The 57173-nt window shown below is 72.9% G+C and carries 51 protein-coding genes (1 of these 51 only partly in view); 30 read left to right on the forward strand and 21 right to left on the reverse strand.

Annotated features, from left to right (window positions below; translation table 11 throughout):
- The 7 genes from queE to AB0A74_RS12785 form a co-directional block, all read left to right on the forward strand.
- A protein-coding gene (gene queE / locus AB0A74_RS12755) for a 7-carboxy-7-deazaguanine synthase (protein WP_358248945.1) crosses the window boundary here: on the forward strand, positions 1 to 476 show its 3' portion. 160 nt of this gene lie to the left of the window's left edge; the window shows 476 of its 636 coding nt (coding positions 161-636); its start codon lies off the left edge, out of view; it ends in the stop codon at positions 474 to 476.
- Positions 476 to 832, forward strand: a complete 357-nt coding sequence (queD, locus tag AB0A74_RS12760) for a 6-carboxytetrahydropterin synthase QueD (protein WP_358248946.1) — start codon at positions 476 to 478, stop codon at positions 830 to 832. The genes queE and queD overlap by 1 nt, the downstream gene beginning before the upstream one ends.
- Positions 829 to 1602: a GTP cyclohydrolase I FolE2 gene (locus tag AB0A74_RS12765; protein ID WP_358248947.1), complete on the forward strand. Its 774-nt coding sequence runs from the start codon at positions 829 to 831 to the stop codon at positions 1600 to 1602. The genes queD and AB0A74_RS12765 overlap by 4 nt, the downstream gene beginning before the upstream one ends.
- A complete protein-coding gene (locus AB0A74_RS12770; protein ID WP_358248948.1) occupies positions 1602 to 2150 on the forward strand; it encodes a VUT family protein in 549 nt (182 codons plus the stop codon). The genes AB0A74_RS12765 and AB0A74_RS12770 overlap by 1 nt, the downstream gene beginning before the upstream one ends.
- A gap of 1460 nt (positions 2151 to 3610) precedes the next feature.
- Complete coding sequence (locus AB0A74_RS12775; RefSeq protein ID WP_358248949.1) at positions 3611 to 4483, forward strand: geranyl diphosphate 2-C-methyltransferase; 873 nt, start codon at positions 3611 to 3613, stop codon at positions 4481 to 4483.
- Positions 4484 to 4546: 63 nt separating this feature from the next.
- On the forward strand, positions 4547 to 5629 hold the full coding sequence (locus tag AB0A74_RS12780) for a family 2 encapsulin nanocompartment cargo protein terpene cyclase (protein WP_358248950.1): 1083 nt from the start codon (positions 4547 to 4549) through the stop codon (positions 5627 to 5629).
- Positions 5630 to 5695: 66 nt separating this feature from the next.
- Entirely contained in the window at positions 5696 to 7138 is a 1443-nt protein-coding gene (locus tag AB0A74_RS12785) for a serine hydrolase (RefSeq protein WP_358248951.1), read from the forward strand.
- Here the strand turns inward: AB0A74_RS12785 and AB0A74_RS12790 are convergent.
- Together AB0A74_RS12790 and AB0A74_RS12795 are read right to left on the reverse strand one after the other, a co-directional pair.
- Complete coding sequence (locus AB0A74_RS12790) at positions 7119 to 7679, reverse strand: 3'-5' exonuclease (protein ID WP_358248952.1); 561 nt, start codon at positions 7677 to 7679, stop codon at positions 7119 to 7121. The genes AB0A74_RS12785 and AB0A74_RS12790 overlap by 20 nt on opposite strands.
- Before the next feature lie 104 nt (positions 7680 to 7783).
- The gene (locus tag AB0A74_RS12795) at positions 7784 to 10414 is read right to left on the reverse strand and encodes a M4 family metallopeptidase (protein ID WP_358248953.1); all 2631 of its coding nucleotides are present in this window, start codon (positions 10412 to 10414) and stop codon (positions 7784 to 7786) included.
- A 254-nt stretch (positions 10415 to 10668) separates the two neighbouring features.
- Between AB0A74_RS12795 and AB0A74_RS12800 the strand changes: the two genes are divergently transcribed.
- A complete protein-coding gene (locus AB0A74_RS12800; RefSeq protein ID WP_358248954.1) occupies positions 10669 to 11643 on the forward strand; it encodes a GNAT family N-acetyltransferase in 975 nt (324 codons plus the stop codon).
- Positions 11644 to 11653: 10 nt separating this feature from the next.
- On the opposite strand, the gene AB0A74_RS12805 is transcribed toward AB0A74_RS12800, so the two are convergent.
- Positions 11654 to 12103 (reverse strand): nuclear transport factor 2 family protein, encoded by a 450-nt coding sequence (locus tag AB0A74_RS12805; protein WP_358248955.1) that lies wholly within the window; start codon positions 12101 to 12103, stop codon positions 11654 to 11656.
- 90 nt (positions 12104 to 12193) lie between these two features.
- Here AB0A74_RS12805 and AB0A74_RS12810 point away from each other — a divergent pair, with 90 nt between their 5' ends.
- The 4 genes from AB0A74_RS12810 to AB0A74_RS12825 are packed head-to-tail and all read left to right on the forward strand — an operon-like array spanning position 12194 to position 16511.
- Positions 12194 to 13090 carry a LysR substrate-binding domain-containing protein gene (locus AB0A74_RS12810; protein WP_358248956.1) on the forward strand — a complete coding sequence of 299 codons (897 nt, stop codon included), beginning with the start codon at positions 12194 to 12196 and terminating at the stop codon, positions 13088 to 13090.
- Positions 13091 to 13118: 28 nt separating this feature from the next.
- Positions 13119 to 14426, forward strand: coding sequence for an RICIN domain-containing protein (locus AB0A74_RS12815; protein ID WP_358248957.1), 1308 nt, complete (start codon positions 13119 to 13121; stop codon positions 14424 to 14426).
- A 44-nt stretch (positions 14427 to 14470) separates the two neighbouring features.
- Positions 14471 to 15040, forward strand: coding sequence for a TetR/AcrR family transcriptional regulator (locus AB0A74_RS12820; protein WP_358248958.1), 570 nt, complete (start codon positions 14471 to 14473; stop codon positions 15038 to 15040).
- The gene (locus AB0A74_RS12825) at positions 15024 to 16511 is read left to right on the forward strand and encodes a nitrilase-related carbon-nitrogen hydrolase (protein ID WP_358248959.1); all 1488 of its coding nucleotides are present in this window, start codon (positions 15024 to 15026) and stop codon (positions 16509 to 16511) included. The genes AB0A74_RS12820 and AB0A74_RS12825 overlap by 17 nt, the downstream gene beginning before the upstream one ends.
- Here AB0A74_RS12825 and AB0A74_RS12830 read toward each other — a convergent pair.
- The gene (locus AB0A74_RS12830) at positions 16466 to 17281 is read right to left on the reverse strand and encodes a hypothetical protein (protein WP_358248960.1); all 816 of its coding nucleotides are present in this window, start codon (positions 17279 to 17281) and stop codon (positions 16466 to 16468) included. The genes AB0A74_RS12825 and AB0A74_RS12830 overlap by 46 nt on opposite strands.
- Before the next feature lie 67 nt (positions 17282 to 17348).
- Complete coding sequence (locus tag AB0A74_RS12835; protein WP_358248961.1) at positions 17349 to 17585, reverse strand: hypothetical protein; 237 nt, start codon at positions 17583 to 17585, stop codon at positions 17349 to 17351.
- A 222-nt stretch (positions 17586 to 17807) separates the two neighbouring features.
- On the opposite strand from AB0A74_RS12835, the gene AB0A74_RS12840 reads away from it, so the two are divergent.
- From AB0A74_RS12840 to AB0A74_RS12870, 7 genes are all read left to right on the forward strand, one after another.
- On the forward strand, positions 17808 to 18896 hold the full coding sequence (locus tag AB0A74_RS12840) for an XRE family transcriptional regulator (protein ID WP_358248962.1): 1089 nt from the start codon (positions 17808 to 17810) through the stop codon (positions 18894 to 18896).
- Positions 18893 to 20068: a hypothetical protein gene (locus tag AB0A74_RS12845; RefSeq protein ID WP_358248963.1), complete on the forward strand. Its 1176-nt coding sequence runs from the start codon at positions 18893 to 18895 to the stop codon at positions 20066 to 20068. Before AB0A74_RS12840 ends, AB0A74_RS12845 begins: the two co-directional genes overlap by 4 nt.
- A 337-nt stretch (positions 20069 to 20405) precedes the next feature.
- Positions 20406 to 21530 carry an acyl-CoA dehydrogenase family protein gene (locus AB0A74_RS12850; RefSeq protein ID WP_358248964.1) on the forward strand — a complete coding sequence of 375 codons (1125 nt, stop codon included), beginning with the start codon at positions 20406 to 20408 and terminating at the stop codon, positions 21528 to 21530.
- Positions 21530 to 22540: a s-methyl-5-thioribose-1-phosphate isomerase gene (locus AB0A74_RS12855; RefSeq protein ID WP_358248965.1), complete on the forward strand. Its 1011-nt coding sequence runs from the start codon at positions 21530 to 21532 to the stop codon at positions 22538 to 22540. The genes AB0A74_RS12850 and AB0A74_RS12855 overlap by 1 nt, the downstream gene beginning before the upstream one ends.
- Entirely contained in the window at positions 22533 to 23198 is a 666-nt protein-coding gene (gene mtnC / locus AB0A74_RS12860) for an acireductone synthase (RefSeq protein WP_358248966.1), read from the forward strand. Before AB0A74_RS12855 ends, mtnC begins: the two co-directional genes overlap by 8 nt.
- Complete coding sequence (gene mtnB, locus AB0A74_RS12865) at positions 23195 to 23785, forward strand: methylthioribulose 1-phosphate dehydratase (protein WP_358248967.1); 591 nt, start codon at positions 23195 to 23197, stop codon at positions 23783 to 23785. The genes mtnC and mtnB overlap by 4 nt, the downstream gene beginning before the upstream one ends.
- Entirely contained in the window at positions 23782 to 24345 is a 564-nt protein-coding gene (locus AB0A74_RS12870; protein ID WP_358248968.1) for a cupin, read from the forward strand. Before mtnB ends, AB0A74_RS12870 begins: the two co-directional genes overlap by 4 nt.
- Positions 24346 to 24389: 44 nt before the next feature.
- On the opposite strand, the gene AB0A74_RS12875 is transcribed toward AB0A74_RS12870, so the two are convergent.
- The 4 genes from AB0A74_RS12875 to AB0A74_RS12890 all read right to left on the reverse strand — a co-directional run bounded on the left by AB0A74_RS12875 (position 24390) and on the right by AB0A74_RS12890 (position 30457).
- Complete coding sequence (locus tag AB0A74_RS12875; protein WP_358248969.1) at positions 24390 to 26159, reverse strand: family 20 glycosylhydrolase; 1770 nt, start codon at positions 26157 to 26159, stop codon at positions 24390 to 24392.
- 86 nt (positions 26160 to 26245) lie between these two features.
- Positions 26246 to 28900 (reverse strand): AAA family ATPase, encoded by a 2655-nt coding sequence (locus AB0A74_RS12880; protein WP_358248970.1) that lies wholly within the window; start codon positions 28898 to 28900, stop codon positions 26246 to 26248.
- A gap of 2 nt (positions 28901 to 28902) precedes the next feature.
- Complete coding sequence (locus AB0A74_RS12885; RefSeq protein ID WP_358248971.1) at positions 28903 to 29886, reverse strand: zinc-binding dehydrogenase; 984 nt, start codon at positions 29884 to 29886, stop codon at positions 28903 to 28905.
- 1 nt (position 29887) lies between these two features.
- On the reverse strand, positions 29888 to 30457 hold the full coding sequence (locus AB0A74_RS12890) for an NAD(P)H-dependent oxidoreductase (RefSeq protein WP_358248972.1): 570 nt from the start codon (positions 30455 to 30457) through the stop codon (positions 29888 to 29890).
- Positions 30458 to 30617: 160 nt separating this feature from the next.
- Here AB0A74_RS12890 and AB0A74_RS12895 point away from each other — a divergent pair, with 160 nt between their 5' ends.
- Positions 30618 to 31928, forward strand: coding sequence for an MFS transporter (locus tag AB0A74_RS12895; protein WP_358248973.1), 1311 nt, complete (start codon positions 30618 to 30620; stop codon positions 31926 to 31928).
- On the opposite strand, the gene AB0A74_RS12900 is transcribed toward AB0A74_RS12895, so the two are convergent.
- Positions 31925 to 34546 (reverse strand): BTAD domain-containing putative transcriptional regulator, encoded by a 2622-nt coding sequence (locus tag AB0A74_RS12900; protein ID WP_358248974.1) that lies wholly within the window; start codon positions 34544 to 34546, stop codon positions 31925 to 31927. The two genes, AB0A74_RS12895 and AB0A74_RS12900, sit on opposite strands and share 4 nt — an antisense overlap.
- A 322-nt stretch (positions 34547 to 34868) precedes the next feature.
- Between AB0A74_RS12900 and AB0A74_RS12905 the strand changes: the two genes are divergently transcribed.
- The 3 genes from AB0A74_RS12905 to AB0A74_RS12915 are packed head-to-tail and all read left to right on the forward strand — an operon-like array spanning position 34869 to position 38704.
- Positions 34869 to 35675, forward strand: coding sequence for an ABC transporter ATP-binding protein (locus AB0A74_RS12905; protein WP_358248975.1), 807 nt, complete (start codon positions 34869 to 34871; stop codon positions 35673 to 35675).
- A gap of 31 nt (positions 35676 to 35706) precedes the next feature.
- Entirely contained in the window at positions 35707 to 36669 is a 963-nt protein-coding gene (locus tag AB0A74_RS12910) for an iron-siderophore ABC transporter substrate-binding protein (RefSeq protein WP_358248976.1), read from the forward strand.
- 1 nt (position 36670) lies between these two features.
- On the forward strand, positions 36671 to 38704 hold the full coding sequence (locus tag AB0A74_RS12915) for an iron ABC transporter permease (RefSeq protein ID WP_358248977.1): 2034 nt from the start codon (positions 36671 to 36673) through the stop codon (positions 38702 to 38704).
- On the opposite strand, the gene AB0A74_RS12920 is transcribed toward AB0A74_RS12915, so the two are convergent.
- Genes AB0A74_RS12920 through AB0A74_RS12930 form a run of 3 tightly spaced genes read right to left on the reverse strand, consistent with a single transcriptional unit; the run spans position 38701 to position 41268 of the window.
- Positions 38701 to 39303, reverse strand: coding sequence for a hypothetical protein (locus tag AB0A74_RS12920; protein ID WP_358248978.1), 603 nt, complete (start codon positions 39301 to 39303; stop codon positions 38701 to 38703). The genes AB0A74_RS12915 and AB0A74_RS12920 overlap by 4 nt on opposite strands.
- Positions 39239 to 40591, reverse strand: coding sequence for a HAMP domain-containing sensor histidine kinase (locus AB0A74_RS12925; protein ID WP_358248979.1), 1353 nt, complete (start codon positions 40589 to 40591; stop codon positions 39239 to 39241). Before AB0A74_RS12925 ends, AB0A74_RS12920 begins: the two co-directional genes overlap by 65 nt.
- Positions 40588 to 41268, reverse strand: coding sequence for a response regulator transcription factor (locus AB0A74_RS12930; protein WP_358248980.1), 681 nt, complete (start codon positions 41266 to 41268; stop codon positions 40588 to 40590). The genes AB0A74_RS12925 and AB0A74_RS12930 overlap by 4 nt, the downstream gene beginning before the upstream one ends.
- Before the next feature lie 491 nt (positions 41269 to 41759).
- Between AB0A74_RS12930 and AB0A74_RS12935 the strand changes: the two genes are divergently transcribed.
- The 4 genes from AB0A74_RS12935 to AB0A74_RS12950 all read left to right on the forward strand — a co-directional run bounded on the left by AB0A74_RS12935 (position 41760) and on the right by AB0A74_RS12950 (position 46484).
- On the forward strand, positions 41760 to 42491 hold the full coding sequence (locus AB0A74_RS12935; protein ID WP_358248981.1) for a hypothetical protein: 732 nt from the start codon (positions 41760 to 41762) through the stop codon (positions 42489 to 42491).
- A 200-nt stretch (positions 42492 to 42691) separates the two neighbouring features.
- Positions 42692 to 44479 (forward strand): cytochrome c oxidase subunit I, encoded by a 1788-nt coding sequence (ctaD, locus tag AB0A74_RS12940; protein ID WP_343937881.1) that lies wholly within the window; start codon positions 42692 to 42694, stop codon positions 44477 to 44479.
- Positions 44480 to 44559: 80 nt separating this feature from the next.
- Positions 44560 to 45786: a phosphoserine phosphatase SerB gene (gene serB / locus AB0A74_RS12945; RefSeq protein WP_358248982.1), complete on the forward strand. Its 1227-nt coding sequence runs from the start codon at positions 44560 to 44562 to the stop codon at positions 45784 to 45786.
- Entirely contained in the window at positions 45783 to 46484 is a 702-nt protein-coding gene (locus AB0A74_RS12950; RefSeq protein ID WP_358248983.1) for a peptidyl-tRNA hydrolase, read from the forward strand. Before serB ends, AB0A74_RS12950 begins: the two co-directional genes overlap by 4 nt.
- Positions 46485 to 46494: 10 nt before the next feature.
- On the opposite strand, the gene AB0A74_RS12955 is transcribed toward AB0A74_RS12950, so the two are convergent.
- Positions 46495 to 47115, reverse strand: a complete 621-nt coding sequence (locus tag AB0A74_RS12955) for a hypothetical protein (RefSeq protein WP_358248984.1) — start codon at positions 47113 to 47115, stop codon at positions 46495 to 46497.
- Positions 47116 to 47264: 149 nt separating this feature from the next.
- On the opposite strand from AB0A74_RS12955, the gene AB0A74_RS12960 reads away from it, so the two are divergent.
- Positions 47265 to 48107, forward strand: coding sequence for an NmrA family NAD(P)-binding protein (locus tag AB0A74_RS12960; protein ID WP_358248985.1), 843 nt, complete (start codon positions 47265 to 47267; stop codon positions 48105 to 48107).
- A 6-nt stretch (positions 48108 to 48113) separates the two neighbouring features.
- Here AB0A74_RS12960 and AB0A74_RS12965 read toward each other — a convergent pair whose 3' ends face one another.
- The 7 genes from AB0A74_RS12965 to xrtP all read right to left on the reverse strand — a co-directional run bounded on the left by AB0A74_RS12965 (position 48114) and on the right by xrtP (position 55437).
- Complete coding sequence (locus AB0A74_RS12965; protein WP_358248986.1) at positions 48114 to 48908, reverse strand: ABC transporter permease; 795 nt, start codon at positions 48906 to 48908, stop codon at positions 48114 to 48116.
- The gene (locus AB0A74_RS12970) at positions 48901 to 49665 is read right to left on the reverse strand and encodes an ABC transporter permease (RefSeq protein WP_358248987.1); all 765 of its coding nucleotides are present in this window, start codon (positions 49663 to 49665) and stop codon (positions 48901 to 48903) included. Before AB0A74_RS12970 ends, AB0A74_RS12965 begins: the two co-directional genes overlap by 8 nt.
- Entirely contained in the window at positions 49665 to 50594 is a 930-nt protein-coding gene (locus AB0A74_RS12975; RefSeq protein ID WP_358248988.1) for an ABC transporter ATP-binding protein, read from the reverse strand. Before AB0A74_RS12975 ends, AB0A74_RS12970 begins: the two co-directional genes overlap by 1 nt.
- 82 nt (positions 50595 to 50676) lie before the next feature.
- Positions 50677 to 52611, reverse strand: a complete 1935-nt coding sequence (locus AB0A74_RS12980; RefSeq protein WP_358249013.1) for an ATP-dependent DNA helicase — start codon at positions 52609 to 52611, stop codon at positions 50677 to 50679.
- Positions 52612 to 52901: 290 nt separating this feature from the next.
- On the reverse strand, positions 52902 to 53474 hold the full coding sequence (locus AB0A74_RS12985) for a biotin transporter BioY (RefSeq protein WP_358248989.1): 573 nt from the start codon (positions 53472 to 53474) through the stop codon (positions 52902 to 52904).
- Positions 53475 to 53563: 89 nt separating this feature from the next.
- The gene (locus tag AB0A74_RS12990) at positions 53564 to 54874 is read right to left on the reverse strand and encodes a glycosyltransferase family 2 protein (RefSeq protein ID WP_358249014.1); all 1311 of its coding nucleotides are present in this window, start codon (positions 54872 to 54874) and stop codon (positions 53564 to 53566) included.
- 44 nt (positions 54875 to 54918) lie between these two features.
- Positions 54919 to 55437, reverse strand: a complete 519-nt coding sequence (xrtP, locus tag AB0A74_RS12995; protein ID WP_358248990.1) for an exosortase P — start codon at positions 55435 to 55437, stop codon at positions 54919 to 54921.
- A 338-nt stretch (positions 55438 to 55775) separates the two neighbouring features.
- Between xrtP and AB0A74_RS13000 the strand changes: the two genes are divergently transcribed.
- Positions 55776 to 56534, forward strand: coding sequence for a choice-of-anchor P family protein (locus tag AB0A74_RS13000; RefSeq protein ID WP_358248991.1), 759 nt, complete (start codon positions 55776 to 55778; stop codon positions 56532 to 56534).
- Positions 56535 to 56549: 15 nt separating this feature from the next.
- Positions 56550 to 56723: an LPXTG cell wall anchor domain-containing protein gene (locus AB0A74_RS13005; protein ID WP_358248992.1), complete on the forward strand. Its 174-nt coding sequence runs from the start codon at positions 56550 to 56552 to the stop codon at positions 56721 to 56723.
- The last annotated feature ends 450 nt before the right edge of the window (positions 56724 to 57173 follow it).

The raw sequence follows: 57173 nt of genomic DNA on the forward strand, positions 1-57173 counted from the left end.
TCGGTACCGACGGCACAGGTGGTGGCCGGTTCGGGACCGCCGATGAACTAGCGGAAGCGGTCGAGCGCGCATGGCCGTCGGAGGCGCGGGACCACCGGTTCGTGGTGTGCACCGGCGGAGAGCCGCTTCTCCAGTTGGACGATGCCGCGGTCGCCGCTCTGCACGACCGAGGTTTCGAGGTCGCCGTGGAAACCAACGGCACTCGCGTGCCGCCGGTCGGCGTGGACTGGCTCTGCGTCAGCCCGAAGATCGGAGCGGAGTTGGTGGTGACTGCGGGCGACGAGTTGAAACTGGTCTACCCCCAGCTTGGTGGCGACCCCGCGCAGTTCGAACACCTCGACTTCCGGACGTTCCGGCTCCAACCCCTCGATGACGCGGAGCGGGACAGCCACACGCGCGCGGCGGTGGAGTACTGCATGAAGAACCCGCGCTGGTCGTTGTCGTTGCAGACCCACAAGTTCCTGGGGATTCGTTGATGGAGATCTTCCGTGAGTTCACCTTCGAAGCGGCGCACCGCCTCCCCGAGGTGCCGGAAGGGCACAAGTGCGCCCGCTTGCACGGTCACTCTTACCGCGTGACGGTGCACGTCGAAGGGTCGGTCGACCCGACCGCGGGCTGGGTGATGGACTTTGGTGACGTGAAGGCGGCCTTCAAGCCTCTCGAAGAGCAACTCGACCATCATTACCTGAACGAGGTACCCGGGTTGGAGAACCCCACAAGCGAGAACCTCGCGGTGTGGATCTGGGATCGTCTGCTGCCGCGGCTGCCCGGGCTGTCCAGCGTGACCGTTCGCGAAACCTGCACCTCCGGGTGCACCTACCGGGGTCGGTGACCGTGCACGACATCCAAGGGGAGTACGACCCCCGCGAGGTCGAGGTCGACCAGGTGGGTATCGCCGGGTTGCGCTACCCCGTGCTGTTCGAGGACGGCGTCATCAGCGAGCGCGGCGTGGCCGAGGTCTCGGTCACCGTCCGCCTCCAGGCGGATCGTCGCGGCACGCACATGAGCAGGATGGTCGCGCTGGTGCACGATCGACTGCGGGTCTTCGACCCGCGTGACCTGGCGCAGACGCTGAAGTCGGGAGCCGCCGACCTGGACGCGCCGCAGATCGCGATCACTCTCAGCATGCCGATCGTCACCGCTACCGCGGCTCCGACGAGCGGGCTCGAGTCGATGACGGTGCACGACATCGCTGTGACCGGCACCTGGGAGGACGGCGGCTGCCGGGTCACGACCTCCGTGACGTCCGAGGTGACCAGCCTCTGCCCCTGCTCGAAGAGCATCTCCGACTACGGCGCGCACAACCAGCGCAGCAAAGTGACCCTGTCGGTCACCGGTGACGGGGACGATCTGTACCCCTTGCCCTTGGTGGACGCGGTCGAGATCATCCGTGGCAGCGGCTCCGCTCCGGTCGTTCCGCTCGTGAAGCGGGTGGACGAGCGGACGTTGACGATGCAGGCGTACGACCACCCGGTGTTCGTCGAAGACATGGCCCGGGACATCTCGTTGGCGTGCCGGGCTCGTGGACTCGCGCACCAAGTGCATGTGCGCAACCTTGAGAGCATCCACAGCCACGACGCCGTGGCGTTCATCGTCGGCTGATGCCGAACCTCGAAGGCAAGGACATGTTGAGGAAGATCACGCCCGGTGGGGCCGTGCTGCTCGTCGCGTACATCGCCACAATCCCGTTGGCGAACTTCGTGGTCAGCCGCTTCGGCGTCGTCCCGGTGGGGTTCGGCTACCTCGCACCCGCTGCGGTGTACTTCGCCGGCCTCGCCCTGGTGCTCCGTGACCTGGCCCGGGAAAGTGCGGGCCGAGGCGCGGTGCTGGCCGCGATCGTCATCGGCACGGTGTTGTCCTACTTGTTGGCGGACCCCGCGCTCGCGACCGCTTCCGCTGCGGCCTTCGCGCTGGCTGAGTGCCTGGACTTCGCGATCTACGAGCCGTTGCGCAAGCGTGGACTCATCATCGCCGTCGTGGGCTCCAACGTCGTCGGTCTGCTCGCGGACAGCCTGCTCTTCCTCAAGTTGGCGTTCAACTCGTTCGAGTACCTGCCCGGGCAGATCATCGGTAAGGCGTGGATGACTGTCGCGGCCGTTGCGGTGCTGGCCCTGTTGGGACGTACGACAGTTCGCACGGGAGCGAACTGAGCACGGGATGACCGCCTGATCGGACGTCGCGGCAGATGGATCCGGTCCTCGGGCGTGTCGTCGCCCGACCGGCTCGGCGGAATGCGCACTCACTCCGTTCGACGCCCTGGATCTTCATCGACGCCGCCGCTGTTCGCTCAGACCCGAGCGTCAGCGGCGGCGTCAACGCTGTCTGCGTGCGCTAGTTCATTGATCGCCATTTCCTCGGCCCGCCGGGTGCCGGCCCTATCCGATGGTGAACGCTGAACGGACTCCCTCTGACGACTGTGGTGATGACTTTCGTCCAGGTCTCTGGAGGGTTGGGAGATCGGGGCGTGGGAGTGAAATTGTGGGTCTGATTTGAGATCAAAGCGCTGGCATTGGCGAATGCATCGGGTTGATCGTGGTTGATGTCGTTGAGTGGGCTGGAGCGTTGGCTTGCTTGACGGTGTTCGTGGTGTTGAAGTTGCGGGTCGCTGAGCAGGGCCGGTTGCGCGAGCGGGCTCGGATCGCCGCTGACATGCACGACTCGTTGAGGGCACCGGCTGGCGTTGATCGCGTTGCGGGCCGGCGGGTTGGAGTTGGCTCCGACATGAGCGAGGAGAACCGGCGGGTGGCGGCCGGGTCGTGGGCGTCGGCGGTGGGGAGTTGCCGGAGTTGGTCGGGCATGCGGTGCACCGGGTGGTGTAGGAGGGCTGACCGACGCCGCTCGGCACGCCCCTGGGAATGAGGTCGATGTGCGGGTCGTGCGCACGGCGGGGGAGGTGAATGCGCTGGTGGGCGGACTCCGGCTGGCTTTGGCGCTGGGAGCGGCGGCCTCAGGCCCTCGTCTGCATTGTCCCACCAGGGGTACGACAGACGGTCTGGTGCGGCGGGCGAGTTGGGTCGCGGCGGACGAGGCCGCCTACCTGTCGCCGCGAATCGCGCAGCGGGTGGTCGAGGGCATGCGTGGTGTGTGGTGGGGGCGGCATGAAAGGGCGCGCTGGGGTGGGAGGGCTCGGTGGGCGCGAGTGGGAGGTGTTGGGGTGGTGGGCGCGGGGTCTGACCAGGAGATCGCCTCAGGGGTCCGTCGCCGAGGGGACGTTGAGGCGTGCGATCGCGGTTCGCCGAGTGCCTGGGGGCGTCGAGCGGGGGTTGGAGCGCTGTTCTCGCGCGCGACGGCCGGCCTGACTGGCTGAGTGGTTCGCCCGACAGGGCGACACCGGGTCGGGTCGGTTGGTGTACCTGCCGGTCATTGGTTTTGTGGCCGGTTGGGGGTTGGGCGTGTCACCCGGGTGGTGGGGGTGTGGTGCCGGAGGTTGGGCGGGCTCGTTCACCCGGTGCAGTTGTCGGCGGGTTGTGAACCACTCGTTGGTGCAGGTCCCGTCCCCGCCCGGTGGATGGCCCCGTGGTGTGGGCCGCTGCCAGGCTCGTCAACGGTCCCGGACGCCGACCTGGCGGCCGGGCCGCCAGACGACGACCCGTGAGGAGCGCCTCGGACCATGGCCACGGCACAATCCCCGACCACCGATGTGAAGCCGGTGCTGCGCAGCGCCTACCAGCGCTCGGTCGCCGAGTACTGGAACCAGGAGAAGGACCCGGTCAACATCAAGCTCGGCGAGGTCGACGGGCTGTACCACCACCACTACGGCATCGGGGCCTACGACCCGGCCGTGCTGGAGGCGCCGGCGGGTCAGCGCGACCAGGCGATCATCGCCGAGTTGCACCGGCTGGAGACCGCGCAGGCCGACGTCCTGCTCGACCACTTCGGCTCCGTCGTGCAGCCGGGCGACCGCATGATGGACGGCGGCTCCGGCCGCGGCGGCACCAGCTTCATGGCCAACCAGCGGTTCGGCGCGCGCGTCGACGGCGTCAGCATCTCCGAGGCCCAGGTCGAGTTCGCCAACGACCAGGCCCGCAAGCGCGGCGTCGCCGACCAGGTCCGGTTCCACTTCAAGAACATGCTCGACACCGGGTTCGAGACCGGCTCGATGCGCGGCATCTGGACCAACGAGACCACGATGTACGTGGACCTCCAGCAGCTCTACGGCGAGTTCTCACGGCTGATCGCCCCCGGCGGCCGGTACGTGTGCATCACCGGCTGCTACAACGACGTCACCGGCGGCCGGTCGCGCGCGGTCAGCCAGATCGACCAGCACTACATCTGCAACATCCACCCGCGCAGCGAGTACTTCAAGGCGTTGGCGGACAACGGTTTCGTGCCGATCAACGTGGTGGACCTGACCGCCGCCACCATCCCGTACTGGGAGCTGCGCGCCAAGTCCTCGGTCGCGACCGGCATCGAGGACCCCTTCCTGACCGCCTACCGCGAGGGCAGCTTCCACTACCTGCTGATCGCCGCCGACCGCATCTGACCAGCCGTGGCGCGGGGGCGGAGTGCACCCGTCCCCGCGCCCGAACCCAAGGGGCGCACCACGATGACGGAGACCGTTGCCGCGGACTGGACCGTGCCGAGCGGGCTGGGCACGTCCGCCGCGCGGGTCGTGGCGGAGCTGACGAAGGTCGAGCCGCCGCAGCCGGGCTACCTGGAACGGCCGTGGGGCGACGGGACCGCGCCGCCGCTGTACGTCCCGGTCGCCGAGCGGATCGACCACGCGCTCACCGAGGTCGTCGAGGACGGCCTCGCGGCGTGGGCCGCGGAGATCGGGTTCGAGGGCGACGACCTCGACCACATGCGCAAGGCCGGGTTCGGGCGGCTCGCCGTGCTGACCCACGTCGACACCGAGGACCCGGACCGGCTGCTCATCGCCGCCAAGCTCAACGCCGCCTGGTGGGCCGCCGACGACCTGTACGCCGACGACAGCGGCATGGGCGCGGAACCCACGCAGCTCCCACCGCGCCTGGCGATCGCGATGGCCGCCATGGACCCGCTGCCCGACGCGGGCGAGTTCTCCGTGCCGCTGGACGAAACCCTCGGCTCGGACGTCGTGCTGCGCGCGCTGCGCACCGGCATCGACCACCTGACCCGGTACGGGACCCCGTCGATCGTGCAACGGGTGAACTACTCGACCTTCGCCATGTTCGTGAGCTGGACCAGCTACGCGGCCTGGCGGCACACCGGCGAGTACCCGCCCGCGTGGAAGTACCTGGCCACCCGCCAGCACGACACCTTCTACACGTCGATGACGCTGATCGACGCCGTGGGCGGTTACGAGGTGCCCGCGAACCTGTACTACGAGCCGAACGTGCGCCGCGCCGCGTTCCAGGCCGGCACGGCGTCCGTGCTGGTGAACGACCTGATGTCGGTCAAGAAGGACGCGGCCGACGAGAAACCCGTGGTCAACATGGTCCTCCAGGTCGCGGCCGACCGGGGCGTCTCCGTCGAGGAGGCCTCCGAGGTCGTGGTGGACCTGCACAACAAGATCGTCCGCGACTTCGAGGAGCTGCACCGCTCGCTGCTGCCGCTGCCGTCGCCGGAACTCCAGCGGTTCCTGCGCGGGTTGAAGTCGTGGATGGGCGGCGGGTTCGAGTGGCACAACACCAACCCCCGCTACCGGTAGCGACGCATCGGTCACTTATGCACTAACTTCGCTCTCGGTGTGTTGCTCACTGATGGGGGAAAGTGCATGAGACTACGAAGGTTCGCGGCCGTCCCGGCATTGGCGGCGCTGGTCGCGGCGACGGTCACCCCGGTCGCCGCGGCCGACGCCGCCGGCAACCCGGCGACGGTCGCCGAGGCCGACGGCGGCGGCAACCCGGCGGCGCGGCTCGCCGAGGCGATCCGGCAGGCCGTGGTGGCGCAGGACTTCAAGGACGTCATCGACCTGACGCCGCCCGAGCCGGGGCTGGCGGCGCGGTCGGCCGAGCCGGTGGAGAAGTACGACGGCTACCCCGCGCAGCGGACCGCCCGACTGGCCGCCGCCGCCGGGAAACCGCTGCACCAGACGCCGAACCTGGACGTCGCGGTGATCGAGCTGGACGACGCCGGCCGTCCGCGCGCCCTGGCCGACGTGCTGCTCAGCCCGCAGTACCCGCAGGGTGTCGTGGTGCCGGTGGACCGGCGGACGCTGTCCACCGACCAGGTCCGCTACCGCTGGTGGGACGACACCGAGTGGGACGTCAACGGCGGGCGCGGCACGCGGGACGTGCTCGCGGGCCGGGAGAACGCCCCGATCGACTTCTCCTCGCCCTACCCGGCGTCGGTGCTCAAGCTGATGGTCGGGTTCGGCGTGCTGCGGCTGGTCGACCAGGGCCGGGTCGCGCTGGACGGCGACTACGCCTACGAGCCGACCGTGCCGCGACCGGCGTGCGGCGGCAAGCAGACCAAGACCGTGCGGCAGTTCTTCGACGAGATGATCACCAAGTCGCAGAACGAGTCCACCTGCGCGCTGATCAAGATGATCCACGACCTCAAGGCCATGGACGAGCTGAACGAGTCGTTCGCGCGCCTGGGCATGCCGACGCTGATGATCACCGGCACGCTGCCGGAGAACGGCGGCCGGTGGATCGGCTCGAACATGAGCGGCATCGACACCGCGAAGCTGTTGCTGCTGGTCAACGGCGGTCCGGGCGTGCTGTGGCGGACGGCGGACGGCAAGGCCGTCACGCGTGAGGCGCTCAGCCGGTCGTCGCGGGCGTTCTTCCTCAAGACGCTGGGCGACCAGGGGCACAACGAGATGCTGTCCACCACCAACTGGTGCGGGCGCGACTACCCGGCGCAGGGCATCCCGCAGGTCACGCCGAAGCGCTGGGTGCAGCCCGACGGCACGGTGACCGTCGGCGACGCCGTGTACGGGCAGGACGTGCGGCCGTGCGACGCGCGAGCCGAGGTGACCTACGCCCACAAGAACGGTTGGGTGGACACCACCGGCAGTGACGCCGGCATCGTGAAGTCGTTGCGCGGCAAGGACAAGCGCAACTACATCGTGGTCGTGTTCGGCAACCTGGGCACGGACTACGTGGACCCGCACCGGCCCGCCGACCAGCCCGGCCTGTTCCCGGTGCTCTACACCGAGAAGTACGCCAAGCTGGGCAAGGCGATCGACGGGATCATGACCGGCCGGCGCTGACCCAGTCGCCCCGGTCCCGCAGGTGCAGGACGAGGGCGGCGATGTTCCACGCGTCGTCCTCGCCCCTGTGGTGCCGCCCTTCCAGCGGCAGCCCGGCGATCTCCAGGGCCTGCGCCATCCCCGGCCGCTTGCGCAGCCCGTGGGACTCGGTGAAGACCATCTTGGCGTTGGTGTGGTCCTGGCTGAACGGGTACTGCACGCCCGCCGCCCGGCACTGGCGCGTGAACTGGTTGCGGTCGTAGTCGCCCCAGCTCGCCCACGGCCGCCGACCGGCGTCGTGCTCGGCGGCGAGCGCCTTGCAGGCCTGGGCGAACGTGAGCCCGGTGTCCACCTCGGCCTGGGTGAGACCGGTCAGCTCGGTGCAGAACGGGCTGACGCGGCTGCGCTGGGGCCGCACCAGGATGCCGTGGCGGGCGGTGCGGACGCCGGCGGCGAGGTCCACGACGGTGAGACCGATCTCGATGATCTCGTTGGTCTGACCGGGCGGGGGGTTGCCCTCCCAGCAGGTCGCCTCGACGTCCACGACGTTGATGATGTCCACGGCCGGCACGCTAGTGCGGCCCGCCACCGGACTTCACGCGGATTTCCAGCCGGAAGCGGTCCGCCGCCGGGCAACCGGCCCGGCGGCGGACCCTCAGGAGTGCCTCAGCAGGGGCCGAGGTCCTGCCAGACCGCCCAGGAGCCGGGCGCGCCCGGCTCCGCGCCGGTCGAGTACCAGGTCGACCGCCACTTGTTGCCGTTGTGGGAGACCTCGTCGTTCGGGACGTACGAGGTGGTCGCGTTCCACGCCGGCAGGTCGCCGCAGCCACCGCCGCCGTCACCCTCGACGGTCAGCGTGTAGGTGGCGGTGTGCGTGGTGTCCGCGCCGTTCGCCGTCACGGTGATGGTGTAGGTGCCCTCGGGGGTCGCCGAGGTCGTCGCGATCGTCAGCGTGGACGACTCGCCGGACTCCACCGACAGCGGCGTGAACGTCGCCGTCGCGCCGGTCGGCAGGCCCGTCGCCGTGAAGTGGACCTTCTGCGGCGAGCCGGCGGTCGTGGTGGTGCCGACGGTGCTCGTCGCCGAACCGCCCGCCTGGACCGTGCCGCTGGTCGGGTTCAACGCCACCGAGAAGTCGTTCGCCGGGGGCTCGCCGCCGACGGTCAGCGTGTAGGTGGTCGAGCGGGTCGCGTCCGGGCCCGTGCCGGTGACGGTGATCCGGTGCTCGCCCGCCGGCGTCGACGCGCTGGTGGCGATGGTCAGCCGGGCCGACTCGCCGGCGGCGACGGTGGTCGGGTCGAACGTGGCCGTGGCGCCCGCGGGCAGGCCGGTGGCCGTCAGCGCGACCTTCTGCGACTGGCCGGACGTGACCGTGGTGCCGACGGTCGTGGTCGCGGTGCCGCCCGGTTCGACGGTGCCCGCGTCCGGGCTGACGGCGATCGCGAAGTCGTTCACCGGTTGCTGGCCGCTGACGGTCAGCGAGTAGGTGACGCTGTGCGTGTTGCCGCCGCCGACGCCCTGCACGGTGATCGGGTACGTCCCCGGCACGGCGGACGCCGTGGTGGACACGGTCAGCGTCGCCGACTGGCCGGAGGTCACCGACGACGGCGTCACGGACACCGACACACCGGCCGGCGCGCCGGACGCGGTCAGGGTGACGGTGTGCGGGTTGCCCGCGACCGTGGTGGTGTTGACCGTGCTGGTCGTGGACCCGCCCGCCTGGACGGTGCCCGACGCCGGGGTGAGCGCCAGGCTGAAGTCGTCCACCGGCACCGGCTGGCACGTCGGCTCACCGGACTGCGCCGGCACGCTCACCGCGTTCCACGCCGCCTTGACCGCGTTGTACTGCTTGCAGGTCGGGTCGAGGTTCTTCGCCGCGGTGAGGGTGGCGATGCGGTACTTGAAGTGCGTCATCCCGGACGTCTTGAGCAGCATCGCGTTGTAGAAGATCCGGCCGGCGGCCTGGATGCCGATGCCGCTGGGGATGGTCGAGCCGTCGCACGTCGGGCTGTTCTTCGAGCCTTCGGCCAGCAGGTGGAACCAGTGGTTGAAGGGGCCCGCCGCCGCGTGCACCTCCGTGCCGGGGATGGCGCTGGACCAGCAGTTCGGGTGGTTGGAGACCGCCTGCGGGTTGGCCATGTTGCGGATCGGCCCGCGGCCGACCAGGTTGACGGTCTCGCCGACCAGGTAGTCCGGGGTGTCCCACGGCGCGGGCTCGTTGGCGTAGGCCTCGGTCAGCGCGCCGAAGATGTCGCCGGTGGCCTCGCCGAGCCCGGCCTCGCGCGCCGCGCCGCCGGGGGTGTACTGGTCGAGGGCGTGGCCGTGCTCGTGGCCGACGACGTCCATCGAGGCGATCCACTGGTTGGCGTTGTTGCGCCCGATCTCGATGTGCTGGCCGGTCCAGTAGGCGTTGACCCGGTCCAGGCCGACCTTGACCGTGACGCCGCGGCCGTTGCCGTCGATCCCGTTGCGCCCCAACCACTCGCGCAGCATGTTCCACTGCTTCTGGGTGGACCACAGCACGTCGACGCAGCCGGTCTCCTTGCTGGTGGCCTGGCCGTTGCCGAAGCTGTTGGACGCCTTGGTGAACGGCTGGTTGGTCGCGTAGTCCACGCAGCGCAGGCCGGGCCGCGTGTCGTCGACCGTGCTGTTGTTGCTGGTGTCGATGGTCAGCGGGTTCGGGCCGTTCCACTCGCTGGTGCCGGTGCCGGCCCGGACGTCGTCCACCAGGTCCTCGACCACGCCGGTGCGGGCGTTGACGAAGACGTGCAGCCGGCTGGGCTCGCCGTTGCGGACGCCGGTGACCACGGTCTCGTAGACCAGCTTGCCGTGGCCCTGGGCCAGCACGGACAGCGTCGAACCCTCGACACCGTCCACACGGGACAGTTGGGCGCGGGCGATCCGCTCGGCCCGCGCCTTGTCGACGCGGGGCCGCGTGTCCACGGCGAGCCCGCCCTCGTTGGCGGCGACGGTCTCCAGCACCTTGCCCGCCGCGTCGGTGGCCACGACCGCGTCGCCGCCGACGACCGGCAGCCCCTTGTAGGTGCGCTCGTAGGCCACGTAGTACAGGTCTCTGCGACCGGGCACGCCGCCCTTGTGGACGGCCTGGCGGCGGAACTGCTCGTCCGGGCCCTTGGCCAGGGCGTCCAAGCCGGACGCGGCGGCCCGGTCGGCCGCGGCCACCGCGAGCGCCACCGGGTCGGCGGGGGCGGGCGCGGCCTGGGACGGACCTCCGACCACCTGGATCGACAGGGCGGTCAGGCAGGCGGCCAGTACTGTGCCTGTTCTGCGTTTCATGCCAGCTCCTCGGGCATGCAGGGAATACCGAGAACTCGGAAGCGGCGGCCTCGCCGGGTCCGGCGATGTGGACTAGACCACTCCTGTGTATCGCCCCCGGGAAGGCCCATCGAGCCTTAACACTTGCCAGTGTGCGAAATGTCGTAACAGGCTTATGACCAGCTCAAACGCTGGTCTCATCGCGAAAAGTTATGTCGTTTCGATATGCCGCCGAACGCTTGGCAGAATGGTGGTGTCGAAGGGGGGCTTTTGGCATGGACGTGGAACGGTTCGATCCGGACGGCGCCGACCACGACGACCTGGTGGGGTTCGCCCGGGTGCAGGTGGCGGCGGCGGAGCAGGCCGGGACACCCGGGCCGCGGCCGTCGGTGGACACGGCGGTGTGGCGGCTGCGCAACCCGTTCTCCGGGTTCGGGCCGGCGGTGCACTGGCTGGCGCGGTCGGCCGGCGGGGTCGTCGGGGGCGCGGTCGCGTACTTCCCGGACGAGGAGAACACGGACACCGCGTTGATCACGGTGACCGTGCACCCCGACCACCGCTGGCACGGCGTCGGCACGGCGGTGCTGCGCACGGTCGTCGCCGAGGTCGCGCGGCGCGGGCGGACGGCGGTGGAGGCGTGGCACGTCGACGAGGGCAGCGCCGGCGAGCGGTGGGCGTTGTCGCTCGGGTTCCGCGAGCTGCGGCGGATGGTGCTCCAGCGGTTGGACATGTCGGCCGCGCGCACGGACGTGCCGGTGCCGCCCGGCTACGAGCTGCGCTCCTGGGTCGGGGCCGCGCCGGAGGACGTGGTCGCCTCGTACGCCCGCGCCCGCAACGCGATCGGCGACTCGCCGTTGGGGGAGGCGGACTACGAGCACCCGGACTGGACGGTGGACCGGGTGCGGGCCGAGGAGGCCGCGCGGCGGCGGCAGGGCGTCGAGCAGCGGGTCGTCGTGGCGCTGCACGGCGGTGAGGTCGCGGGGCTGACGGAGGTCGAGACCCGCCCGGCCTCGCCGGAGTGGCTGATGCAGGGCGACACCGCCGTGGTGGCGGCGCACCGGGGCCGGCGGCTGGGACTGGTGCTGAAGGCGCACATGCTGCGCCGGGTGGCGGCCGAGCTGCCGGCCGTCGAGGCGGTGCTCACCGGCACCGGCACCGGCAACCACGCGATGATCCGCGTCAACCACGCGCTGGGCTACCGGGACGTGCGGACGTGGCTGTTCCTGCGTCGGGCGGTGGACGGGCTCTGACCGCGGCGGGTCAGTTGTAGCGGCCGATCACGTCCCGGATGAGGCCGTCGCGGACGAGGAACTCGTAGTGGAAGACCTCCCGCGCGCCGCCGCGGGTGGTGAAGGTGTAGTCGACGCGGTAGCGGTCGCCGTTCCACCGGGTGCCGGTGACCTCGTACCGGCCGCCCGCGTCGATCACCTCCGGGTCGAGGAAGCGGTCCATGATGTCGCGGCGGGACGGGTAGATGCGGCCGATGCTGTCGAACCGGGCGTCCTCGGCGAAGGTGGCGGCGACGGCGGCCGAGTCGCCCGCGTTGGCCGCGTCGACGAACCGCTGGGCCAGTTCGGGCGCGGCGGTGCGGTCGGCTTCCGACACGGGCGCGGTGGTGGTCGTCGCGGGGGTGGCCGCCGGTTCGGTGGTGCCGCACGCGGTGACGAGCAGGAGCAGTGCGGCGGCGGTGATGCGCTGGTGGATCCGCATGGTTCCAGGAGACGGCGGAATGCGCTCCACGTCCAAGACCTCCGGCCATACCCTGGGCGCATAGATCACACCGAGGGGGCGGGAGCACCGGTGGACGTCGACACGCGCGTCCTGCGCTACTTCGTGGCCGTGGCGGAGCACCTGAGCTTCACCCGGGCCGCCGAGAGCCTGTTCGTGTCGCAGCCGTCGTTGAGCAGGCAGATCCGGCGGTTGGAGGAGGACCTGCGGCTGACGCTGTTCGAGCGCACCAGCCGCGAGGTCCGGCTGACGGCGGCCGGCGCGGCCCTGTTGCCGGCGGCGCGGCGCATCATCGCGGATTGGCAGGCCGCGCAACGTGCCGCGCGTGGTGTGTCGGCGGTGCTGCGCATCGGGTTCGAGGCGACCGGCGCGGGCGCGCTGGGCACCAGGGCCCGCACGGTGTTCAGCGCGCGGCACCCGGAGGTGACCGTCGAGCCCAAGCGGTTCGACTGGGGTGGCGAGGTCGAGGCGTTGCGCGAAGGCCTGGTGGACACGGCTTTCGTGTGGTTGCCGGCCGACACGACCGGTCTGCGCGCCGAGGTCGTCGCGGTGGAGCCGAGGCTGGTCGGGGTGGCGGCGTCGCACCGGTTGGCGGCGCGGACGTCGGTGACCATCGCGGACCTGCGCGAGGAACCGCTGGTGTGGACGCGGAGGGCCCCGCGGCACTGGGTGGACTGGTGGGCGGTGAACCCGCGGCCGGACGGCTCGGAACCGGTGTGGGGTCCGGAGAACGACAACGTGGAGGAGATGCTCGACCACGTGGCCGCGGGCGCGGCGGTGTGCATCGGCCCGGGTTCGATGGCCGCCTACCACGCCCGTCCGGACCTGGCGTGGCGGCCGATCACCGACATCGCGCCGCTGCGCATCGCCCTGGCCCGCCCGGCCGACTGCGCCAACCCGCTGGTGACGGCGTTCGCGGAGGTCGTCCGGGAGGTGGCGCGGACGGGAGGCGCCGGCGCTGTGCCATGATCTGCGGCGCACCTTGGGGGAGGGATCGGTGGAGGCACACCACTTGAGGCCGCCGGAGGCGAAGGACGCGGCGGAGTTCGTGGCGGCGATGAGGGCGCTGCGCGTGCGGTCCGGCTACAGCTTCCGGGTGCTGGAACGACGTGCCGCGAACCTGGGCGAGGTCCTGCCGACGTCCACGCTGAACTCGGCGTTGTCGCGCTCGACGCTGCCGCGCGAGCAGATCGTCGTGGCGTTCGTGCGGGCGTGCGGCGGGGACGAGGAGACGGCGGCGGCCTGGGCCCGGGCACGAGCCGACCTGGCGACCGCCGACCTGGAACCGCCCGCCGCAACCCCGACCACCGATGCGCCCGCTGACGCCGAGCCCGCAGACGCCGAGCGCGCAGAACCCGAAGCCGCCGAGCCCGAGCCCGAGCCCGCGCCCGCCGAGCCCGAGCCCGCGCCCGCCGAGCCCGAGTCCGCAGGGGCCGAGCCGGAAGCCGCCGGAACAGCGCCGATCGCCGCGCACACCACGCCGACCGAAGCGATCCCCGCTCCGCGCGCCGAGACTCCGGCCGCCGACAGTCCGCCCGCTCCCGTCCCGCCCGCGGCCCACCCGTCGGCGGCGGTGCGGCGGAGTCGGGCGGTGGCGGTCGTGGCCGGGATCGTGGCGGTCGTGTTGGCCGTGGTGTTGGTCGCCGTGGTGACCAGTTCGCCGCCGCCCGCCGACTCGAACGCCGCCTCCACCTCGGCCACCACGTCCACGACCACGGCCACCACCACCGAGACGACGGCCGCCACGACCGCCGGCACCACGGCCCCCGCCGAAGCCCAGGCCCCCGCGCCGCAGAACCCGCAACCCCAGCCCAACCCCGTCACGACCACCACCACGGTCAACCGCCCCCAACCGCCGCCCGCCGGCAGCCCCGGGGACGGCATCCAACGCATCCGCCTCGGCCACACGGGCCTGTGCGTCGGCGAAGGCCCGGAACGGTTCAGCACCGAGTCGCGCATCGTCCTCGGCCAGCACGACTGCGCCACCGCCACCCCGCCCACCGAACTCGAACGCCTGCCCGACGGCTCCTACCGCATCAAGCTGCACAACGCCCAGTACGGCGTCGGCTGCGCGACCGTCGACTACGGCGGCAAGGACACCGGCCTCCTCATCGCCGGCACGAACTGCGCCGACCGCGCCGACCAGCGGTTCACCCTCGAACCCGTCAACGCGGGCTTCCGGCTGCACTCCGTCCCGGGCGCGCGCTACTGCGTGGGCGTGTACGGCGGGAGTCGCGAGGAGGGCGTCCAGCTCATCCAGAACCCCTGCGACGGCGGCGCTCACCAGGTCTTCCAGCTCGGCTGAGCCGGAGGTCTACACCGTATACGTCAGGCGTGTACGGTGTAGACATGAGTGGGCAAGGGACCGCTGACCGTCTGGTCGCCGCCGCTATGGCCATCCTCCGCGCTGAGGGCGCACAGGCCGTGACCATGCGGCGGGTGGCGGCCGAGGTCGGCGTCACCGCCATGGCCACCTACCGGCACTTCCCCAACCGGGAAGCGCTGCTGCGGGCCGTGGTGGACCTCGGTGTCGCCGAGGTGGTGGCCGGGTGGGGCAAGCGGCGGTCGCGGACGTTCAAGGGCCGGGTCGACGCCCTGGCCGACGACTTCCTGGACTTCGCGCTGGGGGACCGGAACCTCTACGCCCTCGTGATGGCCGAGCGGTGGGAGGGCGCGCGGCGGCTCGACGAGTTCGCCGGTTCGCCCGCGTTCGCGCCGGTGCTCGACGTGGTTCGGCAGGGTGTCCGGGACGGCGTGCTGCGGGACGCGGACCCGCTGGAGATCACGTTGGCGTTGACCACGCCGGTCCTGGGACTGGTGCAGCTGCACCACGGCGGACGCATCGAACTGTCCGAAAAGGACTTCAGGGCGCTGTGCAAGCGCACGGTGGGGAGAGTGCTCGATGGTGTTGCGACTTAGCGCCGTACTGGCTTCGGCGGTGTTGTTCTTCTTCGGCACGGGGATGTCCGCGTTACCCGCGTTGACGTGGTTGGCCCCGTTGCCCGTGCTGCTGCTCGCGGCACGGACCAAGTGGGCCCCGGCGCTGGGGTTCGTGGCTTATCTGCTGGGCACGGCCAACAGCTGGGCGTTCCAGCTCCGGTCGCACGACGTGCCGATGGTGCCGGCCGGGTTGATCATCAACATCGGCGGCTCGATCACGTTCGCCCTGGTGGTGTGGGTCTTACGGCACCACCTCACGCGTGGCCGGCCGGTGCTCGCCTCGCTCGCCGCGCCCGCGTTGTGGACGGGGCTGCTCTACCTCGTCTCGCTGGTCAACCCGAAGGGCGTGTCGGGGACGTTCGCGAACGACGTGGCCGATGTCCCGGTGGTGGTGCAGACGGCGGCGGTGGCCGGCATGTGGGGTGTGGAGTTCCTGGTGCTCTACGTTCCCGCTGCCGTCGCGGCCTTGATGAGCGCCCGCGGGAAAAGCACCGCGATCGTGGCGTTGGCGCTCGTGGGTGTGGCGCTGGGCGGTGGGGCGATCCGGTTGTCGGGGGACGACGGGCCCGTGCGGAAGGTCGCGGCCATCGCCACCAACCAGAAGCACTGGGCACCCGACCTGGCGACGTCGGAGGCGCGGGACCTGGTGGCCACCTACGTCCGGGAGATCGAGGGCCTGCCCGCCGGCGTGGACACCGTCGTGCTGCCCGAGGGCACCGTGGGCTCCGCCGAAGCCAACCCGAGCGCGCTGGTCGAACCGCTGCGCCGGGTGGCGGGTGAGCGAAAGCTCGACATCGTCGTCGGTCACATGCACTACGCCGAGCGGGCGAAGTACAACTACGCCCTGGTCTTCCCGAGCGATGGCGGCCCACCCCTGACCTACCTCAAGCACCACGACTCCGCCAGCGCGCCCGGCCGCGACCTGCTCGTCCGCGCCGCCGCCGGCGTCGCGATCTGCGCGGACGTCAACCAGCCCGACCCGATCCGGGACTACGCGGCGGCCGGGACGACGCTGCTGCTCGTCCCGGCGTCCGACGAGACGGAGAACGGGTGGCAGCACAGCCGGACGCTGCTCGTCCGCGGTGTCGAGCACGGCCAGGCCACGGTGTGGTCGGCGCGCACCGGGACGCTGATGATCGCCGACGGCCGTGGGCGGGTGCGGGCCGACGCGAGCACCGGCGGGGCCGGGGCGGTGACGACGGTGGTGGCCGACGTGCCGACCGGGCCCGGCGCGACGCCCTACACGCGGCTGGGGGACTGGTTCGCCTGGCTGTGCCTGGCCATCGCCCTGGGCGGCCTGCTCACCGACCGGCTGGGCGGCCGGCTCGGTGGCGGGCGGTTGGGCGGCGGGCGGCTCGGCGACCGGCTGCGCGGCGGGCGGCTCGGCGGTCTGCGCGGCGGGCGTCAGACGATGCGGGCGGCGGAGACCGGGCGTTCGGCCAGCGAGTAGGTGCCGGCCGAGTTGGTGTTCACGCTCCACCGGTACCGGGTGAACTCGCCGGTCTCGTCCGAGGCGTAGAACATCATGTGGCCGAAGCCCGCGCCGTCCGTGGCCGCCGTGGCGTTGAAGATGCGGCTGTCCGGGAACGCGAAGTAGCTGCCCACGCCGTGCAGGCCGTGGGGCTCGGCGGTGCAGTCCACGACCTCGACCGCGTACTGCGTCTCACCGGGGAAGTTCAGCCCGCCGGACGGTGCCACGTAGGTGCCGCGCAGCGAGCGGACCATGACGATGTGGCCGGTGTTGGTGTCCTGGTCGTTGTCGTAGTCGATGGCGACCAGGTCGCCGGGGCGCAGGTCGGCGACCCGGGTGACGCGCTGGAAGTGCGGCACGTCGTCGCGGGCGAACGCGGCCTGGTAGTCGCGGGCGAACGGGCTGGCCAGCCCGAAGTGGTTGGCGAAGAACTTCGAGGTGGCCCACTTGTAGGTGCGCTTGAGGACCGCGGTCTGGAAGGAGGCGCACTGGCTCTGGTTGACCCAGCTGGACGCGTCGCCGGGCGAGCCCCAGGTGACGATGTTGGGCTGGTCGGGGGTCTTGTACCGGTTGTTGGACAGCGGGCACGTCGGCAGCGACAGGTAGCCGACGAGCTGCTCGGCCTCCAACAGGTGCGGTGTGGACGTCCGGTGTGGACGCGGCTCGCGGCGCGCGCTCGTCCCCGGAGCCGCGGTGACACCCACCGCGACGGCGGTCGCCCCGGAGAACGATCTGCGGGACAGGTCCATCGTGCGACTCCCCCTTCGATACGGGCCCGCACACCGTAGTCGAAGGGATCGCTCCGCACCCGTCGGTTCAGCGGGCGTACACCAGGAGGAGAGTGGTCAGCGCGGTGCACATGGCGAGCATGGTGGCGATCCCGGTCATGGCCGCGCCGGCCGACAGCAGCACGCGGGTGAGCATCCCGAGCAGGCGGCGCAGCAGCCGGGCCAGGCCCAGGACCAGCGTCATCGCGCCCATGAGGAGGATGAGGACCAGCGGGGTCCACTCGGTGGTCTCGGACGACTGAGCTAAAGCGGTGAGCGTGTTCATGGCTACCCCCGGATGGCTTCCTGGGTGAACTTCACTTAGCTCACTGAAGTTGACTGAACCTCAGCAAGGTTCAGGGTAGGGGTGGCATTTCCGCCTGACAAGAGGCGTAATGGGCGTACCGGGGTTCACCGAGGGGTGTTCCTTCTTCAGCTGGGTGAGGAACGTCGTGTATGTTGCGCTCTTCAGCTTGTACGCTGAAGTTCACTGAAGGGCGCGGGCGACGTGGTCGGTTCGGGTGACACCTTGGCGCTGGCGCACCGCCTCCGGGCGCTGCGTGAGGAGCAGTGGCCGGACAAGGTGATCACGCAGAGTGATCTTGCGGATGCGTTCAGTGCCGAGAAGCGGGCCAGCGTGCCGCTGCTGTCGTCGTGGGAGAGCCGGACCCACCCCAAGGCGCCGCCGCTGAGCCGGCTCGCCGCGTACGCCACGTTCTTCGCGACGCGCCGGTCCGTGGTCCGCTACCCGTACCGCCTGCTGCCGGTGGACGAGCTGACGCCGGAGGAGGCGCAGCGGCGGGAAGAGCTGCTGGCCGAGCTGACCGAGCTGCGCGCCGCCGCCGTGCGGCAGGACAACGGCGCGGTGTCCGAGGTGGACCGGCCCGGCCGCGACGACTTCTGGTACTTCCCGGACCGCAACAACATCACCATCGTGGTCGCCCAGCTGCCCAAGGCGATGCGCGACCAGATGCCGTACGCGGACCCGACGAAGCCCGACTACGTCGAGCTCTACACCTACGCCGACCTCGACGCGCTGATCGAGCTGCACGGCCACATCCGGGCGCTCAACCCGCGCAGCCGGGTGCACTTCCGCATCGCCTCCGGCCTCGCGCCCGACGACTACACCTCCCACCTGGTCCTGCTCGGCGGCGTCGACTGGAACGTCGTCACCCGCGAGCTGCTGGACCGCGTCGACCTGCCGGTCCGCCAGGTGACCCGGCACGACGAGTCCGAGTCGGGCGGGTTCGTCGTCGGGCAGGGGAGCGACCAGCGCGTGTTCGCGCCCAAGCTGGGCGAGCACGAGGTGCTCCAGGAGGACATCGCGCACTTCTACCGCGGACCGAACCCGTTCAACCGCAAGCGGACGGTCACGATCTGCAACGGCATGTACGGCCGGGGAACCCTCGGCGCGGTGCGTGCCCTCACCGACGAGCGGTTCCGCGACCGCAACGCGGAGTACCTGCGGAAGACCTTCGCCGGGCTGGACGCCTACAGCGTCCTGACGCGGGTCAGCGTGGTGAACGGGCGGGTGGTCACACCGGACTGGAACCTGCCGGAATTCCGTCTCCACGAATGGCCGGAGGGCCGGCGTTGAACCCCACCGCATCGGTGGCCGACGAGCACCACGAGGCCGCCGAGCACCACGAATCGCACCACAGGCTGCTCACGGCCGTCGAGCCCGCCGCCCGAGCCCGGGTGGACGCCGTCATCGTGCCGACCAACCGCGAGCCGGGGTACCTGGCCGAGGCGGTGTCGCTGGCCCGGCGGCTGGACGCCACGCTGGTCGTGCTGTGCAGCGGCAACGCCTCGCCGGTGACGACCAAGGAGCTGGCGGCGGGCCTCGACCTGGTCGTGGTGGACGTGACCGCGCTGCCCGCGCGGGTGCTGCCCGACTTCGAGACCACCAGGCTGGTCGAGGGGACCGAGTTCGACCGGCGCACCGACACCAGCCTCAAGCGCAACCTGGGCCTGGTGATCGCGCGGTTGATGGCGTGGGAGCGGATCGCGTTCCTGGACGACGACATCACCGTGCCGATCCCGGAGGACCTGGAGCTGGCGGCGGGCGCGGTGACGGGGTCGGTGTCGGCGGTGGGCCTGCACGTCGGCGGGTTCCCGGACAACTCGGTGGTGTGCCACGCCAACCGAGAGACCGGCGGCAAGCAGGGCACGTTCATCGGCGGCGGCGCGCTGGTGGTCGGGCGGGAGGCGACGGAGTCGTTCTTCCCGACCATCTACAACGAGGACTGGTTCTTCCTGCTCGACGACGTGGGCCTGCGCGGGTCGGCGCTGGTCGGGTCGGTGGAGCAGAAGCCCTACGACCCGTTCGCGAACGACCTGCGGGCGCGGGTGGAGGAGTTCGGCGACACCCTGGCCGAGGGCGTGTTCGCGCTGCTGGACGAGGGTCGGTACGCGGCGGCGACGGACGCCGGGTACTGGGAGGGCTTCCTGCGCGCCCGGTTGGGGCTGATCGACGACGTCCTGGACCGGGTGCGGGGCGGGGTGCGCGGCGACGACGGCGAGCCGCTGGCGGAGGCCGTCGTGCTGCGCATGGAGGTCGCGCTGCTGGCGGCGCGCAAGCTGTGCGGGGCGATCACGCCGGAGCTGTGCGTGCGGTACCTGGAGGCGCTGCGGACGGACCGGGCGCGGTGGCGGCAGTTCGTGAGCCGGCTGGGGAAGCGGCACGCGTGGGTGTCGGACGCGCAGCACGTGCTGGACGTCCTGCGCCTGTCGAACTGCGCGGAGTACATCCCCGCCACCCGCCCCTGAACCCCCGGGACACCCGAACGCCCGAGTTGCCGGTTGGGCTGAGCTGCCGGCCGGGCCGAGTGGGGTGTCGGGCTGCCTGCTGGCCGGGCCGCTGCCTGCCTGCCGGGCCGCTGCCTGCCTGCCGAGCCGCTGGCTGCCGGCCGGGCCGCGTGCCTGCCGGGCCGCGTGCCTGCCGCCTGCCTGCCGAGTCGCCGGTGTGTGTCGCGTGAGCCGCCGGGCATTCGCGTACACCGCCGGTGGCGGTTGCGGGTGGCTCCCATGTGGCGGAACGCTCAGTGACGGTCGGCTGGGGGCTATTAGGCTCGGTGGGCTGGAGTGCGCGAGCGTGGAGGATGGCATGACGAGCACCGATGGTCGCCAGAAGTGGCTGACTGTCGCCGACGAGGTGGCCACCGGGTTGCGGTTGGACGCCGCGCAGCGGGACCGGGCCGGGCTTGAGCCCGTCGCCGAGGTCGAGGTGTTGCGGCGGGCCGGGTTGTTGGCGGTTCGGGACTGGGCGACCCAGCAGGCCGTCACCCGGGTCGTCGGCGCGGCGGACGGGAACGTCGGGCACCTGCTCGGGTACCACTACCTCCAGGTGTGGCGGAGGGGATTGTTCAACAATCCTGTTGTTGAGGAGTCCGACGACCTGTTCTGGGCCGGCGTGAGCAATCCGCTGGACGCCGCGTTGCGGCTGGAGCCGGTCGCCGACGGGTTCCTGGTGAGCGGGCGCAAGACGTTCGCCACCGGCGCGTCGGTGGCGGATCGGCTGGTCGTCAGCGCCACCCGCACGGACACCGGCGGCAAGGTCACCTTCACCCTCGACGCCAAGGCCCCGGGCATCACCTACCACGGCGACTGGGACAACATCGGCCAGCGCCTCACCGCCAGCGGCGGCGTCACGTTCGACCGCGTCGAGGTCCCCGCCGACCGCGTCCTGGGCGCGCACGACGAGCACAGCCCCCGCCAGTCCCTCGCCGCGATCGGCTTCCAGCTCGTCCTCGCCCAGCTCTACGTGGCCCTCGCCGAGGGCGCGCTGGCCGAGGCCGCCCAGTACACCCGCACCACCACCCGCCCGTGGTTCCTCTCCGGCGTGGACGCGGCCACCGCCGACCCGTACATCCTCGCCACCTACGGCGAACTCGTCGCCGACGTCGAGGCCGCGGGCCTGCTCGCCGACGCCGCCTCCGAGGCGCTGCGCGAGGCCAGTGACCTGGGCGCGGACCTCACCGCCGAGCAGCGCGCCACCGCCGCCGCCCGCATCACCTCCGCCAAGGTCGTCTCCACCAGGGTCGCCAACCACACCACGAGCAAGGTGTTCGAGCTGTGCGGCGCGCGGGCCACGGCCGCCGGCTACGCGTTCGACCGGTTCTGGCGCAACGCCCGCACCCTGACCCTGCACGACCCCGTGTCCTATAAGGCACGCGAACTCGGCGCGTACTACCTGACCGGCGAGCGCGCGCCGTTCACCGGGTACAGCTGATGGAACCCGTCCTCGCGAACAGCGTCCGCCTCGACGACGACGGCGTGCTCATCCTCGACCGCCGGAACTTCCCGTTCGAGCGGACCTGGGTGCGCTGCACGACCGTCGCCGAGGTCGCCAAGGCCATCGAGGACATGGTCACCCAGTCCTCCGGCCCGTACTTCGCCACGCTCTACGGCATGGTCCTGGCCGCCCGCGAAGCCCGCGACCTGCCCCGCGACCGGGCCCGCGAGCACCTGGAACGCGCCGGGACGCTGCTGGTCGAGACCCGTCGCACCAACAACGCCCTGCGCAAGGCGGTCGCGGCGGTGCTGGCGGCCGTCGACCAGTCCGAAGACCTCGAAGCCGGCGCGCTGGAGGGCGCGCGGCAGGGCGACGAGCGCTACCGGAGCCGCAGCCGGGCGCTGGGCGAGCACACCGCCGCCCTCCTGCCCGACGAGGGCACGGTGCTGACGCACTGCTGGGCCGACCTGTACCTCACCGAGACGGTGAAGGCCGCCCAAGGATCCGGCAAGCGCCTGCGGTTCTTCTGCACGGAGACCCGCCCCTACCTCCAGGGCGCGCGCCTGACCGCCGAGACGCTCGCCGAGATGGGCGTGGACACCACGCTGGTCACCGACGGCATGGGCGCGGCGGCGTTCGCGGAGAAGCAGGTGGACGTGCTGCTCACCGCCGCCGACCGGGTCACCATGGACGGCCACGTGGTCAACAAGGTCGGCACGCTGGGCCTGGCCGTCGCCGCGCACGCGTTCGACGTGCCGTTCCTGGCCATGGTGCAGGCCCCGGACCGGCTCGCGCCCACCGCCGCCGACGTGCCGATCGAGCACCGGCCCGGCGACGAGGTGCTGCACACCCTGGGCCGGCGCACCGCCACCGACAAGGCCCGGGGCTGGTACCCGGCGTTCGACGTGACGCCGCCGCGGTTCGTCACCACCGTGGTCACCGACCGCGGCGCGTACGCTCCGGACCGGCTCGCGGAGTACTACGACAGCAAGGACGTTCATGACTGAGTGGGTCGTGCTCGACATCGAAGGCACCCTGTCCGCCACGGACCAGGTGCTGGTCACCCTCTACGACTACGCCCGGCCCCGGCTGGGACCGTGGATCGACGACCACGCCGACGACCCGGCCGTGGTCGAGGCGGTCGCCCAGATCCGTGAACTGTCCGGTGTGGACGGTGGCACGGACGAGCTGGTGCGGGTGCTGCACGGGTGGATGGACGCCGACCAGAAGGTCACGCCGCTCAAGACGTTGCAGGGCTTGATCTGGCAGCAGGGCTACGCCAACGGCGACTTGGTCGCGGAGTTCTTCCCCGACGTCGTCCCGGCCCTGCGCAAGTGGCACGAGGACGGCGTGAAGCTCGCGGTCTTCTCGTCGGGTTCGGTCGCGGGCCAGGTCGCGTTCTTCGGCCACACCACCGAAGGCGACCTGCGCGGGCTGTTCGAGCACCACTTCGACACCGTGAACGCCGGCCCCAAGCGGGAGGCGGCGTCGTACCACAAGATCGCGCAAGCGCTGGGGTCCGACGACATCACGTTCTACTCGGACGTCCCCGCCGAGCTGCACGCCGCCGCCGAGGCCGGCTGGCGGACCGTCGGCGTGGCGCGACCGGGCGAGCCGTACGGCGACGCGGACTTCAGCCCGCACCGGACGGTGAGCGCCCTGTGACCCCCGGCGAGGCGCTGGCCGCCGAGTGCGCCCGGTTCACCGCGATGGGCTGGATGCGCGGCACGTCCGGCAACCTGTCCGTGGTCGTGGACCGCGACCCGCTGCGGCTCGCGGTCACGGTCAGCGGCAAGGACAAGGGCGAGCTGACCGCTGACGACGTGGTCGTCGTGGACGAGCACGGGGAGACCGACGACCCGGTGCGCGTCCCGTCCGCCGAGGCCGGCCTGCACGGCCGGATCGCGGCCGTGGCCGGCGCCGGCGCGGTGATCCACGTGCACGCGCTGGCGACGGTCGTGGCCGCCGAGTTCTGGCCCGAGGGCGTCGAGCTGCGCGACCTGGAGATGCTCAAGGGCTTCGGCCGGCAGGCGGACGACGTGGTGACCGTGCCCGTCGTGCCCAACAGCCAGGACATGCGCGTCCTGGGCGACGCGTTCGAGGCGGGCTTCCGCAAGGACGTGCCGGCGCTGCTCGTGGCGCGGCACGGCGTGTACGTGTGGGGCGACGACCTCGTGCAGGCCCGCCACCGGTTGGAATGCCTGGAGTGGCTGCTGCGATTCAAGGTGGAGACGAGGAGGGACCCGCGATGACGCTGCTGACCGTCTGGCCGGACACCGACCCCGGGACCGTGGTGGTGCGCACCTCCGACCCGGCCGAGATCGCCGCCGAGCTCAAGCGGCTCGGCGTGCGGTACGAGCAGTGGCCGGTGCTGCCCGGCGTCACCAGGGACAACGCCCTGGAGGCCTACCGCGACCAGGTCGCCCGGGTCACCGAGACCGAGGGTTACGTCCTGGTGGACGCGATGGAGATGACCCCGTCCGACGACCCGGAGTGGCTGGCGGCGGCGGGTGCGGCCCGGCTGAAGTTCCTGGCCGAGCACACCCACGACGACGACGAGGACCGGTTCTTCGCCCGCGGCTCGGGGATCTTCTACCTGCACGTGGACGAGCGCGTGTACGCGGTCCTGTGCGAGGCGGGCGACCTGCTGAGCGTGCCGGCGAACACCACGCACTGGTTCGACATGGGGACGCGGCCGGACTACGTGTCGATCCGGTTCTTCCACGACGACGACGGGTGGATCGGCAACTTCACCGGCAGCGACATCGCCACGAAGTTCCCGACGTTCGACGAGATCACCGCCGCCCGCTGAACCCGCTCCACCCGTCCGCGAGGACGGGTGGAGCGGGTCACCGGCTAGACGCGTTCCCAGAGCGCCGGGACGTTGGGCGGTTCCCAGCCCGGCTGGGACGTGTGCGGCTGGCGGCAGCGGTAAGTCGAGCCGTTGTAGGTCACCTGCGCGCCGGTCGCGTAGCTGACCCACGGGGCCCACGTGCCGGAGGGCGGGTTGGACGTGGTCGTGGTGGTCGTCGTGGTGCCGCCGTTGTCCCAGGGGACCTGGGGCGAGCGGTAGAAGTCGATGCCCATCGCCGTCCAGCGAGGGGCCTGCGCGCCGAGGCGCACCTTGAAGGCGTCCCAGTTGTGCGTCGACCACGGGGACCAGCCGAGTTCGGCGATGACCGCCAAGCGCGGGAAGGCCATGTAGTCGATGTGGGCCGGGGTCACGATCGTCTCCGTCCACAGTGGAGCCTCGACGCCCCGCACCGCGGACTCCGGGACGCCGGACAGGTGGGTGCCCGGGTTCCAGTTGTACGCGTCCTGCACCTCGATGTACCCGGCCCAGCTCAGGCCGAGCTGCGTGCTGGAGTTGTACTTCATGTCCAGGTAGGCCTTGTTGGCCGGGGACATCAGCACCTTGTTGCCCCGGGCCGCGGCGGCCTGGACGACCGCGTTGGACGTCGTCGTGCCCCAGTACTGCGGGACGGCGGTGGTGTCCGTGGTGGTCTTGACGAACTCGTGCCAGCCCATGGCCTTCTTCCCGTACTTCCCGACCAGCGGGAGCACGCGGTTCATGAAGGTCTGGTACTCCTGGTCTGTCGTGGCGTTGGCCTCGTCGCCGCCGATGTGGAAGTACGGCCCGGGGGTGAGGGCGGCGATCTCGCGGATCACGTCCTCCACGAACTGGTAGGTGATCTCCTTGCCCACGCACAGCGAGCTGTAGCCGACGGCGATGTCCGTGCGCAGCGCCGGCGCGACGCCGTTGCAGTTCAGCTCCGCGTAGCTGGCCAGCGCGGCGTTGGTGTGGCCGGGCAGGTCCACCTCGGGGATCACGGTGATGTGCCGCGCCGCCGCGTAGGCGACGATCTCCTGGTACTGCGCCTTGGTGTAGTAGCCGCCGGGACCGCCGCCGACCTGCGTGCTGCCGCCGTGGGTGGCCAGGCGGGGCCAGCTGTCGATGACGATCCGCCAGCCCTGGTCGTCGGTCAGGTGCAGGTGGAAGTAGTTGACCTTGTAGAGGGCGAGCTGGTCGATGTACCGCTTGACCGTCGCCACGGGGTGGAAGTGGCGGGCCACGTCGAGCATCGCGCCGCGGTGGCCGAAGCGCGGGTGGTCGGTGACGGTCGCGCCGGGGATGGTCCACGGGCCGGTCTGCGGGCTCGTGGACTCGACCTTGCCGGGCAGCAGTTGGCGCAGCGTCTGCACGCCCGCGAACAGGCCGGCGGGGGTGTTGGCGCGCAGCGTCACCGCCGCCGTGGTGACGGTGAGCTGGTAGCCCTGGTCGCCGACGGTCGCGGGCGCGCCGCCGATGAGCAGGGCGATGCCGTCGGCCGGCGTGCCGGTGGTGTCCTCGACCGGCAGCGGGAAGCCGGTGGACGGGCGCAGGACGCCCGCCAGGAAGTCGCCGACGGCGTGCGCGGCCGGGGTCGTGTGGATCTTCGTGGACGCGGTGAGGGTGTGCGCCTGACCGGCGTTGGCCTGCACGGACGCCGGCACCGGCACGATGCTCTGCAACGGCTCGGCCGCCGTCGCGGTGACGGGCGTGGAAGCGGCGTTCCACACGACGGTCGCGCCGAGCAGCAGCGCCAGGACGGCGAGTGCGCGGGCCACCCTCGCTCGGAGTGTCACGGGTCCTCCTCGGGAAGCGGGCGGCGGCCACACGTGCGCTCCAGCGTCGGCATCCCGGCGACCCGTGTCAATGGGTCTAGACCACTTCAGCCCAGGTCGAGCCTGCCCAGCTCCACCCGGGAGGCCACGCCGAGCTTCGGGTAGGCCTTGTAGAGGTGGTAGCCGACCGTCCGCGGGCTCAGGAAGAGCTGCGCCCCGATGTCCCGGTTGCTCAGGCCATCCGCCGCCAGCCGCACCACCTGCAACTCCTGCGGCGTCAACGCGCTCAACGGGTCCGGCCCCGGCACGGCGCGGCTCTCGCCGGTGGCGCGCAGCTCCGTGCGGGCGCGGGCGGACCACGGCACGGCGCCCAGGCGCTCGAAGGCGTCCAGGGCGGCGCGCAGGTGGGTGCGGGCGTCGTTGCGGCGGCGGGCGCGCCGGAGCCACTCGCCGTACAGCAGCTCGGTGCGGGCCCGTTCGAACGGCCGGCTGTCGGCGCGGTGCAGCTCGACGGCCGTCACGTACCAGCGCTCGTCGTCGGTCATCAACGCCCGGCACCGCGCCGCCACCGCCCGCGCCCACGGCCGGCCCGACTCCTGCGCCCACCGCTCGTACCACTCGGAAGAACCCTGTGCCGCGGCCGGGTTCCCGACCCGCACGGCCGCCTCGACCAGGTCCGGCAGGCTGGAGATCGCGTACAGCCGGTGCGCGCCCGACGCCACGTCGGCCAACCGGTCGAGCACCGCGTCGTAGCGGCCCAGCCCCAGGTCCAGCAGCGCCAACGCGCACGCGGCGCGGACCGAGCGCGACGCGTCGCCCTCCAGCACCGCGACCGCCGCCCGGCACCGCTGTTCGTCGCCCTCGATCGCGGCCAGCTCGGACAGCACGCTGTGCAGGTAGCCGACGCTGAACACCTGCCCGATGTCGGCGGCGATCCGCAGCCCCTCCTCGGCGGTCGCGCGGGCGTCGCGCAGCCGGCCCAGGTGCAGCCGTCCCCGCGCCAGGTACGCCAGGGCGCGCGGCAACATGCCCAGCCGACCGGTGGCCCGGCTCTCCCGCTCCACGGCCGCCGCCCGCTCGTAGGCGGCCTCGTCGTCACCCAGGACCAGCAGCCACCAGGCGCCCTGCGCGTGGTCCGCGCGGGGGCCGGACACCAGCGACCGCAACGCGGCCATCCCGTCCGCCAGGTCACCGCCGTCCAGCCCGGTCGCGGCCCGCGCCACCGCCCGCACGTCCGCCGCGCCGGGCAGCCCCTCCGCCTGGTCGGCCACCGCCCGCACGGCGTCCAGGTCGCGGACCGTCCACGCGTTGCTCGCCGCGGCGAACAGCAGGTCGCCCGCCAGCACCGGGTCGCCCTTGACCGCGCAGTACGCGGCCTTCGCCAGCACGGCCGCGGCTTCCGCGCCACGACCCCGCTCGGCCGCCACCACCGCCCGGACGCGCGCGATGCGGGCGTGCTCCAGCGGCTGGTCCAGCAGGTCGCCCGCCTGGTCGGCGAGCGCGGCGGCGCGGTCGTACTGGCCCGCGTCCAGGGCCGCGCGGGCCGCGTTGACCAGGCGCTTGCCCCGGTCCACCACGGACGGGCTCAGCTCGGCGGCCCGCTGGTAGGCGGCGGCCACGGCCGCGTACCCGCCGCGGTTGCGGGCGTCCTCGGCCGACCGCGCCAACGCCCGCGCGACCTCCTCGTCCGGTCCGGTCACGGCGGCGGCCAGGTGCCAGGCGGCGCGGAAGGCGTCCTCGGACACCTCGGCCAACGCCCGGTGCACGGCCATCCGCCGCACCAGCGGCGCGCTCCGGTAGGCCGCCGCGCGGATCAGCGGGTGCCGGAACGCCAGCCGCCCGTCGTCCGAGCGCAGCAACTGCCGCTGCTCGGCCGCTTCCAGGTCGCCCAGCCCCGCGCCGAGCAGTTCCGCCGCCTTGAACACCACGCCCGGGTCGCCGGTGTCGTCGGCGGCGGCCACCAGGAGCAGGTCGCGCGTGGCCGGCGGCAGCGTCCCGATGCGGTCGGCGAAGGTCTGTTGGATGCGGCTGTGCGTGGGCAGCGCGGCCACCCGCAGGCCGTGCGCGGCCGGGATGTGCCCCTCGCGCTGCGCGGCGGGCAGTTCCAGCAGCGCCAACGGGTTGCCGCGGGCCTCCTGCGCGATCCGCTCCCGCACGTACCGGGGCAGGTCGGCGGCGTGCTCGTCGAGCAGCACGGCCGAGTCCTCCGCCGACAGCGCGGTCAGCCGCAGCTCGGGCAGGCCGGGCGCGGGGAACGGCGGCGCGTGCAGGTCCCGGGCCGCGAACACCAGGGCGACGCCGTCCGCGTCCAGCCGCCGCGCGGCGAACAGCAGGGCGTCGGCCGACCCCGGGTCCAGCCAGTGCGCGTCGTCCACCAGGCACAGCACCGGGCCCCGCTCGGCCAGGTCGGCGAGCAGGGTCAGCACGGCGAGGCCCACCAGGAAGCAGTCGCCGCCGTCCGGCGCGGCCAGGCCCAGCGCGGAGCGCAGCGCGCCGGCCTGCTTGGGCGGCAACCCGTCGAGCGCGCCGACCACCCGCCGCAGCAGCAGGTTCAGCCCGGCGAAGGGCACCACCGACTCCGCCTCGACGGCGGTCGCGCGCAGCACCCGGAAGTCCCCGGCGCGCTCGGCGACCCGGTCCAGCAGCGCGGACTTGCCGATCCCGGCCTCGCCGCGCACGACCAGCGCGCCGCTGCGCCCCGCCCGCGCCTCGGCGAGCAGGTCGTCCAGGCGCGCGAGGTCGGCCGAGCGTCCGTACAGCATGGTCACGACCCTAACGCCGGCACGAGCACGACCTTGCCCGTCGTCCGCCGCCGCTCCAGCGCCGCGTGCGCGGCGGCGGCCTCGGCGAGCGGGAACGCCTGCACGACCGGCGCGAACCGGCCGGCGGCGGCATCGGCCAGCGCCCGCGCCTCCAACGCCCGCACCCCGCCGGACCCGCGCGCCACGTGCGGCCCGACGGCGACCGTGACGCTCAGCGCCCGCTCGAACAGGTCCACTGTGGACACCTCGGTCGGCTCGCCCGAGGACGTGCCGAACATCACCACCCGACCGCCCGGCGCGACCAGCTCCAGCGCCGACCGCCCGACCGCGCCGCCGACCCCGTCCAGCACGACCCCCACCTCCCGACCGCCCAGCGCGAGCCGCACCCGGTCCTCCCAACCCGGCTCCCGGTAGTCCACGGCGACCGCGGCCCCCGACCGCAGCACCGTCCGCCGCTTCTCCCCGCACCCCGCGGCCCCGACCACGACCGCGCCCAGCCGGGCCGCGCCCTGCACCAGCAGGTGCCCGACCGCGCCCGCCGCCGCCGTCACCAGCACCACGTCGTCGGGTCGCAACGCCGCCGCGTCCAGCACGCCCACCGCCGTCGCCCCGGTGCAGACCATCGCCACGGCGGCGTCGAGCGACAACCCGTCCGGCACCACGTGCACCGCGTCGGCCTCCCGCACGGCCAGCTCGGCGTACCCGCCGAAGGCGAAGCCGAGCTGCGCGACGACCCGCCGCCCCACCCAGTCGGCCGGCACGCCCGCGCCGACCGCGTCCACGACCCCCGCGACCTCGCTGCCCGGCACCAGCGGCGGCTCCGGCCGCCACGGCCCGTCCCCGCGCCGGACCAGCGTGTCCACCAGCTGCACCCCGGCGGCCCGCACGGCGATCCGGACCTGGCCGGGGCCGGGGCGCGGGTCCTCGACCTCGGCCGGTTCGAGCGCGTCGGCGGGACCGAACCCGCGCAGGCGGATGGCACGCACGTCAGGCCTCGTACGGCCGCTTCGCGCGGGCGTCCTTGAGCGCGGCGCCCCACCAGACGAGCTGGTCCAGCATGGTCTTGGCGGCGCCGTCGACGGCCTCGGCGTCCACCGGGTTCCCGTCGTCGTCGAACCGCGTCCACGCGCCGTGGAAGCTGACCGTGTCCCGGATCGTCACGGCGTGCAGCTCGGCGAAGACCAGCCGCAGCTGCTCGACGGCCCGCAGCCCGCCGCCGTGCCCGCCGTAGGAGACGAACCCGACCGGCTTGGCCCGCCACTCGGTGTAGTGCCAGTCGATCGCGCTCTTCAGCGGCGCGGGGAAGCTGTGGTTGTACTCCGGCGTGATCACCACGAACGCGTCGGCCCCGGCCAGCCGCGGCGACACGGCCTTGACCTCGTCGGCGGGCTCCTCGCCGAACCCGTGCAGCACGTCGGGCAGGCCCACGTCGGCCAGGTCCAGCACGTCCACCTCGACGTCGGGGCGCTGCCGGGCCCGCGCGGTGAACCAGTCCGCCACGACCGGCGCGAAGCGGCCCTTGCGGGTGCTGCCGACGATGACCGCGAGCTTGATCATTGTTCCCGTTCCCTCCTCGTTGCGGTGGTACCGAAGTTAGGAGCCGGTCGACCGGGCGGGCATCTGTCACGTGACTGGTCGGTCGGCCGGCGGCGACCGGGGAGGGCGACCGGTCACGCGACGGATTCGCCGGGGCGGGCGCGTGCGTAGCTTCCCGATCATGACAACGGATGCGCAGGTCAGGACGCGGTGGACGCCGGTGGTGACGCTCGCGCTGGCCATGCTGGTGATCACCACCGAGATGACCGTGGCGGCGGTCGCGCTGCCCGGCGTGGGCGCGGAGCTGGGGGTGGGGCCGGGCGCGACGGCGTGGGTGCTGCTGGCGTACACGCTGCCGATGGCGGCGATCGCCATCCCGGCCGGGCGGTGGGTGGACCGGATCGACGTGCGGTCGGCGTTCCTGCCGGCGCTGGTCGGCGTGGGGGCGGCGAGCGTGCTGACGGCCGCCGCGCCGGTCTTCTGGGTGCTGGTCGTCGGGCGCGTGGCGCAGGGCGTGGCGGCGGCGCTGGTGCTGGCGGCCTACATGCCGATCGTGCTCGGGGCGGTGTCGGCGCGCGAGCGCGGGCGGGCGGTCGGGTACGTCATCACGATCATGACCGTGGGCGGTCTCGCCGGCGCGCCGCTGGGTGGCGTGGTCGCCGGCGCGTTCGGGTGGCGGGCGGTGTTCCTGCTGAAGATGCCGGTGCTGGTCGTGGTGTTGTGGCTGGCTTTCCGGTCGCTGCGCGGTGACGGGCGGGGGCTGGTCGCGCCGGACCGCGGGTTGTGGCTGGAGGCGGCGCTGCTGGGCGGGGCGGTCACGGCGGTGCTGCTGGCGTTCGAGGACATGCCCTGGCTGGTGGCGGTGGCCGTGGTCCTGGCCGTGGCCTGGGGGCGGTTGCCGGCGTCCGGTCCGGTGCTGGGGTTGCTGCGGCGGCGGGTGTTCGCGTTGCCGCTGCTGACGTTGACGCTGGTGACGATGTCGGGCGGGTTGCTGTTCCTGCTCGTGCCGTACTTCGTGACCGACGTGCTGGCGGGGTCGCCGGAGGACGTCGGCGTGGCGCTGCTGGTGTTCGTCGCGGGGGTGGGGGTGCTGTCGCCGGTGGCCGGGTCGTGGGCCGACCGGTACGGGCCCTGGCTGGTGGCCCTGGTGGGCGTGGCGGTGACGGTGGTGGGGTTGCTGCTGTTGCTGCCGCCGGTGACCGGCCTGGTGGACCTGTCGTGGCGGTTGGCGGTCATGGGGTTGGGGCAGGGGTTGTTCAACGCGGCCGTCAACACGCTGCTGATGTCCATGGCCCCGGACGGCATGGCGGGCGCGGCGGGCGGCGTGAGCGCGACGGCCCGGATGATCGGCTCCACGGTGGGGCCGGCGGTGGCGGCCCTGGTGGTGTCGGGGGCGGGGGACAGCGCGTCGGGGTTCCGGACCGGTGTCGCCGTGCTGACCGCGGTCGTGGCGCTGGGCGGGGTGGCGCTGCTCCCGGCCCGGCGGGGTTAGAGGAGCCCGCGCACCTCCTCGGCGTCCTTCACCCGGCCCTGCGCCTCGAACAGCGTCAGGGCCTGGCGCCAGGAGGACCGGGCCGCGTCGGTGTCGCCCAGTTCCGCGTGCACGTCGCCCAGGTGCCGCAGGACGCTGGCCTGCTCGTAGGAGTTGTCCAGCTCCCGGTAGACGGCCAGGGCGTGGTGGTAGTGCTCCAGGGCGTCGGCGGCCCGGCCGTGCCGGTGGGCGATGTAGCCGAGGCTGTCCGAGGTCGCCGCTTCACCGTCCCGGTGGCCCAGTTCCCGGTTCAGCGCCAGGGCTTCGCGGCAGTGCCGTTCGGCTTGCTCGTGGTCGCCCAGGCGGGCGGCCCGGTAGCCGACGTCGTTGAGGGCTTCGGCGATCCGGACGGGGATGTCCAGGGCTCGGAACAGGACCAGTTGGGCGTTGGCGTGTTCCAGCGCGCCTTCCAGGTCGCCCTGCTGTTCCAGGGCCCACGCCACGGCTCGGTGGGCCGCTGCCTTGCCGTAGTCGTCGGTGACCAGGTCCAGGGCTTGGCGCAGGTGGTGGTTGCCCTGGTCGTAGCCGCCCACGTCCACCAGGGCCATGCCGACGAACTTGTGCGCCGCCACCTGCTTCTCCTTGTCGCCCAACGCTTCCGCCGCGGTCAGCGCGGCCCGCCAGACGGCCAGGTCCTCGGCGGCGTGGCCGCGGCGCAGGTGGTAGTTCGTGAGCGCCCACGCCATGTGCCAGACCAGGTCGTGCCACTCGCGGGTGGTGGCTTGGCGGTGGGCGGCCAGCAGGGACTCGTACTCGCGGTCGAACCAGTCCAGGGCCGCCGTGACGTCGGGCAGGGGGACCGCTTCGCCCCCGGGCGGCTCGACGGGCGGGCGGTGCGGCTCGATCAGGCGGTCGCCGGCGTGGGCCGTGGCGGCGAAGTAGCCGACGAAGCGGCGCAGGGCGGCGGGGTCGTCCGGGGCCACCTCGGCGGCGTAGAGGCGCACCAGGTCGTGCATGCGGTAGCGGCCCACCACGTGTTGCTGGACGAGGTGGGCGAACTCCAGTTCGCGCAACAGGGTGCGGGTGCGCGGCGGGGTGAGGCCCGCCAGCGCGGCGATCGAGCGCAGGCTCAGGTCGGCGGCGGTGGTCAGGCCGAGCAGGCCGAACAGGGCGCGGCTGTCCGGGGACAGGACCCGCAACGAGCAGGCGAAGACCGTGCGCAGGCTGGAGCTGAGGTCGTCGAGGGCGTCCAGGCGTTGCTCGGCCAGTTCCTCGGCGAGCGCGGCCAGCGGCAGGTCGGGCTGGGTCAGCGCGCGGGCGGCGACGATGCTCAGCGCCAGCGGCAGCCCGCCGCACAGCTCCAGGAGGGCGTCCACCACCTCGGGTTCGGCGGTGGTCCGGTGCCGGCCCAGGCGGGCGGTGAGGAACGCGCGGGCGTCGTGCGGGTCCAGGACGTTGAGCGAGACCGACTTCGCGCCGTTCGCGCTGACCAGGCCGACGAGCTGCTGGCGGCTGGTGACCAGGACCGCGCAGCGGGGACCGCCGGGGAGCAGGGGCGTGACCTGGGCCGTGTCGCGCGCGTTGTCCAGGACGACGAGCATCCGCTTGTCGGCGACCAGGCTGCGGTAGAGGGCGGCCTGGGCGTCGAGGTCGGTGGGCGGGTCGCCCACGCCCAGGGCCTCCAGGAAGGCGCGCAGGGCGTTGCCGGGCGGGACGGGGTCGCTGGTCGGGTCGAAGCCGCGCAGGTTGACGTAGAGCTGGCCGTCGGGGAAGTCGTCGGCGTGCAGGTGGGCCCAGTGCAGGGCGAGCGCGGTCTTGCCGATGCCGCCCGCGCCGCCGATGGCCGTGATGACGACCGTGCCGCCGGGTTCGGCGAGGTCGCGCAGCTCCTCGGTGCGGCCGGTGAAGAACCGTTGCGGGGCCGGGAGCTGGCGGGGGACGGCCGGTTCCGGGCCGAGGAGCTTCAGGTGCAGGTCCTTGAGCGGCGCGCCGGGGTCGGTGCCGAGCTGGTCGGCCAGTTCGCGGCGCAGCGCGTCGTAGTGGCGCAGGGCTTCGGACGTGCGGCCGGCGCGGTGCAGCGCGGTGATGAGCTGGCCGGCGAGCCGTTCGTCCAGCGGGTGCTCCCGGGCCTGGGCCTGGAGTTCGGGCAGCAGGGCGCTGTGGTGGCCGAGGGCGAGGGCGACGTCGTTGCGGTCCAGCTCGACGGTCCGCCGCTCGGCGTGCAGGGCCGCGCGGGTGGCGTCGAACCAGGGCGAGTCGAGGCCGGCCAGCGCGTCGCCCCGCCACAGGCGCAGGGCCTGGTCGTAGAGCGGGGCGGCGTCCTCGGGCGGGCTGGTGCGGGCCCGCTTGACCAGGTCGCGGAAGCGGTGGAGGTCGGTGGTGGCCTCCAGGCGGTACCCGGCGGGGTGGCGCTCGACGGGCAGGAGTCCGCGCAGCTTGGAGACGTACCCGTAGAGGGTCTCGCGGGCGCGCAGGGGCGGCCGTTCGCCCCACACCCGGTCCACCAGCCGGTCGACGGTCACGGCCCGCCCGTCGTCGAGCAGCAACGCCGCCAACACCGCCCGCTGCCGGGTGTGGCCGAGGTCGACCAGCCGGCCGCCCTCGCGCGCCTCGACCGGTCCGAGCAGTCCGACGTCCACGCTTGCAGCCCCCTTGACCTGCCGGTTCAAGGTTCATCCTAGGTTCGCCCCGGATCATGGCGGCACGCTGGTTCCCGCGACGTGAACCGTGGAACGTCGACGGCGGGGTCCCCCCACGACCCCGCCATCGCAGGAGGGGACGGAGGTCCCGGCCGAGCGCCCCCCGCCGGCCGGGACCCCCGGCGCGGACTCGCTTCCCCCGACTACCGCATGGGGGTGCGGTTGTCGGGGGAAGCGAGCTGTGCTCGTGTTATCGAGGCGTGATGATGGCCGGGGTCACACCCGTTCGGGTTAACCGCACGCTTAGGTTAGCCTCACCTTCATGCCTACGGACGTGTCGCTCAGCGGTCGGGAACTGGTGCTCGCGCACCACGACCGCACGGTCGTGCACGGTGTCTCGCTGGACCTGCGCCCCGGCACCGTCACCGCCCTCGTCGGGCCCAACGGGTCCGGCAAGTCGACCGTCCTGCGCTCGCTCGCCCGCCTGCACAAGCCGAAGGACGGCACCGTCCGGCTCGGCGACCTCGCCGTCACCACGCTGTCCGGCAAGGAGTTCGCGCGCAACGTCACCCTGCTCACCCAGCACCGCCCCACCCCCTCCGGCGTGTCCGTGCGCGACGTCGTCGCCTACGGCCGCCACCCCTACCGCGCCGGCTGGCGCGGGGTGGACCGGGACGGGACCGCGGCGATCGAGCGCGCCATGGCGTTGACCGGCGTCACGGACATGGCCGACCGCGGCGTGGACGAGCTGTCCGGCGGCGAGCTGCAGCGCGTCTGGCTCGCGTCGTGCCTGGCGCAGGAGACGTCCGTGCTGCTGCTGGACGAGCCCACCAACCACCTCGACCTGCGCTACCAGGTCGAGGTCCTGGACGTGGTGCGCGACCTCGCCACCGACCACGGTGTCGCGGTCGGCGTGGTGCTGCACGACCTCGACCACGCGGCGACCGTCGCGGACCGGGTCGTGCTGCTGTGCGAGGGGCGGGTGGTCGCGGACGGTCCGGTCGGCGACGTCCTGACCGCCGAGCACCTGACGCGCGCCTACGGCATCACCGTCCACGTCGCGCACGACCCGGTCACCGGCACCGTGCACTGCCGTCCCATCGGCCGGCACACGCCCCGCCCGGTCTGACCAACCCCCCGAGAAGCTCGAAGGAACAACCATGCGCATCCCCGCCCTGATCGCGGCCGCCGCGATCGTGCTCACCGCCTGCGGCACCACGGAGAACACCTCCGCCGCGCCCACGACGGCGGCCGGCGGACCCGTCACCGTCACCGACGCCCGCGGCAAGAACGTGGAGCTGAAGGCCCCCGCCCGGAAGGTCGTCGCGCTGGAGTGGGGCGAGGCCGAGATCATCGCCTCACTGGGCGTCATGCCCGTGGGCGTCGCCGACACCGCCGGCTACAAGACGTGGAACGCCGCCGCCCCGCTGGACGCGTCGGTCAAGGACATCGGCAAGCGGTCCGAGCCGAGCGTGGACGCGATCGTCGCGCTCAACCCGGACGTCGTGGTCATCGCCCAGGAGCGCGACTCGACCCTGGTGCCGCAGCTGGAGAAGTACGTCCCGGTCGTGGTCACCAAGTCCAGCGACGCCGCCCGCAACCTCGACCGCCTGCGCGAGGACGTGCGGATGATCGCCAAGGCGGTCGGCAAGTCCGCCGAGGGCGACAAGCTGCTGTCCGACATGGACGCCAAGCTCGCCGAGGGCCGCAAGGCGGTGGAGGCCGGGGGCGCCTCGGGCACGCCGTTCCTCATGGCCGACGGCTGGCTGGAGGGCAGCACGGTCAGCATCCGCCCGTTCGGCAAGGGCTCGCTGGTCTCCGACGTCGCCGAGCAGGTCGGCCTGAAGAACGCGTGGACCGGCCAGGTGGACCCGCAGTGGGGCCTGGGCCAGACCGACGTCGAGGGCCTGTCCGGCCTGACCGACCCGAAGACCGTCCTGTTCTACAGCGCCTCCGAGGACGACGTGTTCACCACCGGCCTGGCGCAGAACCCGGTGTGGCAGCGGCTCCCGTTCGTGGCGTCCAAGAAGGTCACGAAGCTCGACGCGGGCACGTGGACGTTCGGCGGCCCGAAGTCCGTGGCCTCGATCGCCGACCAGCTCGTCCGCGCCGTCACCGCCTGACGTGCTGCGCACCGCCGCCGTGACGGCGGGGATCGTGGTGGCCATCGCTGCGCTCTCCGCCGTCCACCTCACCCAGGGCACGTCCGACACCGGCGTGCTCGACATCCTCCAAGCCCTGCTGGGCCAGGGGGACGCGCGGACCCTCGCGGTCCTGGAGGGTTCCCGGGTCCCGCGGCTGCTGACGGCGTTGCTGCTGGGCGTCGCGATCGGCGTGGCGGGCGCGGGCATGCAGTCCGTGGCGCGCAACCCGTTGGCGTCGCCGGACACCCTGGCCGTCAACGCGGGCGCGCACCTGGCCGTGGTCGTGGTCGCCGCCTTCGGGCTGGCCCTGCCGACGCTGCCCGCCGGTGTGGTGGCCTTCGCGGGCGGCCTGGCGGCGGCGTCGGTGGTGCTGGGCCTGTCCGGCGGCGGGTCGACGAGCCCGCGCCTGGTGCTGGTGGGGTCGGCGGTGGCGCTGGCGTTGCAGTCGCTGACCATCCTGTTCCTGCTCATGTTCGAGCAGGAGACGACCGGTCTTTTCGCGTGGGGCAGCGGTTCCCTGACCGTGAGCGATCTCGACGCGACGGCGCAGATGACTCCTGTCGTCGTTGTCGCGGTCGCCGTGTTGGTCCTCATGGGACGGTCGCTGGACATCCTCGCCCTGGGCGACGACAACGCCGCCCTGCTCGGCCTGAAGGTGCGGCGGACGCGGGTGTCGGCGGTGCTGCTGACCGTCGCGCTGACCGCCGCCGCGGTGACCGTGGCCGGCCCGGTCGGGTTCGTCGGCCTGGCCGCGCCCGTGATCACCAAGCTGCTCACGCCGATCGCGCCCAAGCTCGGCGTGCATCGGGTGCTGCTGCCGGTGTCCGGCCTGGTGGGCGTGCTGCTGGTGCTGGGCGCGGACGTGCTGCTGCGCGCGGTGCTCGGGTCGGCGGAGGCGCTGCGCGTGCCCACCGGCGTCACCACGACGATCATCGGCGCGGCGCTGCTGGTGTGGCTGGCGCGCCGCGGCCGGTCGTCCGGCGGTGGCGCGCGGCAGGCCCCGGCCGGCCGGGTCGGGGTCGCCGGGTCGCGTCGCCGGTTGGCCGCGGTCGGCGTGGCGCTGGCGGTCCTGCTGGCGGTCGCGCCCGTGGTCGGGCTGCTCCTCGGGGACCGGTTGGTGCTGCTGGGAGACCTGGTCAACTGGGTGTCCGGCCGCACCGGCACCGCCCTGACCTTCGTGCTGGACCAGCGGCTCCCCCGCGTGCTGGCGGCGTTGTTCGCGGGCGCGGCGCTGGCGCTGTCGGGCTGCGGCATCCAGTCGGTGAGTCGGAACCCGTTGGCCGAACCGGGTCTGCTCGGCATCACCGCGGGCGCGGGCCTGGGCGCGATCGCCATGATCACGCTCGTCCCGCTGGCCGGGGCGTGGCACATCGCCGGCGCGGCCGGCGCGGGCGCGGTGCTGGCGTTCGCGCTGGTCTACGGCCTGGCCTGGCGCAAGGGCCTGGACCCGGACCGGCTGGTGGTCATCGGCATCGCGCTGTGGTCGGCGGGCATGGCCCTGATCACGCTGCTGATCGTGGTGTCGGACCCGTGGAACTCGGCGAAGGCGCTGACCTGGCTGTCCGGCTCGACCTACGGCCGCACGCTGAACCAGGTGGTCCCGGTCTCCCTGGCCCTGCTGGTGGTCACCCCGCTGCTGTGGTGGCGGCACCGCGAACTGGACCTGCACAGCCTCGACGAGGACACGCCCCGGGTGCTCGGCCTGCGGGTCGAGCGGTCGAGGCTGGCGGTGCTGGCCGGGTCCGGGGCGCTGGCGGCGACGGCCGTGGCGGCGATCGGCGTGGTCGCCTTCGTCGGCCTGGTCGCGCCGCACCTGGCCAGGTCGCTGGTGGGCGGCCGGCACGGGCGGGTGCTGCCGGTGGCGGCGGCGGTGGGCGCGGTGCTGGTCAGCGCGGCCGACACGCTGGGCCGCACGGTCATCTCGCCGGCGCAGATCCCGGCGGGCCTGGTCATCGCCCTGGTCGGCACGCCCTACTTCGTCGTCGTCCTCTGGCGCACCAGGGAAGCGCGCTAGGGGCGGAGGGACTCCAGCTCGGCGGCGAGGTTCCGCTTGGCCCGCTCCTCCCACCGGTCGCGGGCCCGCGGGGTCCGGTAGAGCGGGTCCCGGTCGTACAGGGCCTGGAGCACCTGCGCCCGGCCGATCCGCCAGGCGTCCTCCGGGACGTGGGCGTACTCCTGGCGCACGGCCCGGCGGTAGCGCTCGTAGGCGTCCGGGTCCGCGCCCAGGATGGCGAGGTCGGCGTCCATGAGCAGGGCGGTCAGGTCGTCGTCCGCGGCGTGGTCGATGGTCGCCAGGACGAGGTCGGCGACCGGCGCGGGGTCCACCCCGGCCTCTTCCAGCCGGGCGCGGACCCAGGCGGCGCTGTCGCGTTCGTCCTCGCCCGGCCGGCCGTCGTAGACGACGTCGTGGGCGAGGGCGGCCAGCGCCAGGATCGCCCGCTCCCGCGGGCTCCGGTGCGCGGCCAGGGCGGTGACGTCCCTGGTCACCGCCAGCGCGTGGGCCGTGTTGTGGTAGCCGCGGTGCGGCTGGGCGTACCGGGCCGCCAGGTCACCCGCCGTGCCCGGACGTCCGCCCAGGGCCTGGACCGCCTTGTCCCACAACGCTTCCAGCATGGGGCAAGCGTACGGTGAAGGCCGCGCCGCCCTCGGGCGCCGGACCGGCGGTGATCGTGCCGCCCAGCTTGGTCACCAGGCCGTGCACCAGGGCCAGGCCCACGCCGGTGCCCACGGGCCTCGACCGCTCGTACTTCGCGTGCAGGGCACCGCGTTCGAACGCCACCCGGTAGTCCTCTTCGGACAGGCCCGGACCGCCGTCCCGCACCTCCAGCGCGTCGCCCAGGGCCAGCACGACCGGGCGGCCGGGCGGGGTCAGGCGCAGGGCGTTCTCCAGCAGGCCGTCGAGGACCTGGCGCAGGCGGCGGGGGTCGGTGCGGGCGGGCCGGGCGTCCGCGGGCAGGTCCAGGCGGAACTCGACGCCCTTCGCCGCGCACCGCGCGTGCCACACCCGCGCGGCGGAGGACACGAGGTCCCGCAGGTCCACGTCGGCCAGGTCGACAGTGAAATCGTCCGCGCCCAGGCGGGCCAGGTCGAGCAGGTCGGTGACGAGGCGGTCCAGCCGGTGGGCCTCCTCGCCGATGGTGCGCCCCACCCGGGGCACGTCGTCGCCGGAGACCACGCCGTCGGCCAGCGACTCGGCGAACCCGGTGACCGCGGTCAGCGGGGTGCGCAGCTCGTGGGAGACCGACAGCAGGAACTCCCGCTGCCGGGCCTCGCTGCGGGCCAGGGCGTCGGCCAGGGCGTTCACCGCGCCGCCCACCTCCGCCACCTCGGCCGGGCCGTGCTCGGGGGCGCGCAGGTCGCGGCGGCCGGTGCTCATGGTCTGGGCGACGTTCGCGGTCTGGCGCAGCGGCCGGGCGACCAGCTTGCCCAGCAGGAACCCGGCCACCGCGGCGACCAGCAGGCCCACACCCAGCGCGAACAGGATGTTGCGCACGAGCCGGCGGCCCGGCCCGGCGTTGTCCGCGCGCTGGACCAGGGCGACGTTCTCCCGCACCTCGACCAGCAGGTCCCCGACCGTGCCCGAGGAGCCGGTGACCTGCCGGACCGCGCGCACCGCCGCCGGGTCGCCGACCATCCGCCCGTTCGGGCCGATGGCGACCACGTCGATGTCCTGCCCGCGCAGCACCTCGACCACGCGGAGGCGGGCGTTGCGGCCCATCTCGCCGAGCTGCTCGGTGACCACGTCGGCCTGGTCGGACAGCGACGCGCGGGCCACCTCGCGGGAGGCGCCCAGCACCAGCCGGGCGGACACCAGACCGGCCACGATCACCGCCACCCCGGCGACCGCCAGGCACAGCGCGGTGATCCGGAAGGCCAGGCTGGTCCGCCGCGTGCCGGTCACGGCCCCTCCGCCGAGTAGCCGACGCCGCGCACGGTGCGGATCGGGTTGGGGTCACCGAGCTTGGCGCGCAGCTGCGCCACGTGCACGTCCACGGTCCGCGTCCCGGCCGCCGCCGCGTAGCCCCACACCGCGCTGAGCAGCTGCTCCCGGGCGAACACGCGGCCCGGGTGGCGCATGAGGTGGGCGAGCAGGTCGAACTCGGTGGACGTCAGCGCCACCTCGGTCTCGTCCACCCACGCCCGCCGCCGGTCGGTGTCCAGCCGGACCCGGCCCAGCACGTGCACCGGGGTGACCTGGGGCGTGCCGCGGCGCAGCACGGTCCGCACCCGGGCCACCAGCTCGCGCGGGCTGAACGGCTTGGTCACGTAGTCGTCCGCGCCCAGCTCCAAGCCCAGCACGCGGTCCACCTCGTCGTCGCGGGCGGTCACGAACAGCACCGGCGTCCAGTCGCCCGCCGCGCGCAGCGCCCGGCACACCTCGACGCCGTCCAGGCCGGGCAGGCCCACGTCCAGCAGCACGGCGACCGGCTTGAGCCGCCGCACGGCCGCCAGCGCCGCCCGCCCGTCGGCCTCGACGTGCACGCCGAACCCGTCGCGGCGCAGGTAGAGCGTGACCAGCTCGGCGATCGCCCGCTCGTCCTCCACGACCAGCACCAGCCCACGACCCTCGGGTTGCACGGCGGAATCGTGGCACGGCGGCGGTCGCGTTCAGGTCGCCGCGCGCGTTCGGGTTCGGTAAATGTCCTGCGCGTGCCGCCGGCACCGGCCGAACAGGTCGCGCAGGGCCGCCAGTGCTCCAGGGCGTCGGCGGGGTGGGCGCGGGCCACTGTGGCGCGGTCGAGCAGCGGGCTGCGGGGCGCAGGCGACGTCCCGGCCGACCGGGCCGGCGTGCAGGGCGACGACCGGTGCGAGGGAGAGGTGGACGAGGAGGTCGCTGCGGTCTGCGAGCAGGATCGGGTCGTCCGTGGGGAACCCGTGCCGACCAGCCGAAGTGAACACTTTTCGCACCACATCGGACGTCCGCATAGGCCGATCGTCGCAACGTCGGCCACGGGCGCATAACGAATTGATGGCAACCCGTATCGCCCGATCGTCCTAACCCGATAGGTGGACGAGCGGTGGAGTTTGATGCCCACCGTCACCCCTCGACACCCTGCCGGAGTACAACCATGCGCCAGACGGCCCGCCGCCTGCTCGGAGCAGCCGCCCTACTCGCCGTGACCACCGTCACGACCGGCTTGCTCGCCACCGCCGCCACCGCCGCGCCGGACCAGAAGCCCACCCCGGTCCCGGGCGACGACCGCGCCAAGTACTTCGACGACAACGTCGACCTCGGCCAGGACGGCAACGGCTGCGAGGCGCTGGGCCTGCCCGGCGACGAGCTGGCCCCGCCCGCCGGGATCTACACCGCCGACGACACCTACATCGACATCACCGCGTACCCGACCGGCTACACCATCACCGGTGTGTTCGTGAAGGGCGGCCAGGGCGGCGGCGGCAACATCTACTACGTCGACCCGCCGGCGGGCGTCGAGCCGCTGGGCGCCCTGCCGTGGAACGACCTGCACGCGCCGCAGAACCCGAGCGGTGAGCCGGCCCAGATCAGCCACTGGTTCATCTGCGTCGAGGAGGCGGACGAGCCCACGAGCGAGACCAACACGCCGACCAACCCCGGCGGTGAGAACCCCGGTGGCGAGACGCCGACCTCCACGCCGACCAGCGCGCCGGCCACCGGCGTGACCACGACCACCCCCGCCGCGGCGGCCGGGGCCAACGACAACGACCAGCTCGCCGCCACCGGCTTCGGCTCCGGCTGGCTGCTCGTCGTCGGCCTGGCGCTGGTGGGCGCGGGTGCCGCGTTCGTCGCCTCGCCGAAGCTGCGCGGCCTCGTCAAGCGGTAGGCGGAGGAGCCCGGTGGCCCGTCCCGCGCCGTCGGGGCGGGCCATTCGCGCGCCACGGACGCGATCATCCGTCCTGTGAGCTGCGCTACCTCCCTTGATCCAGGGACCGGCCCAGCCGCACCCCGCTGAACCGGTCCGTCTACGATCCGACAAGGCCTGCCCCCAGGCCTACGCCAGAACCAGACAGTGCAGGAGGCACCGTGACGGCCGTAGCCCCGCAGCCGATCGCAACGCGGCCCTTCGGGACTCGCGAGGCGGTCAAGGGTTCGTTCCTGCTGCGGATGTTCCGCACCACGGACCACAAGCAGATCGGGATCATGTACCTGGTCACCTCGTTCGCCTTCTTCATGGTGGGCGGCGCGATGGCCATGCTCATGCGGACCGAGCTGGCCCGGCCGGGTATGCAGTTCCTCAGCCAGGAGCAGTTCAACCAGCTGTTCACCATGCACGGCACGGTGATGCTGCTGCTCTACGCGACCCCGATCGTGTTCGGCTTCGCCAACTTCGTCCTGCCGCTGCAGATCGGCTCCCCGGACGTGGCGTTCCCGCGCCTGAACGCGTTCTCCTACTGGCTGTACCTGTTCGGCGGCCTGATCGTGATGGCGGGCTTCATCACGCCCGGTGGCGCGGCCGACTTCGGCTGGTTCGCCTACACCCCGCTCAGCAACGCCATCCACTCGCCCGGCGCCGGCGCCGACCTGTGGATCTCCGGCCTGGTCATCGGTGGTCTGGGCACCATCCTCGGCGCGGTCAACATGATCACCACCGTGGTGTGCCTGCGCGCGCCCGGCATGACCATGTTCCGGATGCCGATCTTCACCTGGAACATCCTGGTCACCTCGGTCCTGGTGCTGCTGGCGTTCCCGATCCTGACCGCCGCGCTGCTGGGCCTGCTGGCCGACCGGCACCTGGGCGCCCACGTGTTCGACCCCGCCAACGGCGGCGTGATCCTGTGGCAGCACCTGTTCTGGTTCTTCGGCCACCCCGAGGTCTACATCGTCGCGCTGCCGTTCTTCGGCATCGTGTCGGAGATCTTCCCGGTGTTCAGCCGCAAGCCGATCTTCGGCTACAACGGCCTGGTCTACGCCACCCTGGGCATCGCGGCCCTGTCCGTCGCCGTGTGGGCGCACCACATGTACGCCACCGGCGCGGTGCTGCTGCCGTTCTTCGCCTTCATGACCTTCCTGATCGCCGTGCCGACCGGCATCAAGTTCTTCAACTGGATCGGCACGATGTGGAAGGGGCAGCTCACCTTCGAGACGCCCATGCTGTTCAGCATCGGCTTCATCGTCACGTTCCTCTTCGGCGGTCTGTCCGGGGTGCTCCTCGCGGCCCCCGCGATCGACTTCCACGTGTCGGACACGTACTTCGTTGTCGCCCACTTCCACTACGTGCTCTACGGCACGATCGTGTTCGCGACCTTCGCCGGCATCTACTTCTGGTTCCCGAAGATCACCGGCCGGATGCTCGACGAGCCGCTGGGCAAGCTGCACTTCTGGACCACGTTCCTGGGCTTCCACGCGACCTTCCTCGTGCAGCACTGGCTGGGCAACGAGGGCATGCCGCGCCGGTACGCCGACTACCTGCCCTCGGACGGCTTCACCACGCTGAACACGATCTCCACGATCGGCGCCTACGTGCTGGGCGCGTCGACGCTGCCGTTCATCTGGAACGTCTTCAAGTCCTACCGCTACGGCGAGACCGTGACCGTGGACGACCCGTGGGGCTTCGGCAACTCCCTGGAGTGGGCGACCTCCTGCCCGCCGCCGCGGCACAACTTCAAGGAGCTGCCGCGCATCCGCTCCATCCGCCCCGCCTTCGAGCTGCACTACCCGCACATGATCGAGCGGCTGCACGAAGAGGCGCACGTCACGTTCACCGGCAAGGCCATCCCGCACGACAAGGCCCCCAAGGCCCCGTCCGAACTGGCCACCCAGGCTGTGCAGTCCGGCACAGCTTCGGAGTCCGAGCACACCGACCACCGGTAACCTTCAGCCCAGGTTCAACGACGAGCCCCGATCGCCCGTGCGCGGTCGGGGCTCGTCGCTGTCTGGCAGAGGAGCCACCAGTGAGCAATCCCGGCGCGACGCCCGTCCTGATCACCGTCACCGGCCCGGACAAGCCCGGCGTGTCCTCCGTGCTGTTCGCGGTGCTGACCAGGCACGGCGTGGACGTCCTCGACGTCGAGCAGGTCGTGATCCGGGGCCGGCTGGTGCTCGGCGTGCTGGTGTCCGCCGCGCACGACCCCGAGGGGCTCCAAGAGGCCGTCGAGCAGGCCATGGCGACGGTGTCCATGCACGTCGAGGTCGAGATCGGGGCCGACTCGAAGCGGACGGCGCGGCTGGAGTCCAGCCACGTCGTGATCCTGCTGGGCCGGCCGGTCACCGCGCGCGGGTTCACCGAGGTGGCGCGGCGGCTGGCGTCGCTGGGCGTGAACATCGACGCGATCCGGGGCGTGGCCGACTACCCGGTCACCGGCCTTGAGCTGCGGGTTTCGGTCGCCGACGACACGCCGGACGCGGACGCCGCGCTGCGTGAGGCGCTGGCCGGGGTGTCCGCGCGGGTGGACCTGGACGTGGCCGTGGAGCGGGCCGGGTTGCAGCGGCGGGCCAAGCGGCTGGTGGTGTTCGACGTGGACTCCACGCTCATCCAGGGCGAGGTCATCGAGATGCTGGCCGCGCACGTGGGCGTCGAGCCGCAGGTGCGCGAGATCACCGAGGCCGCGATGCGCGGGGAGCTGGACTTCGCCGAGTCGCTGCGCCGCCGGGTCGCGCTGCTGGAGGGCCTGGACGAGTCCGTGCTGGACGAGGTCGCCGCGTCGCTGGAGCTGACGCCGGGCGCGCGGACGACGGTCCGGACGCTCAAGCGGCTCGGGTTCCGCGCGGGTGTGGTGTCCGGCGGGTTCACCCGGGTGATCAAGTCCCTGGTGGACGACCTGGGCCTGGACTTCTGCGCGGCCAACGAGCTGGAGGTCGTGGGCGGCAAGCTGACCGGGCGCGTGGTGGGCGACATCGTGGACCGGCCGGGCAAGGCGGTGGCGCTGCGCCGGTTCGCCGAGCAGGAGGGCGTGCCGCTGGCGCAGACCGTGGCGGTGGGCGACGGGGCCAACGACATCGACATGCTGGGCGCGGCCGGGCTGGGCATCGCGTTCAACGCCAAGCCCGCGCTGCGGGAGGTCGCCGACACCGCGCTGTCGCACCCGTTCCTGGACGCGGTGCTGTTCGTGCTGGGCGTGACCAGGGCCGAGGTCGAGGCCGCGGACGCCGCCGACGGCCTGGAGGCGGTGCGCCTGTGAACGAGATCCTGAAGCTGCTGGTCGACCGGCACTACACGACCGATGAAGAGGACCCGGCGGCCGTCCGTGCCATGCCGATGGTGCTGCGCATCGAGCGCGCGTCGCCGCCGTGCCGGACGGACGTGCTGGAGGCCGCTGCCGCCGCCGCGATCGCCGTGTGCCTGGACCCGCGCGCCGAGCCGGGTGGCGAGTGGCACGACGAGGTCGTGGCGTGGGTGCGGGGCCGCATCCGGAAGGTGTCGCGGCGGGCGCGTGGCGCCCACTGGGAGGCCGTGCGGGCGCTGCCCGGCGTGACGATCGAGGTGGGCGGGGCGCAGGTGCGGGCGTTCGTGCCCGGCCGGGTCGGCGACCTGCCCAAGGAGCTGTCCCGGCTGCAGATCTCGGGCAGCGAGCTGCCGACCGACGAGCCCGGCGAGGTCCCGCCGGGGGCGTACGAGCTGTGGCTGAACCCGCGCGTGGAGATGACGGCGGGCAAGGCGGCGGCCCAGGTGGGGCACGCGTCGATGCTGCTCGCGCCCACGTTGACCGAGGCGGAGCTGGCGGCGTGGGCGGCGGTGGACTACCGCTGCGCGGTCCGCACGCCGTCCCCGGCGGACTGGGACGCCTTGGTGGCCCGGCCGGACACGGTCGTCGTGCGGGACGCCGGGTACACCGAGGTGGACCCGGGCACGGCGACCGTGGCCGTCTTCCGGGGCTGATCGGGGCCGGTCAGACCGCCACCAGCCCGGTGAGCACGTCGACCGGGCTGACCAGCTCGACGTCACCGCTCCCGTCGAACAGCTCGTCGCCCGCCTCGAACGTCGCGTCGCCGAAGGCCTGCTCGAACTCGCGGGCGACGTCGTCGGTGACCGGCAGCGCGGTCGTCATCGCCAGGCCCACCGGCTCGACGGTCGGCGTGGCGGAGATGTCCGAGACGTCCACGGCGAAGAACTCGACGGTGTCGTCCCGGTCGTTCACGGTGGCCCGCACGACGATCCGCCCGTTCTCGTCGCGCGCGTGGACGCTGTGGAAGCGCAGCTCCGCCCCGTCGGACCGGACGAACCGCACCCCGCCGTCGGCGGTCACGTCGACGGCGTCGAGGTCCAGCGCCATCCGGCCGGTGACCGGCAGCCGCACGCACCGGCGCCCGTGGACGTCGGCGTCGACCGCGGGTTCGACCGCTTCGAGCGCGATCCCCTCCCCGGTCAGCTCCTCCTGCGCCCCGGTGGTCGGGCAGAGGGTCGCGGTGGCGGTGCGGACCTCCAGCGGGGGCAGCGCCTCGGACGCGGTGGCGGTGCCGGGGGACAGCAGCAGGACGGCGACGACGGCCGCCGCCAGACGGGCCTTCACGGTGGTGGTTCCCTTCCAGGTGTGTCTACAGTGGACGGTGGCTGAACCTAGCGGCTCGCGCGACCGCCCGCCGCCGGCCACACGTGCCACGAACCGGTGAAATCCATGTAGGACAGGGGTTGGCCTACTCCGCCCGTAGCGTCGCCGCCATGACGATCCTGGTGACCGGCGCGACCGGTGTGGTGGGGCGGAACGTGGTGGCGCGGCTGCTCGCGGCCGGGCAGGAGGTGCGGGCGCTGACCCGGTCGTCCACCGGGCTGCCCGCGGGCGTCGAGGTGGTGCACGGCGACCTGGCCGCACCCCGCGCCGAGTGGTTCCGGGGCGTGGACCGCCTGTACCTGTTCCCGGCCGGCGCCGGCGAGGCCGCCGCGGTGGCGGCGCGGTGCGGGGTGCGGCGGATCGTGGACCTGTCGGCCGCCGCCGTCACGATCGGGCTGCACGACAACCCCGTGGAGCGGGCGGTCGAGGAGACCGGGGTCGAGTGGACCCACGTGCGGCCGGCGGGGTTCATGGCGAACATGCTCCCGGTGTGGGCGCCGTCGATCCGCGCCCGGCGCGTGGTGCGCTACCCGTTCGCGGACGAGGCGTCCGTGCCGGTGCACGAGGCGGACGTCGCGGCGGTGGCCGTGGCCGCCCTGCTGGCGGACGGGCACGCCGGCCGGGCCTACACGCTGACCGGGCCGGCGTCGATCACCAACCGCGAGCAGGTGGCGGCGATAGCGGCGGCGCTGGGCGAGGACGTGCGGTACGAGGAGGTCTCCCGCGAGGTGGCGCGGGCCGAGCTGCGGGAGCTGGGCGGGTTCGCCGCCGAGTACGCGGACCTGTTGCTGGGGTTCGTGGACTACGACGGCGGCGGGTCGTCCGGCGGGGGCTTCTCCGACGACGACTACTCGGCGCTGCTCAAGCCCTGGCCGGACGTCGAGGTCGCCACCGGCCGGCCCGCCCGCGCCTACGCCCGGTGGGCGCGCGACCACGTCGCGGACTTCGCCTGACCCCGGTCAGCTCGCGAACTCGATGGTCCCGTCCCGCCGCCCGCGCGTGACCATCCGGCCGAACCCCAGCGCCGCCACCGTGATCCACCCCGCCCCGACCGCCAGTTCCAGCGCCAGCTCCGCGAACACCCCCGCCGCCGGCCCGCCCGCCACGAACGAGCGGATCGCCGCCAACCCGTGCGTCATCGGCAGCACGGACGTCACCGCCCGCACCCAGTCCGGCCAGAACGACGTCGGCACGTTGACCCCGGTGAACGTCATCAGCACCAGGTAGCTCAGGTTCAACGCCACCCACCGCGCCGACGGGAACCCGAGCACGAACGCCGCCACGCACGTCCCGTAGCAGTAGCACGCCACCCCGACCACGAGGATCATCAACGGCACGAACCCCGCCCACGGCCACGGCAGCGCCACCCCGAACAGCGGCGGCAGGGCCAGGAACGCGATCGTCGACGCCGCCACGCCCGAACCCAGGTGCACCAGGCCCTTGCCCAGGTACGCGGTGAGGTGCGTGGCCGGCGCGGCGACCATCAGCGCCAGCGTCCCGGACCGCCGCTCGCCGACGGCCAGCAGGACCACCACGGTCGCGTCGATGGCCATGATCGCCACCAGGTTGCCGATCAGCAGGTAGTCCACCTGCTCCTGCGACCCCAGCATCCGCCCGATGAGCGCGTAGAAGCACGCCTGCACCAGCAGCCGGGACAGCCACGCGAACGTCCACGTCCGCCAGGTGTGCAGGCCCCGGAACATCCGCCACTGCACGAGCAGCCCGTGCCGCAGCACCCTGACCTGGTCACGCATACGCCACCGGCCCCTCCGCCCGCGCCCGGCGCAGCGTCGCCTCCAACGTCAGCCGCCCGCCGACCAGCGCGACCGCGCCGAGCGCCACGACCACGAGCAGCCGCCACCCGACCGCCGCGACGGGGGCGGGCGCGAGGGCGTCCCGCATGAGGTCCGCCGACCACGACAGGAACACCGCGTGCGACAACGGCCGCAGGAACTCCGGCAGGTACTCGACCGGCACCATCACGCCGGAGAGCACGTAGACCGGGAAGCTCAGGAAGTTCTGGTAGTGCCCGTTGTCGTTGACCAGCATGAACGCGGCCAGCAGCAACCCGGTCCCGGCCATCGCGAACAGCGACGCCCCGACCGCCGTCCAGAACACCGCCGGGTGGTGCACGGTGGGCGTCACGCCGAACACCGCCCAGCCCAGCAGCCAGGTCTCGACCAGCGGCACCACCCCCAGCACCAGCACCGCCGCCACCCGTCCCAGGTACACCGGGTGCACGTCCACCGGCGCGGCCATGCCCAACTCCAGCGACCGCGTCCACCGCTCGGCGACCAGCACCTCCGCCGCCAACCCGGTCGCGAACCCCCACAGGCCGATGAGCACCGGCGCGAGGAACGCGTTGGGCAGCAGGTCCGCGCGCCCGGAGTGCACCACGATCGACATCAGCATCAACACGGTGAACGGGATCGTGCACAGCGTCAGCAGGTCGTCGGGCTGCCGCCGGACCAGCCACCACTGCATGCGCGCCCCGGTGAGGAACAGCCGCATCAGACCTCCATCCCGCGCCGGCCGACGAGGTCCAGGTACACGTCCTCCAGCCGGGGCGGCACCGCCCGCACCGACCGGACCCCGTTGTCCAGCAGGAAGTCCAGCACCCGCCGGGCCGCCGCGTCGTCCACGGCCCGCACCCGCAGCAACCCGTCCCGCCGCTCGGCGCCCACCACGCCGGGCACGCCGGAGACGTCCAGCGCGGTCTCCGCCTCGACCCACCGGTGCAGCCCGGACATCGCCGCCAACCCGCGCGGCGACTCGGTGGCGAGCACCCGGCCGTGGTCGATCAGGGTGACCCGGTCGCACACCGACTCGGCCTCGTCCATGTCGTGCGTGGTGATCAGGATCGTGCGCCCCTCGGCCCGCAGTTCGCCGATCAGCGCGCGGAAGTCGTGCGCCGCCACGGGGTCCAGGCCGGTGGTGGGTTCGTCGAGCAGGATCAGCCGGGGGTCGCCGACCAGGCCGCGCGCCAGGTGCAGCCGCTGCTTCATGCCCCGGGAGTAGGTCTCCACGAGGTCGTCGGCCTTGTCGGCGAGCCCCAGCCGCTCCAGCAGCCCGTCGACGCGCACCTTGGCGCGGGCGTCGGGGACCTTGTGCAGGGCGGCCCAGTACCGCAGCGTCTGCCGGGCGGTCAGCTTCCAGTACAGCCCGCGCTCGCCGCCGAACACGATCCCGACCAGCCCGCGGACCTCGTCGGCCCGGGTGACGACGTCGTGCCCGAAGACCTCGGCGCGGCCGCTCGTGGGCAGCAGGACCGTGGACAGGATCTTGCACAACGTCGTCTTGCCCGCGCCGTTGGGCCCGAGCAGGCCGTGCACCTCGCCGGCCGGCACGTCGAGCGACAGCCCGTCCAACGCGGTGACTTCCTCGTTCTTGCGCCGGCCCTTGCGGTACGTCCGACAAAGCCCGACCACCCGGACACCCATCCGCTCCACCCCCGTCGTTCGGCGGAGGAGAAGCTAGGGCCCGTGCGTCGAGACTTTGTTGAATCCGCTGGTCAAGTCCGGTTCACGAGCCCTGGGCCGCGTCCAGCCGCTTGAGCGCCGCCCGCACGACCTCGGGGTCGTAGGTGGTCCAGAACGGCGGCAGCGACGCCCGCAGGAAGCCGCCGTAGCGGGCCGTGGCGAGCCTCGGGTCCAGGATCGCCACCACGCCCTTGTCGTTCATGGAACGCAGCAACCGGCCCGCGCCCTGCGCCAGCAGCAACGCGGCGTGCGTGGCCGCGACCGTCAGGAACCCGTTGCCGCCGCGCGACTCCACGGCCTTCTGCCGCGCCGACGCCAGCGGGTCGTCGGGCCGGGGGAACGGGATGCGGTCCATGACGACCAGTTGCAACGCCGGACCGGGCACGTCCACGCCCTGCCACAGCGACAGCGTCCCGAACAGGCACGTCCGCGGGTCCTCGGCGAACCGCTTGACCAGTTGCCCGGTCGAGTCGTCGCCCTGGCACAGCACCGGGTGCTCCAGCTTCCCGCGCAGCGCCTCCGTGGCGGCCTTGGCGGCCCGCATCGAGGAGAACAGGCCCAGCGTGCGCCCGCCGGCCGCGTTGACCAGGCCCTCCAGCTCGTCCACGTAGGACGGCGGCAGGCCGTCGCGGCCGGGCGGGGGCAGGTGCCTGGCCACGTACAGGATGCCGCTGCTCCCGTGCTCGAACGGCGAGCCCACGTCCAGGCCCTGCCAGCGCGGCTGCCCGAGGTCCGACGGCGGCTCCTTGTCCGTGGCCGTGCCCTCGGCCTTGCGGGCGGCGGACGACGTGGGCAGGCCCCACTGGCGGGCCAGCGTGTCGAACGTGCCGCCCAGGGTCAGCGTCGCCGACGTGAGGATGGTCGTGCGCTTGCCGAACAGCCGTTCCCGCAGCAGCCCGCCGACCCCCAGCGGGGCGACGCGCAGCGACGGCGTGCGGTTCAGGCCCGAGTCGCCCGACACCCACACCACGTCGTGGTCGTCGTCGAACGCCTCCAGGATGCGGGCCGCGCTGTCGTGCACCTCGTCCAGCAGGGACAGCGCGAGCTTGCGCGCGGTGGCGCCCTCGACGTCCTCCTTGCGGTCCGGGCCCAGCGACGTGATGCACGCGCGGGCGGCGTCCCGGGTGGCGCGCAGCGCGCCGGCCAGGGCCTGGGGGAGCGAGTCGAGGCGGCCGACCGGGGCGTCCTCCAGGATCATGCCCAGGCCGTCACTGGCCTCGGCCATCCGGTCGGCCACGGACTGGTCGATCAGCCGCCCGCAGCGCCGGGCCGCGGTCGCGACCAGGGACGCGCTCAGCTCCTCGGTGGCCACCGACGTGACGCGGTCCACCAGGTCGTGGGCCTCGTCGATCACGACCACGTCGTGGTCGGGCAGGACCTGGTAGCCCTCCAGGGCGTCGATGGCGAGCATCGCGTGGTTGGTGACCACCACGTCGGCCTTGCCGGCCTCGGCGCGGGCCCGTTCGGCGAAGCAGTCCTGGCCGACGGGGCACTTCGCCGCGCCCAGGCACTCGCGGGCGGTGACCGACACCTGCTTCCACGCCTGGTCGCTCACGCCGGGCACCAGCTCGTCGCGGTCGCCGGTCTCGGTGTCGGAGGACCACTCGTGCAGCCGCTTCACCTCGCGGCCCAGCCGGGACACGGCGAACGGGTCGAACAGGCCCGCGTCCTCCGGCTCGTCCGGCGCGCCGGTGTGGACGCGGTGCATGCACAGGTAGTTGCGGCGGCCCTTGAGGATCGCGAACCGGGGTTCGCGGCCCAGCTCCTTGCGCAGCGCCTGGCCCAGGCGCGGCAGGTCGCGGTCCACGAGCTGGCGCTGCAGCGCGATGGTCGCGGTGGAGATGACGACCGTGGACTCCTCGGCCACCGCGTGCCGGATCGCGGGCACCAGGTAGGCCAGCGACTTGCCGGTGCCGGTGCCCGCCTGCACGGCCAGGTGCTCGCCGGTGCGGATCGCGCGCTCCACCGCCTCGGCCATCGCGAGCTGGCCCTCGCGCTCGGCTCCGCCCACCGCCTCCACGGCGACGGCGAGCAGCGTTCTGGTGTCGGGGATCGCGGTGGTGGACGGCACGGCGAAGACGGTACCCGGCGGCACCGTCAGAACTCGGCCGGCACTCGCCTGCCCGGTTCCACCACGGCCCCGCGGTGCCCGTCGCGCCCCCACGGGCCGGGCCGCCCGTCGGGCCCGCGGTGCCCGTCGCGCCCCGCGGGCCGGGCCGCCCGTCGACCAGGCCCGGCGCCGACTGGTCCAGTAAGGCGACGGTTCGCCTACTTGCGCTTCACCAGCGCCCACGCGGCCGGCAGCAGGCCCGCGGCGAGGGCGATCTTGACGGCGTCGCCGATGAGGAACGGCGTCACGCCCAGGGCCAGCGCCTTGCCGAACCCGATGTTGGCGGCGGCCATCAGCCACGGCACGCCGAACGCGTAGATCACCAGGTTGCCCAGGGCCATCGTGCCGACCGTGCGCAGGACCGTCCGGTCCCCGCCGCGCGCGGCGAGGTGGCCGACCAGCACGCCGGCGAACACGAAGCCCACGACGTAGCCGAGCGAGGCGGGCATCCCCGACGACGCGCCCTGGAACCACGGCACCCCGGCGACGCCGGCGATCAGGTACAGCACCATCGCGGCGCCACCGCGCTGCCACCCGAGCGCGGCCCCGACCAGCAGCGCGGCGAACGTCTGCCCGGTGATCGGCACCGGGCTGCCCGGCACCGGCACGGCCAGCTGCGCGGCCAACCCGGTCAACCCGGCCCCGGCCACGACCAGGGCGATGTCCCGGGCCACCGACCCCGGCACGAGGTCGGCCAGCACGCGGCGGGCGGGAACAGCGAGGACGGACACAGTGACCTCCCGTGGATCGACGTCGTCTGCGGAGGTTAACCGCCGATCACATGTTCGGTCTTTGTCGAAGCTCCACAAAGTCGCCGATCTCACGTGTCCAGTGCCACCTTGCCGATCGGCCGTTCGGTGTTGCGCCGGGTCTTGGTCCAGCCGTTGCGGCCGCGGACCAGGCGGATCAAGGCGCGCCACGACGTGATGTAGAAGGTGTAGATGTAGAGCGCGTACCCGAAGCCGTACAGCAACGCGCGTCCCCTGCCCAGCCCCGGCTCGCACCGCGCCCGGTAGACCGGGCCCCACAGCACGAACGGCAGCAGGCCGAACGACCCGTACACCGCGAACAGGACCCACGCCCCCTCCGCGAGCCACTGCCACACCTCGCCCGGCGAGGTCACCGCCCGGTGCCCCAGCAGCACCAGCGGGACCGGGTAGATCAGGGTCCCGAGCAGCTGCAGCCACGGTTGGGCCAGGTAGTACATCATCTCCGCCGCGCCCAGCGTGGTCAGGTGCGGCGACGCCCAAATCCGGCGCACGTACCGCATGCACTGCATGGTCCCCTGGCCCCACCGCGTCCGCTGCGCCAGGAACCGCCGCAGGCTGTAGAGACCCTCCTGGTGCACGTGGGTGTCCATGGAGAACCCGGTCCGCCACCCCGCCGTCAGCAGGTGCACGCCCAGCTCGAAGTCCTCCAGCAGCGACCCGCGCCACGGCTGACCGCCCGGCCCGGCGATGGCGTCCAGCGCGGACAGGCGGGTGAACTGGCCGTTGCCGCCCATGGAGATCGTGCCGGTGACCCCGCGGGAGAGCTGGATCGCCGCGATCGCCGTGCGGAACTCCAGGTCCTGCATGCGCACCAGCAGCGCCCCGAACACCGACCGCCACCGCGACACACCGGCCTGCCGCACCCCGGTGTTGACCATCCGCACGTCCACCTGCACCGCGCCGATCGTCGGGTCGCCGAACAGGTGGTCCGCCGCGCACACGTCCAGGCAGTCGGGCGCGGGCCGGCCGTCGGCGTCGACCACGACCACCACCGCGCGGTCGGCGTCGGCGTGCCGGCCCATCCACAGCTTGAGCGTGCGGTAGGCGTCGTTGAGCGCGTCGCCCTTGCCGGTGCGGGCGTTGGGCCGGTACCGGCGCACCAGGTGGACGTGCTTGTCACCCCGGAAGCCGCGCACCACGCCGACGGTCGCGTCGTCCGAGTCGTCGTCGATGACCCAGACGTGCGCGATGGGGAACGTCGCGCGCAGGTAGCGGACGGTGTCGCCGATGACCGCCTCCTCGTCCCGGCACGGCACCAGGAAGTGCCACTCGAACCGGTCGGGCGGGCCGGTCGGGGCGGGCTTGTGCCGCAGGTACGGCACCACGATGAGGAACACGTAGGTCAGGAACGCGACGCTCATCGTCAGGGCGAGGGCCTGGGTGAACCCCAGGACGACGTCGAGGCTCACTTGCGCGTGGCCAGCCAGACGAACGCCACCAGCGCCGCCGCGCCGCCGAACACGCTCACCATCGAGCCGAGCAGGGTGTGGCCCCAGTAGTAGCCGGTGTCCACGCCCAGCGCGTCGACCAGGCCGACCAGCGTGAGCACGCGCAGCTGGTTGACGACGACCACGGCGGCGGTGGCGACGGCGAGCGCGGTGAGGACCCTGCGCGTGATGCGCGGGCGCAGCGCGATCATCACCGCGCCGACCAGCAACAACGGCAGGACGAGGAACGCGGACGTGCACTCCGGCGTCATGCGCAGGCCCAGCGGCGTGTCCGAGCCGAGTCCGAAGTAGACGGTCTGGCGCTCCGCGACCACCGCGACCCCGTCGCCGCTCAGGACGCTGAGCGCCAGTCCGGACAACGCGATCTCGGCCGTCCGGTAGGCGCGGTGCAGCAGCACCAGCCCGGCGGCGGCCACCACCAGTGCGACGACCACCACCCGGTTGAGGTGTCCGGTCCGGGGCACGGCATACGCCACGGGAGAGTCCTTTCATCCGTCCGGGGACCGCCCGATCGGGCTACCCGAAGGTCATCGGCGGCTTCTTTTCCCGTCCTCACTCCCGGATCGGGTGAGAACGCGAGGGACTTTCGGGCGGTTGATCGACTCTGTGTGGCCGCAGTTGGGCGGTTCGAGTGGACGCCGTCCCCCTTTACGGTCAGCAACCCTTAATCCGACGGGTGGAACGCCGATAGGGGCAATTGCTCGCACCGTGCACTCCCCGAGGTGCCCGACGCCCCCCGCCTGCCCCTGCTCGTCCGGTTCCGCGGCGGGGACGTCGAGTCGCGAGCCCGAGAACGTCCCGAGAGAGGAGCTCCATGCGTGTGCGAATGACGGGCTTGGCGGGTCTGGCCGCCTTGGCCGCCCTGCTGGCCGGCGCCACGCCCGCGTCCGCCGCCCCCGGCGACGCGTCCGCCTACGCCGCGAAGCTGGAACTGTCGCTGCTGGGCGGGAACGCGGTGTCGGCGGGACCGTTCGCCGCTGCGGACGCGAACGGCCCGACGACGGGCACGTTCGCCGCGGTCGACGTGCCGGGCGTGCTGAAGACCGGCGTGCTCGACGCGTCGGCGACCCGTGACGACAAGACCGGCGGCGTCCACTCCCGAGCGGTGACCGCCGACGTGCGCCTGGACCTCCTGGCGGCGGTGACGGGCGCGATCACCGCGAAGGCCGTCGAGGCGAAGTGCGACGCGACCCAGAAGGGCGTGACCGGCGCGACGAAGCTGGTCGGCCTGGAGCTGGGCGAGCTCGGCACGGTGGACGCGGAGCCCGCGCCCAACACGGTGGTGGACGTGGACCTGGTCGGCGTGGACATCGCGAAACTGGTGTTCAACGAGCAGGTCCGGCACAAGGACGGCAGCCTGACGGTCAACGCCGTGCACCTGACGCTGATCGGCGGCGTGCTGGGCGCGCTGGGGTCCGGCGACCTGGTGCTGTCGTCGGCGCGGTGCGGCCCGGCCGGCCTGCCGATCCCGATGGCGTCGGGCGCGGGCCTGTGGCTGGGCCTGGGGTTGCTGGGCCTGGTCGCGGTGCCGGCCGGGACGGTGGCGCTGTTCCGCCGCCGGGCGACGGCCTGAGGGAGGTCGGTCGCGATGTACAAGGTCCCCGGAACCGGGGTCGCCGTGGGGACGGGCGTGGGATCCCTGGCGGCGACCGGCGCGAGCGTGACGTGGTGGGTGGTCGCGGGCGTGGTGCTGCTGCTGGCAGGCGTGCTCCTGACCCACGCCACCCGCCGCCGCGACCGAGCCACGCCCGAGAACACCTGATGCGAGCGGCGCCCGGCAGTGCACCCCCACACTCCCGGGCGCCGCGCCCCACGCCCGCCTCGTCCGCCGCGCCCCACGCGCAGCCGCCGCGCCCCACGCCCGCCCTGTCCGCCGCGCCCACTCGCCGCGCCCACTCGCCGCGCCCACTCGCCGCACCCAGCCGGCCGCGCCCGCCCGCCGAGCCCCCGCCAACCCGTTCACCGCGTGCCCGACCGATGCCCGCCGAGCCACCGCCAACCCGTTCAGCGCGAGCCCGAGACGATGCCCGCCGCAGCCCCGCGCCGCCCGGCCGCGGCCCCGACCCGTCCGCCCCTACCGCACACCCGCCGTGGGCCCGCGTTCCTCCCTCTCTACGGGACGCGCGAGTCGGGACTTGGTCGCAGATCCTGCATGTCCCCGATCGGGTGATTCCGAACCGACCGTCCTCTGTGGTCCGAACCGATGCCTCCC

Origin of the sequence: Saccharothrix sp. NPDC042600 (assembly GCF_040647305.1) — a bacterium.
Taxonomy (GTDB): Bacteria; Actinomycetota; Actinomycetes; order Mycobacteriales; family Pseudonocardiaceae; genus Actinosynnema; species Actinosynnema mutabilis.

Coding starts and splice junctions, on each gene's coding strand:
- queD (WP_358248946.1), top strand. CDS start 476: ATGGAGATCTTCCGTGAGTTCACCTTCGAAGCGGCGCACCGCCTCCCC.
- AB0A74_RS12770 (WP_358248948.1), top strand. CDS start 1,602: ATGCCGAACCTCGAAGGCAAGGACATGTTGAGGAAGATCACGCCCGGT.
- AB0A74_RS12775 (WP_358248949.1), top strand. CDS start 3,611: ATGGCCACGGCACAATCCCCGACCACCGATGTGAAGCCGGTGCTGCGC.
- AB0A74_RS12780 (WP_358248950.1), top strand. CDS start 4,547: ATGACGGAGACCGTTGCCGCGGACTGGACCGTGCCGAGCGGGCTGGGC.
- AB0A74_RS12785 (WP_358248951.1), top strand. CDS start 5,696: ATGAGACTACGAAGGTTCGCGGCCGTCCCGGCATTGGCGGCGCTGGTC.
- AB0A74_RS12795 (WP_358248953.1), bottom strand. CDS start 10,414: ATGAAACGCAGAACAGGCACAGTACTGGCCGCCTGCCTGACCGCCCTG.
- AB0A74_RS12800 (WP_358248954.1), top strand. CDS start 10,669: ATGGACGTGGAACGGTTCGATCCGGACGGCGCCGACCACGACGACCTG.
- AB0A74_RS12805 (WP_358248955.1), bottom strand. CDS start 12,103: ATGCGGATCCACCAGCGCATCACCGCCGCCGCACTGCTCCTGCTCGTC.
- AB0A74_RS12820 (WP_358248958.1), top strand. CDS start 14,471: ATGAGTGGGCAAGGGACCGCTGACCGTCTGGTCGCCGCCGCTATGGCC.
- AB0A74_RS12825 (WP_358248959.1), top strand. CDS start 15,024: ATGGTGTTGCGACTTAGCGCCGTACTGGCTTCGGCGGTGTTGTTCTTC.
- AB0A74_RS12830 (WP_358248960.1), bottom strand. CDS start 17,281: ATGGACCTGTCCCGCAGATCGTTCTCCGGGGCGACCGCCGTCGCGGTG.
- AB0A74_RS12835 (WP_358248961.1), bottom strand. CDS start 17,585: ATGAACACGCTCACCGCTTTAGCTCAGTCGTCCGAGACCACCGAGTGG.
- AB0A74_RS12850 (WP_358248964.1), top strand. CDS start 20,406: ATGACGAGCACCGATGGTCGCCAGAAGTGGCTGACTGTCGCCGACGAG.
- AB0A74_RS12855 (WP_358248965.1), top strand. CDS start 21,530: ATGGAACCCGTCCTCGCGAACAGCGTCCGCCTCGACGACGACGGCGTG.
- mtnC (WP_358248966.1), top strand. CDS start 22,533: ATGACTGAGTGGGTCGTGCTCGACATCGAAGGCACCCTGTCCGCCACG.
- AB0A74_RS12870 (WP_358248968.1), top strand. CDS start 23,782: ATGACGCTGCTGACCGTCTGGCCGGACACCGACCCCGGGACCGTGGTG.
- AB0A74_RS12880 (WP_358248970.1), bottom strand. CDS start 28,900: ATGCTGTACGGACGCTCGGCCGACCTCGCGCGCCTGGACGACCTGCTC.
- AB0A74_RS12890 (WP_358248972.1), bottom strand. CDS start 30,457: ATGATCAAGCTCGCGGTCATCGTCGGCAGCACCCGCAAGGGCCGCTTC.
- AB0A74_RS12895 (WP_358248973.1), top strand. CDS start 30,618: ATGACAACGGATGCGCAGGTCAGGACGCGGTGGACGCCGGTGGTGACG.
- AB0A74_RS12905 (WP_358248975.1), top strand. CDS start 34,869: ATGCCTACGGACGTGTCGCTCAGCGGTCGGGAACTGGTGCTCGCGCAC.
- AB0A74_RS12910 (WP_358248976.1), top strand. CDS start 35,707: ATGCGCATCCCCGCCCTGATCGCGGCCGCCGCGATCGTGCTCACCGCC.
- AB0A74_RS12920 (WP_358248978.1), bottom strand. CDS start 39,303: ATGCTGGAAGCGTTGTGGGACAAGGCGGTCCAGGCCCTGGGCGGACGT.
- AB0A74_RS12935 (WP_358248981.1), top strand. CDS start 41,760: ATGCGCCAGACGGCCCGCCGCCTGCTCGGAGCAGCCGCCCTACTCGCC.
- AB0A74_RS12960 (WP_358248985.1), top strand. CDS start 47,265: ATGACGATCCTGGTGACCGGCGCGACCGGTGTGGTGGGGCGGAACGTG.
- AB0A74_RS12965 (WP_358248986.1), bottom strand. CDS start 48,908: ATGCGTGACCAGGTCAGGGTGCTGCGGCACGGGCTGCTCGTGCAGTGG.
- AB0A74_RS12970 (WP_358248987.1), bottom strand. CDS start 49,665: ATGCGGCTGTTCCTCACCGGGGCGCGCATGCAGTGGTGGCTGGTCCGG.
- AB0A74_RS12975 (WP_358248988.1), bottom strand. CDS start 50,594: ATGGGTGTCCGGGTGGTCGGGCTTTGTCGGACGTACCGCAAGGGCCGG.
- AB0A74_RS12980 (WP_358249013.1), bottom strand. CDS start 52,611: ATGGCCGAGGCGGTGGAGCGCGCGATCCGCACCGGCGAGCACCTGGCC.
- AB0A74_RS12990 (WP_358249014.1), bottom strand. CDS start 54,874: ATGAGCGTCGCGTTCCTGACCTACGTGTTCCTCATCGTGGTGCCGTAC.
- AB0A74_RS13000 (WP_358248991.1), top strand. CDS start 55,776: ATGCGTGTGCGAATGACGGGCTTGGCGGGTCTGGCCGCCTTGGCCGCC.
- AB0A74_RS13005 (WP_358248992.1), top strand. CDS start 56,550: ATGTACAAGGTCCCCGGAACCGGGGTCGCCGTGGGGACGGGCGTGGGA.